The following is a 56568-nucleotide window of genomic DNA, read 5'->3' as shown; positions in this document are numbered from 1 at the left end:
CCGAGGGCGACTGGAAGACGGCCCTGCTGGTCCGTGCAGCAAAGGTCATGGGCGCGGGCCTGCCCGGCGGGGCCTCCTTGATGGAGGACTACACCTACCACCTGGTCCCGGGTGCTGAAAAGATTTTGGGGGCACACATGCTGGAGGTCTGCCCGTCATTGACTACGTCAAAGCCACGCCTGGAAATCCACCCGTTGGGCATTGGCGGCAAGGAAGACCCCGTACGTCTGGTTTTCGACACCGACCCGGGGGCCGGCGTCGTTGTAGCGCTCTCCGACATGCGTGACAGGTTCAGGCTCGTTGCCAACGCCGTGGAGGTTGTGCCGCTGGAGCAGCCATTGCCCAACCTGCCTGTTGCCCGTGCGTTGTGGAGCCCGAAACCCGACTTTGCCACGTCCGCAGCTGCCTGGCTGACGGCTGGCGCCGCACACCACACAGTCCTTTCCACCCAGGTTGGGGTGGAAACCTTCGAGGACTTTGCCGAAATGGCTCAGACTGAACTGCTCACCATTGACGAAGGCACCACCATCTCTGCGTTCAAGAAGGAAATCCGGTGGAACCAGGCCTACTACAAACTGGCCGGTGGGCTGTGAACGAGATCGACTACCTGATCAAGTCCGGCGACTACTCGGCACGGATCACAGCGCACGGGGCAGCCCTGCGCGAACTCCAACACAACGGGCGCGACCTGGTGGTGCCATTCGATCTGGGAGCTCCCATCCCGGACTACAGGGGAATCATCGCCGCGCCCTGGCCCAACCGTATCGCCGACGGCGCCTACAACTGGAACGGGGTGATCCAACACCTGCCCCTGAATGAGGCGGATCGCGGCACCGCGCTTCATGGGCTCGTTTTTGATGTGCTGTGGGAGGTGGATGCCCACGGGGTGGATGCCCTCACCATGAGATGCACCGTGGAGGCGTCCAAGGGTTACCCCACGTCACTTGAGCTGGTAGTCAACTATCGCCTTGCCTCTGACGGGCTCCACTGCTCAGTGACAGCTACAAACACTGGAGCGGCCACAGCACCGTATGGGGTGTGCCCGCACCCATATCTCATCGCCGGTGACTTTCCGATGGATGATTGGATGCTGTCATTCCCGGCAACATCCTATTTGGCTGTCACCCCTGACAGGTTGTTGCCTTTGGACCTGCACGCTGTAGAAGGCCATGCATTCGACTACAGGACTTCCCGGGTCATTGGGGCAACACAGATTGACCACGCATTTACAGGTCTGGGGACTGCACCCCAACTGCTCCTGAGCGACCCGGCCGGTACGCACGTGGGCATGAGCTGGGATGAAGGCTGTCCGTGGCTGCAAATCCACACCGCAGACAAGGCCGACGGCTCAGCCCACCGACTGGGACTGGCGGTAGAACCAATGACTTGCCCGCCGGACGCCTTCAACTCAGGAACCGACGTGGTGGTGTTGGAACCAGGCGCCACGCATTCGGTGCGGTGGCGCATTTTCGGCGGCTAGCCGCTTGATCCGGTGAAGCTAAGCCCGGAAGAGTGCCGGGGCCGGTTTTCCGTCGGCAAGGTCGGCCAGGACGCGCCCAATGGCCGGGGCGAACTTGTAGCCGTGGCCGGAGAACCCGGCACCAACAACCACGGGACCAAATCTGTCCAGTATGAAGTTCTCTGATTCCGTTGAGGTGTAGGTGCAGCTGATCGGCTCGCAAGCGGTGGCGTCGAGCCCGGGGAACCATTCGTTGGCGTAGCGTTGCAGGGCCGCCAACTGGACAGCTTCGGGGAGGAAATCGCGGGAGTCCGGGTCCACCACCGGACCCACTCCGTGCCAGCCGATCTTCACCCCTTCACCCGGCGTGAACATGCCATATGTGGGGCTGTACCAGTAGTCATCCGCAGTTGATCGCGGATCGGGACTGTGGTTGAAGCTGGGCCAGTCCACGGAGGCGTCCAGTGGTTGAAAATGTGCTGGTTGTTCTTGGGTGACAACCAGTGGGGGAAGCTCCATCAGTTGCGAAAGAACCTTGTGGGTCCAGGCTCCGGCGGTGACGATGACCCGTTCGGCGAGGAACTCAGTGGTGTCGGTAATGACTCTCACGCTATGGTCGCCGTGGACAATAATGTCCCGGACGGGGGACTCGTAGTGGAACTGTGCACCACCGGTTTCGGCGGAAGTGCGCAAGGCGGCAAGTGCCTCGGCGGCGCGGACACGCCCGGATTCCGGGACAAAGAGCACGTCACTGCGGAACGTCATTCCAGCCCATCGCTCCGAGGCCTGTTCGGCAGAGAGGAATTCGCTGTCGATGCCGAGGGACTCGTGGGACTGCTTGATCCCCAGCAGTGGTTCCACATTGCCGTGGTTGACCAGACCCACCAGGTCCAGCAACTGAGTGCCCGTCTCATGGGAAAGCCCGTCCCATAAGGCGCGAGCTTCGGTGACCAAGGCCAAGTATTCAGGCTCCCGGTAGGCAGTGTTGAAGTTGCGGGTTGTGCCATGGGAGGCGCCGAGTTGGTGTCCCGCGGCAAACTGCTCGAGCAGGGCAACTGACTTGCCGGATTGGGCAACAGCCCGAGCGGCGGCTGAGCCCATGACTCCTCCACCAACAACCACGACGTCGACCTGCGTAACCATCGGTCCTGCTCCAATTGTGATAGCGAATGTTGAATGTGTCGGTGCCAATCCTTTCACACACCGGCTGAAGCTCCCTCACGAGGCACCACGAGTGTGCCTGGTGCGGTCGCAAGCCGACACCTCTGAATTTGGGAGTACACCGCCGTACCCAATCCCGGCCTAGGGGTGGGCTTATCAGTCCTAGGAAGAACAGGGTGTGGCACAGTTGCTGACACGGCATCTGGAAGTGGATAGCGTAGCTTGCGGAGACCCTAGGGTGGCCGGCAGAGCAGAGATGCAATGATCTAGTTTAAGGAGTCCCGATGAGAATTGCAGTAACAGGCGGAAGCGGAAAGCTGGGTCGCCACGTGGTGCGCAGGCTGACTCAGGACGGGCACCAGGTGATGAATCTGGACCTCGCCGGGGAGCGGAGCCCGCAGCTGGTCGTCGTGGACCTGCGCAACTACGGCCAGGTTCTGGACGTCCTTTTGGGACTGGATGACAGGCACAGCGGCTTCGACGCCGTGGTGCACCTGGGTGCCATCCCAGCACCCGGCATCCTCCCGGACGCTGCCACCTTCGAGAACAACATGCTCTCCACCTACAACGTGTTCCAGGCGGCCAGGAGGGCGGGGATCAAGAAGGTGGTGTACGCCTCCAGTGAGACGGTGCTGGGACTGCCGTTCGACGTCGACCCTCCCTACCTGCCGGTCGATGAGGGATACCCGGCCCGACCGGAAAGCACCTACTCACTGGTGAAACACCTGGAGGAGCAGATGGCCATGGAGCTGACACGCTGGGATCCGGAGTTGAGCATTGTTGCGCTTCGCTTCTCCAACGTCATGGATGTCCAGGACTATGCTGCCTTCCCGGCCTTTGACGCAGATGCCAGGGCGCGCAAATGGAACCTGTGGGGGTACATCGATGGCCGGGACGGCGCGCAGGCTGTGGCGCGGGCGCTTGACAATGGCCAGCCAGGATTTCAGGCCTTCATCATTGCCAACGCCGACACCGTCATGCTCCGTTCAAGTGCCGCCCTTGCCGCCGAGGTGTTCCCGACGGTGGAGGTGCGCATGGAACTCAGTGAACACCAGACCCTGCTTTCCATCGACAAGGCACAGCGACTGCTGGGATTTGCCCCGGAGCACAGCTGGCGTGACCACCAGTAGCACCACCCACCATCCCGATCGACAATTACAGGAGCATCATGCAATACCGCACATTGGGCAACAGCGGCGCAGTGGTTTCCAACTATGCGCTGGGCACCATGACGTTTGGGGCGGAGGCCACTGAGGAAACCTCCCACGCCATCCTTGACTACTATGTGGCATCCGGCGGCAACTTCATCGACACCGCCGACGTGTACAGTGCCGGATTGTCCGAGGAAATCATTGGCCGCTGGCTGGCTCAACGGCCGGGAGTGCGAGAGCAGATGGTTGTTGCTTCCAAGGGCCGTTTTCCCATGGGAAGTGCCCCGAACGACGTCGGCACCTCCCGCCGCCATCTGACGCGCGCCTTGGATGATTCCCTGCGTCGCTTGGGGGTGGAACAGATCGACCTGTACCAAATGCATGCCTGGGACCCCATCACACCCCTTGAGGAGACGCTGCGCTTCCTGCACGATTCAGTCAGCCAAGGAAAAATCGCATACTACGGTTTTTCCAATTTCCTGGGTTGGCAGCTGACGAAGGCTGTCCACCTGGCCAAGGCCCATGGCTGGAGCGCGCCGGTTACTCTGCAGCCCCAGTACAGCCTGTTGGTCCGGGAGATCGAGTTGGAGATTGTCCCGGCCTCCCTGGATGCCGGGATCGGCCTGTTGCCGTGGTCCCCGTTGGGCGGCGGCTGGCTCTCCGGCAAGTACAAGAGGAACGCGCCGCCCGCCGGCGCCACGCGCTTGGGTGAGAATCCGCAGCGTGGCATGGAGGCGTGGCAGGAACGCAATGACGATCCCCGTACGTGGGACGTGATCGGAGCCGTGGAAGGGATCGCCGCAGACCATGGCGTGAACGCCTCGCAGGTGGCGCTGGCCTGGCTGGCAGACCGCCCCGCTGTAACGTCTGTGATCCTCGGTGCACGAACTACTGAACAGCTGGCAGACAATCTTGCCGCGACGGCTCTGGAACTTTCCGCGGAGGAGTCCTTGCACCTTACCGACATTAGTCAGCCCCGCGTGGGTGTCTATCCTTACGGCCCCAAGGCCCAGGAGCAGCGATCCCGCAAGATCCAAGGCGGCCGGTAGACACTGTGGCCGCCGCCTACTGTCAGTGGATTGCCTGGGACTCGACGGGCTGTGCCGATCTTTGCATCCACATTGAGGGGCGCTCGAGCGGTTCGAACCCGAACACGTCCGGTACGTGCCAAAGTTTCGGAATCCGCCCATCGCCACATCTTGCGATGCGCGGGATCTTCCCTTCGCCCAGACACTTTCTTCGATGAGCCACTGGTGAACCTTATGTCCTGTCAATGTCGGCGCTCCTTGAAGAGAAGTAATAATCCGGATTCATCCCACCGTCCAATCACAGGAGGAGTCGCTGACGCTGGACCAGAGCTAGCGCGACGGCGGCGGACAAGGTTTCACACCGTCGAGTCATGCCACTCACCCAGCTCTGATCACTGGAACCAGCAGGGATACTCAACTTGGGTCACCGCTCGGGACCGGGACCCTTCCGCATTGCCCGAGCAATGGGCCATGGGTTGGTACTGCAACCGTCATGGAGCTGCCGGGAATGTGCAGCAACCGAACGGGAATCATGCCGCGCCGATGACTATTAATTAATATTCAAGAATATTTCTCGGGGGACTGGATTTATGCGCGCTTTGTGCTGTAGCTTATGTATTAGTCCCCGACGATTCTGTCCGGGATGTTCGCGTGCAATCGAAGGGAGGCAATGATGTTTACACTTATCAAGTCCGGAGTTATCGGCTCCCGTCATGCCCTGCCCGGCACGCCTGTCAATCGCCGTCATATCTAAAACCATGACCGCGTAGGGCCGCCGCCGCAAGGCTGCCCGGCCCGGGCTGCGCTCATGCAGCCACTTTCAGACCGACTTTCTCTGGTCATTCGCCGCACCCAAAGCTGATACAGCTCCACAACTCGCGACTCCTTTTTGAGATTGACGAGTTGTGGCCGGCTGCTGCACAAGAGCATTTTTCGCCGGCCTGATAACACGCACAAAACCACTCGCGCTCTTTTGTGCTCTCATAATGCCGTTTTCTAATTCTTTCTGAAATATCTGGAAGGGCTTTATTTGTCGCGCCACAATATGTCCAACAATTCACTCCGAGCCTTGAAAGGAGGTGCCGCCATGAACCCCAAACCCATAAAGTCGACGATTAAGAGGATCTTCTTCACGCCCGTGGATCAGCAAAAGTTCGATCAGCTTCGAGACCGCCAGTATCGCGAGATCGTGCGTGTTGACCTGTTCAACATCCGGTAGGTTCCCCTGCCATCGCAGCCGTGCCGTTGACGGCACACCCTTGAAAGGAGGAGCCGAAATGACCATTACACATTTCGTTCATCCCGCTCCAGCACTGCGTACGCTACGGTGCACCTCGCGCCGGACCGTACACAGCAAAACAGCCCGTGCTGGCCAGCACGGGCTGTTTTGCGCCCGGTGAAGAACCCAGTTTGGTGGTGACACCTGCCTGCCCGTAGGACTCACTCCTCTAGTATTGAAGCTGGCGCTTTCCCTCTCCGTGGCACACGGGTCCGAAGGGCGCCCATGATCAAGCGAGGGGAGTACCAGTGACTAAGGCCCCAACGGTCTACGACGTCGCCGCTGACGCCGGAGTTTCGATAGCAACGGTTTCGAGGGTGCTGAGGCGTCCGGAAGACGTTCGTGCATCGACTCGCGAACGAGTCATGGACTCGGTCCGGGACCTCGGTTACGTCCCCAGTGGCTCGGCCAGAGGTCTCGCAGCACGTCGCACCGGCGCCCTCGGGCTCTACTTTCCTGGCTTTGACGCCATGGACGACATGGGGGAGCTCAGCGACCTTTTGGCCGACGCGTCGCCAAGCTACTCGTTTGTTGACGATGTTGGCGCCGCCCCAGAATCGCACCAGTTCAACCTGTACTTCGATGAAGTGTTGCGTGGCGCGGAACTTGAAGCATGGCGCCGCGGGTTCGCGCTCACAGTCGCCGTCGGCCGGGGTGGGCTCGCTGCCGATGCCGCACGAGACATGGCTGGTCGCGTCGATGGCCTGCTGGTGCTTGCCCAAAGTGTTCCTGACGCAGCGCTGGAGCAGTTGGCCCGGCGCATCCCCATCGTGGTGCTCGCAAGCGCGGCGCACAGTGGAGCCTTCGACAGCGTGACGGTGAGCAACCACGAGGGAATGCACGCCCTCACCGCGCACGTGATCGACGACCTGGGCATCCGTGACATCGCCTATGTAGCGGGACCGCTCGATTCGCCTGACGACAACGACCGCTGGGCTGGCTTCGAGTCTGCGCTGCTGGAGCGCGGCATGGATCCTGGAAGGGTGCGGTTGCGCCGAGGTGAATTCACGAGGGCCTCCGGCCGCCTTGCCGGAGCGTATCTTCTCGCTTCCGATGCCATGCCCAAGGCCGTCATCTGCGCCAATGACCAGATGGGGCTAGGCGTCCTTGACGCCCTGAACGAGGCCGGCATCCGCGTGCCCCAAGAGGTTGTCGTAACGGGCTTTGATGGCATCGAGGCCGCCAATCTTTCGTCGCCGCGGCTTACCACTGTGCACCAGCCCATGGAGCTTGTGGGCCGTGCCGCCATACAGCTCATGCAGCGCAGGCTGGACGATCCAGAAGCCGAACCGGCCAGCATTCGGCTGCCGGTAAAGGTGCTTTTGCGGGAGAGCTCGGAGGGCTCGTAACACTGCGTGATTGGGCTGTGGGGGTCTTGCGGAACGGCAATGTATGCGCATACACTCTTGGAGATCAGTGGATGCTCAAGGCATCCCGGCGCAGCGCAGCCTTCACGGACTGCCTCGTGACAGTGAAGACATGAGGAAGCAAGAGTGTCAATGACGAACTCGAAAACGCGAACTAAACGAATGTCGGTGATCGCCGGAATCTCCGTTGCAGTCATGCTGATCTCGGCGTGCAGCATTCAGATACAGAGCGAGCCGGACCCCTCGATCCCCGATGACACCATGCTCATTGCCGCGGATAAGGGTTCGCCCATGTTCGAGAAGATCTTCAACCCGTATCTCTTCAACAAGCGGGTTGCGGCGAGCTACATCTACGAGCCGCTCACAGCAGTCAACGTCCTTGACGGGACGCAAACGCCCTGGCTGGCCGAAAAGGTGACGCTTCCGGACGCGCGCACCATCGACTACACGATTCGCCAAGGCGTCACCTGGTCTGACGGTGAGAAGTTCACACCCGAAGACGTGGTGTTCACCTTCAACCTCATCAAGAAATACCCAACGCTGGACATCAAAGGGGCATGGCAGCACATCGAGAGCGTCGAGATCGACGGCGACCACGTCGTGGTGCATCTCAAGGACGACGATGCGCCGGCCGCCGACGTTATCTCGCTGACTCTGATCGTGCCGGAACATATCTGGAAAGACGTAAAGGATCCAGACACCTGGCGGGATGAGAGCCCGGTGGGCACGGGCCCGTTCACGGTGGGCAACTTCTCCTCCCAGCAATACACGATGAACAAGAATCAGGACTACTGGCAGGCGGACAAGGTGGAGATCGAACACCTCGTACTGCCGGCGGCCACAAGCGAGCTCGACATCGTGACCAAGGGCTTCGATTGGGCCTACTCGTACATGAGCAACGTCGAGGGCACCTGGGGTGCTGCTAATCCGGACAACAAGAACTGGTTTCCGCCAGGCGGCGTGATCAGCCTGGTGCCCAATCTGGCCAAGGCGCCCTGGGACAACGCCGATCTGAGGCGGGGTATTGCCCTGGCCCTGGATCGGGACAAGATCGCCGACGCTGCCACGGAGGAGTACATGAGCAAAGCCGGCCAGACCGGGCTCATGCTGCCCAACCAGGAATCGGAGCTCAACCCCGACATTCCCAACGACGGTGTCATCGAGCAGGACACCGATGCGGCGCTCGCCTCGCTGGCAAAGGCCGGATACACCCTGGTCGACGGCACCCTGGTCGATGCCAAAGGCGCCCCGTTCACCTTTTCGGTAATGACGGCCAATGGCTACACCGACTGGCTGCGTGCAATCCAAGAGGTGCGCAAGCAGCTCACCGCGATCGGAATCAACATGACCATCAAGCAACCCCAACCTGCCGGCTACCAGCAGTCGATACAGAACGGTGACTATGAGGTGGCGATGGGCGGCATGGGCGGCGGCGACATCTTCCAGGCCTACAACAGCCTGCTCTCGAGCGAGTTCCACGTTAAAGTCGGCGAGCTGGCACCGAGCAACTTCCAGCGTTACAGCAACCCGCAGACCGACGCCTTGCTGGCCCAGTACAAGGAAACAGTCGACCCGGCCAAACAGCTGGAGATCAGCCACCAGCTCCAGCAAATCGTGTACGACCAGCTGCCGGTGATCGGCCTTTACTACGGGGGGCTCTGGGGACTGTACAACACCTCCAAGTTCACGGGCTGGCCCACCGCGGAGGATCCATACGCTCCACCGCAGACCTACGATTCGAGCCCGCTGCTCATCTTCACGAAGCTCAAGCTTGCCACCAAGGACGGTGAATAGTCCATGATGTACGTACTTCGGCGAATCGGCTTCTTCCTGCTTACCCTGTGGGCGGCCGTCACCCTGAACTTCCTGCTCCCGCGCATGATGCCTGGCTCCCCAACGGACGCGGCGATTGCCAAACTCGCCCAGAACGGGCCGGTGACTGACGCGACACGCAAAGCCATCGAGGCCCAGCTTGGGGTGCCGGACGGCAACATCTTCGAACAATATCTCGGATACCTGCACCAGGTCATCACCCTCGACTTCGGTGTCTCGTACACCTTCTATCCGCAGTCGGTCTCTGAAATGATCTGGCAGGCTTTCCCCTATACCGTCATACTTGTCGGGTTCGTCACGATCATCGCCTTCGTGCTCGGAACCCTCATCGGGGTGCTCACCGCATGGAAGCGCAACACCTGGCTCGACGCCCTGCCCACCCTGACCGGCAGCTTTGCCAGCACCTTCCCGTACTTCTGGACGGCGCTGCTGCTGTTGTTCTTCCTGGGCTATGTCCTGCACCTGTTCCCCACCTCCGGCGCCTTCGGACCAACCGCCACCCCGGCGTTAACGTGGGATTTCTTCACGGACGTGCTGTACCACGCGGCTCTTCCGGCCCTCACGATCCTCATTACCTCGCTCGGCGGGTGGATCATCGGCATGCGCAACGCCATGATCAACACGCTTGGCGACGACTACGTGACGTTTGCCGAGGCCAACGGCCTGAAGGGACGCACCGTCGCCATCCGCTATGCGGCCCGCAACGCGATCCTGCCGAACCTCACGGGCTTCGGCCTGGCCCTCGGCGGCGTCGTCGGCGGCTCGGTGCTCGTGGAGCAGGTGTTTGGCTACCCGGGCATCGGCTACCTGCTGTTCAACGCCGTGATCGGCCAGGACTACCCGCTCATGCAGGCACTGTTTCTGATGATCACCGTCAGCGTGCTCATCGCAAACTTCCTCGTTGACATCATGTACGGGGTACTCGACCCAAGGACACGACGATGACAACCACACAGAACCTCACGAGCGCCACGGAAGCAGCAATAAAGCCGCCGCGCAGATTCGCCTTCATCACCCGATCGGCCGCAACCCTGTGGGCCAACTGGAAGTCACGGCTCGGGCTCATCATTCTCGCCTGCTTCATCCTTGTTGCCATCTTCGCGCCCCTTCTGGCTCCCTACGGCGCCTCACAGGATGGTTTCGAACGCAACGCGGACGCCAGCCCGGAGCACTGGTTTGGTACGACGGCGGCGGGCGAGGACGTGCTCAGCCAACTGATCTACGGATCGCAGATCAGCGTTGCTGTCGGCTTCATTGCGGGGCTGCTCTCCACCATCGTTGCCATGGTCATCGGCCTGAGCTGGGGATACATCCGCGGATTCGGCGCCGACGTCATCAACTTCATCGTCAACTTGTTCCTGGTCATCCCCGGGCTGCCGCTCATGATCGTGATCGCCGCCTACCTGCAAAACGGCGGACTCGTCATGATCGTCGCCGTCATCGTCATCACCGGGTGGGCGTGGGGCGCACGCGTGCTGCGTGCCCAAACGCAGACGCTGCGATCCCGCGACTTTGTCACGGCGGCGCGCTTCTCGGGGGAGCCGGCCTGGCGGATCGTGTTCAAGGAGATCCTGCCCAACATGACCTCGATCATTGCCGGCGGATTCTTCGGGGCAGCAACAAGCGCAATCCTCGCCGAGGCCGGGCTCGAATTTCTTGGCCTGGGCGACTCCAGCATCGTCAGCTGGGGCACCATCCTGTACTGGGCACAAAACTCCAACGCCCTCCTGACCGGGCAATGGATACTGCTGTTCGCTCCCGGTCTCTGCATCGCCCTGCTCGCCCTGAGCCTCACGCTCATCAACTTCGGTGTTGACGCGATCAGCAACCCCCGCCTACGTGAAGGGAAGTCACGATGAACCCCATTCTTGAGGTCAAGAATCTCTCTGTGGTCTACGAGTCAAGCGGTTTCAATGCCTTGCAGGCCGTGGACCATGTGTCATTTGCGCTCGAGGCCGGCGAATTCGTCGGCCTGGTCGGCGAGTCAGGCTCGGGCAAGTCAACGCTCGGGCTGGCGATCACCCGGCTGCAGAAACCGCCCGCCCGCACCAACGGCGGACAGATCTTCTTCCGGGGAAAGGACATTCGCGAGCTCGACGCCGAGACATTGCGCCAGCAGCGCCAGGGCGGCTTCGCGATGGTGTTGCAGTCGGGCATGAACGCGCTCAACCCGGTGCGCACCATCCGCAACCATTTCATTGACATCTTCCGTGCCCACGGGCACGTCGGGAAGTCCGGGTGGGACGCCCGCCAAATCGAGCTCATGGAGAAGGTGGGGCTCCCGAAGGAGACCCTCGCCCGGTTCCCGGGCGAGCTGTCCGGCGGCATGCGCCAGCGGGTGTCCATAGCCCTCGCGCTCTCGCTTGAACCGCAGCTGATGGTTTTTGACGAGCCCACCACCGCCTTGGACGTGCTGGTGCAGCAGGCCATCATGGACACCATCAAGTCGCTGCAGAAATCCGAGGGATTCACCGCCGTCCTCATCAGCCATGACCTGGGCGTTGTGCTGGAATCGACGCAGCGGGTCCTGGTCATGCACGAGGGCCGCATCGTCGAAGATGCGCCAAGCCGCGACATTCTTGAGAACCCGCAAGACGAGTACACGCGGATGCTGCTGAGCCACTACGCCGACCCGCGTGCCGAGGTCGTGGAGCTGCCCGGCTTCCCCGATCGGGCCGGCCGGGGCACGTGCGGTGCCGCCAGGACGGCGGGCGCCACTGCGAGGGATGGCCGTTCGTCCGACTCCGCGATCGTGGTCGACCACGTGTCAAAGGTGTACCCGCCGCCGCGCAGGGGCGAACAAGCCGTCACAGCGGTCGATGATGTGTCCTTCACACTCGAACCGGGCCAGTCACTTGCGCTCGTGGGCGCCTCCGGCAGTGGGAAATCGACCATCGCCAAGCTGATCACCGGCATTGAGAAGCCAACTGCCGGCACTGTTGAGTTTGGTCGGCTCGATGTTGCGCAACTTGGCAGGCGCCAGATTCGCGAACTGCACAAAAATGTGCAGATGATCTTCCAGGACCCCTACTCCGCACTGAACCCGCTGCATACCGTCGAATACACGCTGACGCGTCCGGTGGTGAACTTTGGCGGGCTTCGCGGCCCGGCAGCCAGAAAGCGGGTCCTCGAACTGCTCGAGACCGTTGGACTAGCCCCTGTGGAACAGTTTGCCGCCAAGCTGCCACACCAGCTCTCTGGCGGACAGCGTCAGCGCGTGGTCATTGCCCGTGCCCTCGCCAGCAACCCGCAGGTGCTCATCGCAGACGAGCCGGTGTCCATGCTTGACGTGTCACTGCGCGCAGGCGTGCTGGCACTTCTTGAGGATTTGCGTGAGCAGTGGGGCGTCAGCATGCTGTACATCACCCACGACCTGCTCAGCGCCCGGCTCGTGACCGAGAACATCATGGTGCTCAATGGCGGCCGGGTGGTAGAGCGCGGCAACACGGCCCAAGTGCTGCAGCATCCCGAGGATGAGTACACCATCCGCTTGCTGGACGCCGTGCCCAATCCTGCCCGGGCAAGGGGGGCTGCCGTATGAGCCTGGCCAGGATAGACGCGTTCGGGGCGCCCGCCGTGCCCGACGGCGTGTCGGTGGTCGGCATACAGGCCGGCGTCGGCCGGCTCAGCGCCTACCACGCCGAGCCGGTGGGAGAATCGCGGGGAACCGTTCTCATCGTTCCCGGCTTCACCGGGTCCAAAGAGGACTTCCGCGAGTTCCTGCCGAGGCTGTCCGCACTGGGATGGGACGTGTGGGCGTACAGCCAGCGTGGCCAGGGCGATTCTGCTGGGCCGGAGGGCATTGGCAACTACGCCCTGGACCTCTTTGCCGCGGATCTGCTCGAGGTGGCCGCGATCATTGGCAACGGCGCTCCCGTGCATCTGCTTGGCCACAGCTTTGGCGGCATCGTCGCACCGGAGGCCGCAATCGCCCGCCCCGAGGTATTTCTGAGTCTCACGCTGCTTTGTTCCGGTCCGCACGGCTGGCCCGGCCGGCTCGCCGATACGATCGAGGCACTTGCCCAAGGCGGCAGCGTTGGGCTCTGGAACCGGCACAACCCGCATACGATCGGGCTGGCCGACGGTTTGTTGACGCCGGAGGAGGCATTCCTTCGGCTGCGTGCGGTGCGCACCTCGAGCGACAACCTGCTGGCAGGAGCCCAGATACTGCGCACCCACGTTGACAGGAGCACCGAGATTGCCGCAACCGGACTTCCCGTGTTCATCGCCCACGGCGAGCACGACGACGCGTGGCCGATCGAGTGGCAGCACGCCATGGCCCGGCGCATCGACGCGGACTATCAGGTGATTGCCGCCGGGGCGCACTCGCCGCAGCTGGAAGCACCGGGGGCAACTGCCGTCCTGCTTGACCAGTTCTGGGCGCAGCATCCAATAGCCGCCGGTAGTTAACAACTTCATTCACACCGCAACTTCAGGAGTAACATGCTCACCTTTCCCAACGGCTTTTTGTGGGGCGCAGCTACAGCGGCCCACCAGATCGAGGGCAATAACGTCAACAGCAACTGGTGGATGATGGAGCATGCCGCAGGCTCGACCATCGTGGAGCCAAGCGGCGACGCCATGGACAGCTACCATCGCTACCGCGAAGACATGCGGCTGCTGGCCGACGCCGGGCTCAACTCCTACCGATTCAGCATTGAATGGGCACGCATCGAGCCCGAGCGCGGATTTGTGTCGCGCGCGGAGATTGACCATTATCGCCGCATGGTCGACGCCGCCCACGAGTTTGGACTCAATCCGACGGTGACGCTCATGCACTTCACCGTGCCGCGATGGATGTACAACGACGGCTTCTGGCGTGCTGGCGACGCCGCCGACCTCTTCGCCCGCTACACGGAATCGATCCTGCCGATCGTTTCTGATGGTGTTGACTACGTCTGCACCATCAACGAGCCCAATATCGCGGCGATGCTGGCCGGGGGAGAGGACGCGGCCAACCTCGTGGCCTTCGGGCTGCCCAACCCCGACCTGGCCGTGGCGGATGCACTCCTCGAGTCGCACAAGCGCTCCCGCGAGGTTCTCTCCAGTGTTTCGGGCCTCAAAACGGGGTGGACCGTTGCGACGCAGGCATTCCATTCCACCGGCGAGCCCGGTGCCGATGACAAGCTGCACGAATACGGCTATCCGCGTGACGACTGGTACCTTGAGCAGTCGGCAGGTGATGACTTCGTGGGCGTGCAGGCTTACACGCGCACCTTCATCGGACCGAACGGCCCGCTGCCCGTCGCCGACGACGTCGAAACGACGCTTACAGGCTGGGAGTTCTTTCCACAGGCGCTCGAACTCGGTGTGCGCAGCGCGTGGGAACTCAGCGGGGGAGTGCCTGTGATCGTGACGGAGAACGGCATAGCGACGGCCGATGACACCCGCCGCATCGCCTACACCGATGGTGCGCTGCGCGGCTTGCATGCCGCGATGTCCGACGGCGTCGAAGTGCTCGGCTACCAGCACTGGAGCGCCCTGGACAATTACGAGTGGGCCAGTGGCTTCCGCCCTACCTTCGGGCTCATCGCCGTTGACCGGGAGACGTTTGTGCGCACACCGAAGCCCAGCCTCGGCTGGCTGGGAGACGTGGCCAAGGCGAACGGACTGCCGGACGCCTAGCTCGAACTGCCCGCTGCACAGCCCAGTCACAGACATGGAGAAAATTCCGAAAAGGTGATTGGTTGGAGGTAGCACGGAGGGCATGGACCGGTGGGCTGGAAGGCAGGAGCATCGTGGGAGCGTTCGGAACTGGAATGAGATCCACCGTAACTGGGCAACGTGTGCTGCTCGCGGCCAAGACTGCCCTGGCAGTGGGGATTGCCTGGTGGTTGGCGCCCCTGATGCCCGGCGTGGTGGACGACTACCCGTACTACGCCCCCCTGGGTGTTCTGGTCAGCATGTATCCCACGTTCATGGGGTCCGTGCGGACGGGATTGCAAACGCTTTATGGCTTGATGCTGGGAATCCTCCTCGGCGCCGGGGTGCTGGCGTTTGGAACCCCAAACGTTGTCTCTCTTTCTCTTGCAGTGGGAGCGGGAGTACTGCTGGCCGGCTTGCCGCTCCTCGGTGCCGGGCGGGACTACATCCCGGTGGCGACTCTGCTGGTTCTCATTATCGGGGGAAGCCAGGGCCAGGCATTCTCTCTGGGCTACGGCTTCCAAATGGTGCTCGGGGTGCTGGTGGGCTTGATGGTCAACGTAACGATTTTCCCGCCGCTGGCCCTCGACGCAGCACAGGCGCGAATCCGCCGGGCACGGACCATTTTGATTGAACAGCTCGATGACGCCGCGGCTGCCCTTCGTGAGCTGTGGCCGCCCGACCATGAAGAGTGGGCCAGCCGGGGGCGCCTGCTGGAGGACGCCGTCGGAGAAGTCCGTGCAGCCGTGCATGAGGCAGCAGAGAGCCAACGCGCCAACCCGCGGGCCCGGCTCCGCTCCCGCCACCGGATTCTTTCGGACAGCTATGAGGATTTGGCGCTTCTGGAGAACATCACCTTCCATGTTCGGGACCTTTCCGAAGTCTTGGCCGGTGCAATCTGGGAAGGGCCCCTGGAGGTCCGGCTCAGGGATGGGCTGCGGGAGCCGTTGGGGAGCTGCCTGTCCGCGACGGCAGACGTGCTTCGAGCCTGGGATGACGGCAACGCCGGGCCTGATGTTTTCGACGAGGCCGCCAAGAGCCTGTCCAGTCTCACCGATGCGGTCGCCGCCACTCCGGCGTCTGACAGTGCATCACTGGCGCCTGGTGCCACAGTGGCCCTTGATGTCAGACGCATACTCACCGCCCTGCGGCGACGGCTCCTGCCGGACAACAGCGCAGGTGAGGCTGTTTGAGTCCCTCAGGGGCAGGAAGGGCCGGCCCCGACCCGGACCGCAGCCGCGGAAGCTTGGCGGATGTTGACCAGATCCACGCGCACGATCTCACGATACTGGCGATCGCGCAGCTGGTTGAACTTTTGCTGGTCCACGGGCGTGAAGAAGATCCGCTTGAGCGAGGACTTTATGGGTTTGGCGTTCATGGCGGCACCTCTTTTCAACGCTGGCAGTGAATTGCTGGACCTATTGTGGCGCGATAAATAAAGCCTTCATTTCTGTTTCGAAATGAATGAAAAACGGCATTATGAGAGGAAAAAGGTCAAAGGATTGCGGGCTGTGCCAACGATGGGGTGCGGCGAACGGGGATTGACAGGCGTGCCGGGCTGATTCGTCAGGGACTACTAAATAAACGGCAGGAGAATGAGCGCATGAATCCAGTCACCGGCGCCATAACCCTGAATATCGATTAATTGCCGCGATTGCGGAATTAGTACCCGTTCCCGTTCGCCACGTTCACGCTGGCCCCTCTTGTCAGCGTCGCGCCAATGCCAATGAAAGGTAGGCCGCGGTGCGGCCCATCCCTGCGGCGGCCACATCTTCCGGCGTGCCGGCGGCCATGATGCGTCCGCCGTCCGCTCCGCCGGAGGGGCCAAGATCGATGACCCAGTCGGCTGCAGCTACTACGTCCATGTCGTGTTCGACCACCACCACGGTGTTTCCGGCCTCCACGAGGCGGTTGAGCTGATGCACCAGCAATCTCACATCGGCGGGGTGCAGCCCTGTGGTGGGCTCATCGAGCAGATACAGGCTGTGACCCCGCGCAGGGCGTTGGAGTTCGGTAGCTAATTTGATGCGTTGGGCTTCCCCTCCGGAGAGTTCCGTTGCGGGCTGGCCAAGCCGGAGGTAGCCCAAGCCAACCTCACGCAGAGTCGACAAGCTTCGTGCAGCGGAGGGGATGGTGCCGAGCACTTCCGCCGCAGCGTCCACGCTTAGCTCAAGGATTTGCGCGATGTTTTTCCCTTGAAATTCAACAGCCAGGGTGTCGTCGTTGAAACGGGAACCGTGGCACTTCGAGCAAGGCCCGTAGCTCCCCGGCAGAAATAACAGCTCCACAGCCACCGCACCTTCACCGAGACACGTTTCACAGCGTCCACCAGGAACATTGAACGAGAACCGTCCGGCCGTGAAACCCCGTGCCCGCGCATCTTTGGTGGCAGCGAACTCACGCCGGACGGCGTCGAACAACCCCGTGTAGGTCGCAAGATTTGACCGCGGCGTCCGGCCAATGGGCCGCTGGTCCACTTGGACAACCCTTTCCCCATGTCTAAACCCAGATGTTTGACTGGCGCCTTGGATGCCGTGCCCAGCTGCAGCGCTGCTGAGCATTTCCAACAGGGTGGACTTGCCTGAACCGGACACCCCGGTGACGGCAGACAAGACTGCCCGCGGTATCTGGACAGTGATGTCCTGCAAGTTGTGCTTGGTTATCCCGGCAAGGTGCATCCAGCCTTGGTGGGTCCGCCTGAGGCCTGAAGTTTCAAGCGAAGACGACGCTGGCTGGGGTCCGCCTGTGGTGCCGGGCTGTTCCTGCGCGAAATAATTCTCCGACACCAGGCGGTCCAGCGGGGACGACGGCGAGGCGTTGCCCAGCAAATATGGGCGCGTGAGGGATTCCGGCACGTCGGCCAGGCCCTCGATGGGTCCGCTATAGAGTACCTGTCCACCTTGTTCGCCGGCCCGGGGCCCCACATCCACAAGCCAGTCGGCTTTGCGGACCATGTCCATGTTGTGTTCAACAATGAAAACGGTGTTACCTGATTTCTTCAGCTGCCCCAAGACTTCCAGCAGCGGTTCGGCGTCCGCCGGGTGCAGACCTGCGGATGGCTCATCCAAGACGTAGATGACCCCGAAGAGCCCGGAACGCAGCTGAGTGGCTATCCGCAGCCGTTGCATCTCGCCCGGGGAGAGCGTCGGGGTGCTTCGGCCAAGGCTCAGGTAGCCAAGGCCCAGATCCAATAGGACCGTAATGCGCTGAAGCAGATCCTGAGAAATCGCTGCGGCAACAGCCTCCCTGCTGCCATCATCCCCAGCCCGCTCAGCGGCGAGGGCGCGGAGGACCGCGGCGAGATTGCTTAAGGGCAAGGCGTTCATAGTGGAGATGTTGCGGCCGTCCACCGTCACCGCCAGAGCTTCGGGTTTCAGGCCGCTGCCTTCACACTCGGGGCAGGGTCCGGACTGCATGAACGTTCGGGCGCGCTCGCGCATGGGCTCACTTTTGGAGTCTGCGAGGGTGTGAAGCACATGGCGGCGTGCACTCCAAAACTTGCCCTTATACGGTTTTGCCACTCGGTCCCGCTGTGGCGTCACTTCCACGACCGGCTGCTCGTCGGTAAAGAGAATCCATTCGCGCTCCTTCAGCGGCAGCTTCTGCCAGGGCGTGTCGACGTCGTAACCCAGGTGGGTGAGGATGTCTCGAAGGTTTTTTCCCTGCCATGCTCCCGGCCAGGCGGCAACGGCACCTTCCCTGACGGTGAGGCTGGGATCAGGGACCAACAGCTGTTCGGTGACGGTGTGGGCTGTGCCCAAGCCGTGGCACACAAGGCAGGCCCCTGCCGCTGTGTTGGGGGAGAACGAATCTGAGTACAAGATGTCTGCGCCATCGGGGTAGGCCCCCGCCCGCGAGAACAGCATGCGCAGGGAGTTTGACAGGGTTGTGACGGTCCCCACCGAGGAACGGGTGCTCGGTGTGCCGCGCTGCTGCTGCATGGCCACGGCCGGTGGAAGTCCTGAGATGGATTCCACACGCGGATTGTTGCCTTGTTGGATCAGGCGGCGCGCATAGGGTGCCACCGACTCAAAGTATCGGCGCTGGGCTTCCGCGAAGATGGTGCCAAACGCCAACGAGGATTTTCCGCTCCCGGAGATCCCGGTGAAGGCCACAATCGCATCGCGGGGGACGTCCACATCGACGTTTTTGAGGTTGTTCTCCCGGGCACCGCGCACTTGGACAAACCCTTGGCCCTGGCTTCCGAAGGCGGGATGGTGCGGGGCTGAGCCAAGTATAGTTGCCATCATTCGACACTAGGCCATGAGTTCCTGGGAACGGGAATCTCTACGCCGCTGGCTGACAGGGATCCAGCTGCGCCGGGGCGTGGCGCTCTAGGTCTTGCCTGCCCTTGGCATGCGGCCAAGGGCGGGCGTGAACTTGAAACCGTGGCCGGAGAACCCTGCACCCACCACCACCGGACCATGCCTGTCAAGGGTGCAGTCGCCGGAATCGGTGGATGTGTAGGTGCAGCTGATGGGATCAAAAGAATCCGCATCCAAACCGGGAAACCAGTCCCGGACGTAGCGACGAAGAGCATCCATCTGCAATGGCTCGGCAGTGAAATCCCGGGTATCGGGATCCAGCATCGGGTCCAGGCTCCTGCCGTGTCATGGCGAAACTGCACGCCGCGGCCTTGTGCCGCCGTCCGCAGCGCGATCAGGGCGTCGGCTGCCCGAACCAGGCCCACCCGATCCAGCAGCTGCATTCAAGTTTCTTCTGCCAGTCCGTCCCGCAACCTTAGGGCTTCGCTGACCAGGCTCAGGTATTCGGCCTGCTGGTAGGCGGTGCTGAAGTTGCGGGTGGCTCCGTGGGACGCACCCAGGCTGTGGCCTGGATGCGGTTCCAACAACACCACGGACTTGCCGTTGCGAGCCACAGTCAACGCGGCGGCGCTGCCCATGGCGCCGCCGCCAACGACCACAACATCAACAACCCTGAAACAGGCTGTCCTCTCAGGGGGAGCTGCGCCGCCGTACTACTTGGCGGGCTTGGCGGCCTTGGTGGGCTGGGTAGGCTTGGCGGGCTGGGCCGGGCCTTCCATGAGACCGGCCAGCCCGGACTCAGGGGCACGGTCCGGCGCAGCCGGTCCTTCGGCGACGACGTCGAGGGCCACCGTTTCCGTAACCTCTGCGTCCTCGTGCACGATTTCCGTCACAGGAGCGTCAGTTCCGTTGGTCTCGAGTACTGAGCTGCGGTGGCGGCGGGCCTCAGCCAGCTTGAAAAGCCGTGCTGCCGCAACATCGTCGCCATCCTTCTCCAGGAGGGAACCGGCGGCCATCAGGGCCTCGGCGGCCACAGCATTCTCGCGGTAATCCAGAAATGCCCTTGCGGCCGGATCCTCGGTGATGCTGTTAATCTGGGCGCTGACGCGGCTGGCGTCAGCCAGGGAATAGCCATGTCCCAGCTGGTAGACCTCGTGGTACAAGAAGCCATAATTTTCTTCACGGAAGTCCATGGACTTGTCCAGGCGTACCTTCAATTCGGTCTGCTCTGCGGGTGAGAGGTCGTCCACCTCGAGACCGAGCCGTTGGGCGAATTCGCGCAAGTAGGCGCCACTGGCTAGGGGCATTCCACTGTGCGGGTGCTGAGTTTCAACCGACTCAGGCTGCCCGTGCTGGGTGGTGGAAAAGAGGGCAAGGAATTTTTGGATCATGGCGTTCATGTGGTTCTCCATCGGTTAAAGCGGCCCTACCATCTTCCCAGCCTCAAGGGAGCTTTGCACGCATGATTTCCAGTGATACTCGCCGCAGTACGCAAGACTGAGTTGTTGCGCGCTGCTAGCGGCCGAGCAGTGTTGGCGCAGCGGCCAGCAGGGTGCGGGTGTATTCATGCTGTGGAGCCGTGAATACCTGCTCGGTTGCACCGGATTCAACAACTTCCCCGGCACGCATGACCAGCACCTCATCACTCATGTGCCTGATCACCGCGAGATCGTGCGAGATGAACAGGTAGCCGAGCCCAAGCTGGCGCTGCAAGTCATCCAGCAGGTCAAGCACCTGGGCCTGAATGGAGACGTCCAGGGCCGAGACTGGCTCATCACAGATCAGCACCCTCGGCTTCGGCGCAAGGGCTCGGGCGATGGCCAGCCGCTGGCGTTGCCCGCCCGAAAGCGTGCCGGGATTGCGTGCTGCCAACCCGGCATCCAAGCCCACCTGCGCCAGCAACTCGGTGATCTCCCCAACATGGGCACGTGGATTCCGTGTGGCACCACCGCTGAGTGCGTCGGCCAGCATCGCACCGGTGGACAGGCGCGGGTCGAAGGACGACAGCGGGTCCTGATAGATGGCGCCCAGCAATGCGCGCCGGGGCCTGCGCGCGGATTCGGGGACGGAGCTCCAGGGTTCACCGAGGAACTCGACTCTTCCTGCGCTTGGGGCAAGCAGGCCCAATGCCATGCGCGCGGTGGTGGTCTTCCCGGATCCGGATTCGCCCACCACCCCCAAGGTGCGGCCGGGCAACAGCTCGAAGTCAACGTTCCGCACGGCCGTCAAATCGGCGGACTTGCCCAGGGGGAAGGTCTTGGCAAGTCCACGAGCCCTGAGCAAAGGCCGCACGACGGCGCCCGGCAGACCGTTTGGTGCCGCAGCCTCGCCGGGCTGACTGTGACTGCTTGTGGCTGCCGTGGCTGCCGTGGCTTGGGCGGTGGGGGAGAGCCGTGTGAAGCGGGGCTTGCCAGCGGGGACGGCAGCCAACAGCGCGCGGGTGTACGGGTGCTGGGGGTCCTCGAAGATCTGTTCACGCGGTCCGCGTTCCACGATGCGCCCGCCCTGCATGACGGCAATCGTATCGGCCACAGTTGCCACGGCTGCAAGATCGTGGCTGATAAGGAGCATGCCGGAGCCGTTTTGGCGCAAACCACCAAGTAGCTCCATCACGGATGCGGCGATGGTGGCATCGAGGGCAGTGGTAGGTTCATCGGCAATGATGAGCACCGGGTCCAAGGCGATGGCTGAGGCAATCAGCGCCCGCTGGCGCATGCCTCCGGAGAGTTCCCCGGAGCGTTGGGCGGCCCTGCGGACCGGGTCATCGAGCCCCACCGCCTCCAGCAGCTCAATCACGCGTGCGGCACGTTCGGCCCCGGATCCTTTCGAGTGCACGCGCAGCGCGTCGTCAATCTCCTTGCCGACGGTTCGCAGTGGATCCAGCGAGGTCAGGGCATCCTGCAGAATGAACCCCACCTGCCTGCCACGGACGGTGCGCCAGCGGCGCTGTGAAAGGTTCCGGGCATCATGGCCTGCAACCTCCAGAGTTTCGGCTCGCACCAACGATCCGGATCCGGCCAAGCCGATCAGGGACCTGGCAGTCACCGATTTGCCCGACCCCGATTCGCCCACCAGAGCCAAACATTCTCCAGGGTTGACCGTGACGGAAACGCCCTGCACCACGCTGCGCCCGCCAAAGGAGACGTTGAGATCGGTGACCCGCAGAATGGGCTCGGCCGCGCTCACTGTCCGCCTCCGGACTTCAGCGACCGGGAGAGGACAGTGGATGCTGCGGCAACCAGCACAATAGCCAGGCCCGGGAAGAACGTCATCCACCAGGCCAGTGAGAGGTAGGTGCGTCCGGCCGAAAGCATGGTGCCCCATTCCGGCGCAGGCGGAGGTGCCCCAAGTCCCAGGAAACTCAGTGCAGCCGCCCAGAGAATTGCCTGTCCCAGACCCAAGGTTGCCAGCACTGTAATGGGAGCCAGGGCGTTGGGCAGGATATGTACGGTCAGGATTCTCGACCGGTTGCGCCCCAACACGGTGGCGGCCTCCACCATGGGGGAGGTTCGCAGGGCAATGATCTGGGCACGGATTATCCGCGCGTAGCCGGGCGCGCTGGTCAGTCCCACAGCTATGACAGTTGTTGCCACGCCGGGTCCCGCCAGGGCGATGAACACCAAGGCCAGCAGCAACCCGGGCAGGGCAAACAGCACCTCCAGGATGCGAGCAACACCAAAGTCCAGCCACCGCCCGCCAAAGCCGGCGATGGTGCCCAGCACCAATGCCAGGCCGAGCCCTATGGCGGTGGCCGCTGCCCCAATGAGCAGCGAGGGTCTGGCGCCGTGGATGATGCGCGAATAGATGTCGCGCCCCGATTCGTCGGTGCCCAGCAGATGCCCGGCCCCGGGTGCGGAGAATGCTTGGGCAGGGTTGATTGCCAGCGGGTCAAACGGTGCCAGGAGGTTCGGTGCAATCGCTGCAAGGACAAAAAACAGCAGCACGGCGGCAGAGGCAAGGAGGGGCAGACGCACCGCGAGCCGTCGCACCAAGGTGGCCTCACGCCGTCGTGCATGGGTTTTCTGCGGGTTCAACAGCGGATCTCCCACAGGCTTACTCTGCTGGAAGATGCTCATGATGGACCAATCCGTGGGTCCGCGATGCGTTCGGCAAGCTCGGATCCGGCCATGATCACCACGTAGGCAGCAGCGGAGAGCAGGGCCACGCCAGTGACCATGGGGATGTCCCTGGAGGTCACGGCGGCCAGCAGTGAACGGCCCAGACCAGGACGGGCAAAAATGGACTCAACCACCACCGCGCCGGAGAGCAGCGAGCCGAAAGCCCACCCCGAGAGTGCGATGGCTGGCAGGGCTGCATGGCGGAGGGAATGACGCAGCAGCACGCCCACCTCCGATTCTCCGCGGGCCCGGGCTGACAGGGCAAAGGCGGAACGCTGGGCTTCGAGCACGGTGTCCCGCATGACTTGGCCCAGGAAGCCTGCCAGTGGCAGTGCCAAAGTGATGACCGGCAATACCAGCCCGGCAGGGGTATTGGTGCTCACCGGCGGAAGCCACCCCAGCATGGTGGAAAAAACCAGGATCAGCACGCTGGCCAGCCAAAAGTGCGGCACAGCGGCGGAGACGATCTCCAGTCCTGAGCCCAGCGCCGTACCCAAGCCACCGCTCCGGGTGGACAGCACGGCCAGGAGCAGGGCCATGGCCCAGGCCACCAGCAATGCCAACACGGCGAGGATGAGAGTGGGCGGAATCAGTTCGCCAAGTACCTCCGCAACCGGTGTTTTCAGCGCATACGAGGTGCCCATGTCGCCGGTGGCCAGCCGCCACAGCTGGCCAAAGTACTGGACGTACAGTGGCTGGTCCAGACCATATTGGGCGCGGGCCGCCGCAAGGGCCTCGGCCGAGGCCTGCGAGCCAGGACCGCCCATGATGGCCTCTGCTGGATCTCCTGGAATCATCCGGATACCGAAGAAGATGGCCGTGGCAACCGCCCACAGCACAAAGATGCCCCCGCCTAGCTTGCCCAGCAGCCAGCGAACGGTTGACCAGGGAAAACCGGGGGACCGTGTGGGGGTGGCTGTGGATGTGCTCATGGGCGGGGGCGTCTTGCGAAGGGCTTTAGTTGCTCAGCCAGGTGCCAAAGAAGGTGGGGGATGCCACAGCTGTGGTGGTTCCCACGTTCTTCAGCTTCTCCGAGTACAGGAAGTGGTTCTGCTGGTTGTACAGCGGCAGCAGGTAGTAGCCCTCGAGAACCTTCTGCTGTGCCTGGGCATAGAGGTTCTTGCGCTCAGCCTGGTCCTTGGTGGATCCGGCGGTGTCAAGCAAGACATCAAGGCTGGGGTCCTTGACCTGGGAAAGGTTGGCGAAATAGCCCGACGGGGCAGGAATGGTGGAATCGGAGTGGAAGAGGATGGACAGGACCCCCGGTCCAACCTTGGTGTAGGGGGCCGAGACCAGGTTGTAGTTGTTGGTGAACAATTCGCCGTACCAACTGGAGAGATCCAGGAGCTTGATCTTGATCTCGATGCCCGATTCCTTGGCGGTGGCCTGCATCTGCTCAAAGAGCGACTGCTCCGCGGGAATGGATTGGCTGGTGCTTACCGGGAAGGTGAGGGAGAGCCGGGCTCCGTCCTTGACACGGTAGCCGGCGGAATCGCGCTCACTCCAGCCCGCTGCATCCAAAAGCTGGCCAGCCTTGGCCGGGTCATAGCCGAAGAGGGATTCCTCGGAGTGGGCCAGCGGTTCCACGCTGGAGAGGGGGGAGTAGGAACGCTTGGCAGTGCCGAAGAAGAGGGAGTCAATGCTGGCGTTGACGTTCACCGCGTGGACGAAGGCCTCCCGGACCTTGGCGTCATTGAACGGTGCCTTGGAGGAATTCAGCTCAACACGGTTCGAGGCGCCGGGGCGCGGTGCGTCCAGGTGCTTGATGGCAGTGTTCTTCTCAGCGGCGGCAATGGCGTCCGGCTGGGCGTTGTCGATCAGCTGCACCTCGCCGGCCTGCAGGGCTGCATAGCGGGTTGCTGCCTCGGGGATGAAGCGCCAGGTGATGGCGTCCAGGTACGCTGCCCCGGCATGTCCGGCCTTGGGGTCCGGGAGAACATATTCGGTGTTGCGCACCAGATTCACGGCATCCTGCTTCTTCCAGGACTCAACCTTGAACGGCCCGGTGCCCACGGGGGCTGCACAGTTCTCGGCCTGGCTGCGCTTGAGCGCGGTGGGGGATTCGATGGCAACCCACGGCATAGAGAAGGATTCCAGCAGTGAGTTGTCCGGGGACTTGAGCTTCAGCTCCAGGGTGTTGGCGTCGACGGCCTGCATGGAATCGATCTTGCCCAGGGCCAGGTAGCCGGTGGATGAAGCGGTGTCAGGATTCAACAAGTGCTCAAAGTTGGCCTTGACCGCCGCAGCGTCAAGGGCGGTGCCGTCGGTGAAGCTGATCCCCTCACGGATGGTCACAGTACGGGTCAGCCCGTCCTCGGACACGGTCGAGTCCTTAGCCAGCCAGGGGATCAACGTGCCGTCTGCGTCCTTGGTGTACAGCGTCTCCAGATACTGCGAGGCAACGAGGGCCTGCGGATAGTTGCCGCCAACGTGCGGATCCAGGCAGCTGGGTTCGGCATCGCCGGAGGCGTACACCAAAGTTCCTCCGGTGACAGGGGTGCCGGCATCGCCGCTGGCGTCCGACGTCGTCGTGCCGGGTGTGCAGCCAGCGAGAACAAGCGCTGCGGCCAAGGCCGCGGCGGCCGGAACTAGTTTGTTGGCCAAGGGGCGAACGTGAGTCATGAACTTCTTCCTGCAAACCGGTGACGTGGAGCGACGCATGGGTCCCAGCCGTCCGTTCCCCCACGGCCTGCAGCCATGAGGCACGCGTCGGCGGGCACCGCCATCAACCATAACTGTTGTGGCGGAGTTGACCCAGTGAAATGTGGGGCAGATCATAGGAGTTCAGGGCTATTGCCGCCTGGCACGGTTGGTCAAAGTCGGGCCAGCCGGGCCCGTGCAAAGCTGTAGACACCATACGCGCTGAGTCCCACCCCGATAAGAATCAAGATGGCCTCTCCGTAGGGCAAGGCGGCAAGGGCTTTTAATGCGCCGTCAAGGCCGGAGGCATCCTTGGGGTCGAGTTTAATGGCGGCCACCACGAACAGGATGCCGATGGCAATGATGGCGATGCCTTTGGCGATATAGCCTGTCACCCCCAGTACATCAATGGCCTTCCCTGAACCGCCGGCAGGCAGGGCGATGTCCTCGTGGAACTTCTTCCGGGCACCCTTGTAGACAAAGTAGCCGCCAATGCCGACCGTGGCGATTCCCAGAACTATCAGCAGGGCCTGCCCGCCGGGCAGTGTGAGGATGCTCCCGCTGGCTTGGCGGGTGCTGGTCGCGGAGTTCGTGGGTTGCCGGAGAGCAGCCGAGAGCGCGGTGGCGGCCAGGGCGAGGTACGCAACAGCCTTGCCACATGAAACCAGGCTGCGAACCCAACGCTTCTTGGACGTTGAACCGATGCCTAGCGCTGCCTGAAGGAGGAGCCACAATGCCAGAGCTGTGAGGCCTATGACGGCGGTCCACAGAAGGAGCATACCGCCGGGCAACTTATTCATCTGAGCAAATGCGCCGGACTGGTCCGACTCACCGCCTCGGTGGAGTGCTATCTGGATGGCCAGGTAACCCATGAGCAGGTGCATGAGTCCGCTGGCCGCGAAGCCAACCCTGGCGACTGTGGTCAGCACGCGGTTGTCCCCGGCCTCCCTAGCCACCCGGCGCGCTTTCTGGCCGGCGTTCATGTGCCGTCCACCTGGGGCTGTGAGTGGGCGCCGTGGATCTGTTCGCCGGGGACTCGAACCGTCCTGGCAGTGTCGATGGACATGAGGACTCCAAGGATGAGAAGCGAGAGGGCGATGGAGGCAGCAGTATCACTGAGCCAGTGGTAGCCGAGGTACAACCGGCTGGCCACCTGGGCCAGGATCACCACGGCGGCAATCGTGAACAGGAGCACCGTGAGGGACGTTTGCTGGCGTCGACTGGCGATCAGAAAAGCCAGGATCAACAGGAAATTTGAGGTTCCCAGGACATGGCCGGAAGGGAAGGAAAAGGTGCTGTCGGCCCCGAAGAGCATGAGGTCAACGGGTGGGCGGGGATGTTGGACAAGTCGTGGGATGGTTTGGGCCAGGAGCAATCCAGTGGCCATGCCCGCGGCCAGCAGGACTGGCCGCCAGGCATGCTTTGCCAGCAGCGTCCAGCCCAAGATGACCAGCAAGACGATGATGGGAAGTGCCACAGGGCCGAAGGCCACGGCCAGCACGATCGCCATGTCAGTCAGCGTGTCCGAGCGCTGAGAGATGAACCATGTTGCGACCGGCTGGTCAAATCGTTGAAGCCCCGATTGCGAAAGGACGCCAACCAGGAGAACGAGGAACAATCCCAAGCCCACAGCCGCCAGCGCGAGCGATGTCAGGTAGATCCCCCGTTGGGTGGAGGCAGGAACCAACCGCTCCTCCACCATGAACTTCTCAGACCAACTTGAGTGTTGCCGCCCGCTCAGAGCCGGAGCGCTCTGCTTGGATTTCTCCTTGTGACTCATGCGATCCGCCTTCCGACCCGTCAGGCACACGAAATCTGTCGTGCCGGGCTCCTGACCCTAGTATCGTCCCGTTCTGCTGCGGCGGGAAGTGCGTATTTCGCGGAAGAGCCTCATCTATGTGGAAGTGGCCGTTTTACTGCCCCTCCACCGGTGAGCCAGTCATTCTGATGGTCAGCGCCAACGGTTCAACCGTGACCAACAGATGTGTTGCCGTACCCACATGGTCACCGTCGACTTGGAATTCCTGTGGACGGTCCAAAGCTATTTCCACCGACTTGCCGGAGTGGGTTTGCGCGGAGCTGTTGCTGCCCCTGCCAAAGATTCCCGCGATGACGCGAAGCCAGCCAAACCGGCCGCGGGGTGCCAGTACCAGCAGGTCCAGGATGCCGTCGCTCACCGATGCGTCCTCGAAGATTTCCAAGCCACCCATCAATTTTCCACAATTGCCCACCATCACGCTGCGAACCCTGCGGTGGACGGTGGAGTGTCCGTCAATCGTCACCGTGGCCGTGACGGATTTCCCGGGCAGATGCCGGATGCCGGATTCAACGTAGGCCAGCCAACCCACTTTGTCCTTGAGCCCGTCGACGGTGTCGCCCATGATCGATGCGTCGTATCCAAGCCCGGCGGCGACCAGGAACAGCTGTTCATGCATCCCGTGGTCCACCACCGCCCGGGCGACGTCCATAGCTGTCTCCGTTCCAGCCAAAACACCCCGGCCCGCGTTCAGGGGATCCGTGACGTCGATGCCCAAGTTTCGGGCCAGCAAGTTGCCTGTCCCCAGCGGCAACAAACCCATCGCTGTGCCCGTGCCTGCCAGGACTTCCGCGACAGAGCGGACGGTGCCATCACCGCCCGCGGCAATGACGACGTCGACCCCTGCCGAGAGTGCCTCCCGCGCCTGACCGCCGCCTGGGTCTTCCTCGGTGGTTTCCAGCCACAAGGGCTCGGCCCAGCCAGCATCCGCGCACAGCTGGAAGAAGTTCGACTTGAAGTTTCCGTCAGGGGACTTCATCGGGTTGATGACCACGGCGGCACGTGTGCCGATCCGGAGGTGGCTATCTGTCATGGTGACCTTCTCATTGGAGTGGATGGTGGACGGGGAATGAAACCGAATCTAGAGAAAACCGTGGGTTTTCAATTGTTGTGCCAGCCCGGCCCCATCCGGCGCGGAAACCCACGTCACGGTGCCATGTTCAGTGTGGGCAGCATCCTCCGGTGTACGGCCGCCGGCAAGCAGTGCTTCACCGGGAGACAGCTGGCGGATGGCAATCGCTGCCGTTTGCGCAGCATGAGTACGGGCAAAATTGGCATAAATTTCCGGATCGTGCTGGCCGTCGTCGCCCACCAGCAGCCACTGAATCCCGGGGAATTCCTGTGCAAGCCGCTCCAGATTTCGGCGTTTGTGTTCGGGTCCGCTTCTAAACCAGCGCTGACGAGTGGGACCCCAATCGGTGAGCAGCAGGACGCCGTCGGGGTACAAATTCCGGGCTAGGAACCGCGCCAGGGCCGGTGCCACGTTCCAAGGGCCCGTGGAAAGGTAGACCATGGGCGCCGCAGGGTGCTCGGCAACAATCCGATCGTACAAAACCGCCATGCCCGGAGTAGGCGTCCGGGCCCGCTCGCTGACCACCAGCGTGTTCCACAGAGCCAGCAGCGGCCGGGGCAGCGCCGTCACCATCACGGTGTCGTCAATATCGGAGACTATGCCGAAGGTGGTTTCCGGTGCCAGAACCAGAAGCCGTCCTTCGGCCTGGTCGGCAACCGGGCTGCGGAGGGTGAACGTGTGCCAGCCGGGGGACAAGTCAGCGTCCAAGACCACGTCCACGAGTCCACCCGAGTCTGCGTGCACAGTATGGGTGACTCCGCCAACCTCCACCTCAACTTCGCTGTTCCGGATCGGCACGCTCGTGAAAGCACGCCAGCCGCGCAACGTGGCCTTGGTGGCACCGGACTTCCTCATCATGACCATGCGGGCCAGAATTCGCACCCAACCGGCGCCGCCGTATCCTGGGTAGGCGACGATGGTGGGCACAGCGCCGGTGGCGTGGGCAATCCGGGTGCGAGCCCCATGGACTGCGTCGGCAACGTGCATGACCGAGGACAGAAGAGCCAGCGCCGGGGGTTGATCCACGGCACCACCGTCTTTCCGATCGGAACTGTCGAGCTGGACTTTGCGTGTGGGCCGGGTCATGACTCTACTGTCCCACAAACCGGTGGCCCGAGACTGCTTCGACAGCAGACTTGCCGGATACACCCGGGTGACTTCCCGAGTTCCCGATTTCCCGTGCCGCGAACAAGAAGGAGTACCAAAGGCCGTGAAACACGCCCCCGAAGACTCACCGGGATGGTTGGATTGGCATCTAGACTAGCCAGACGCCAACAAAATGGCGGTTTGACCAGTTCGCGGTTGTAATGCATAACCTTGGCCCCGCTGCACTGGCACCGGAGGCCCCGAAGTAAATGTGCGCATAGTAGAAATGGGACGAGCAGTTTTGGATAGTCTGGGAACGCTACAGCCATTTGTGACTCCGACGGTGAAGCTCAGCCGGCTCTTCGGGTCACACGATGTTGAGATTTACGCCAAGCTTGACCTGCTTCAACTTGCCGGCAGCACCAAGGAACGGACTGCGAATGGGCTCGTTGAGGAACTGCTGGGCTCAGGCCAACTCCTTGCCGGGGGCATGATTGTCGAGTCAACTTCGGGGAATCTGGGCATAGCTTTGGCGCGACAGTGTGTGGTTCGCGGCGTCAAGTTCACGGCAGTTGTCGATGAAAATGCCAATCCTCTTGCCCTAAAGCTCATGGAGGCGTACGGGGCAACGGTGGATCGTGTGGAGACTCCCGCAGATGGCAACAAGTTGTCCGCTCGACGGCGTCGAGTCAGGGAATTGCTGGATAAGAACCCGGGCTCGGTGACCACCAATCAATATGGGTCCGTGGCCAACCCGCGCGCGCACTTCACCACCACCATGCCGGAAATCATCGCCGGATCCGGCGGGAACCTGGACTACTTGTTCGTTGCCACCAGCACCACCGGGACTCTCCTTGGCTGCCAGCAGTACATTCAGGCGCACAACCTTGACACCAAAATTGTTGCTGTGGACTCCGTAGGGTCCGTTCTCTTCGGCGGGAAGTCCGGCACGCGCCGACTGCCGGGGCTGGGCGCTGGCATAGTGCCGGAGTTGGCATCCGGAGCCGATCCGGACCTGGTCTTCCAGATCGAAGAAATCGACATGGTCAGAGGTTGCAGACTACTTGCACGCCGGGAGGGCATTCTGGCCGGTGCGTCCACGGGGGCAATAGTTGCCGCCATGCAAACGCTGGTGCCCACACTGGCGGCAGGTGCACGCATTGCGTTCATGGTCCATGACACAGGGGTGCCCTACCTGCAAACGGTCTACAACGATGATTGGGTTCGCTCCACGCTCAATACGGAACCAGATCAGGGGACCACGGCCGAATCCGACGATCTTTGGGGCAAATGATCCGCCTGGCCGTGATCGGCGGCGGACCTAAGAGTCTCTTCGCCCTGCTCGCGCTTCACGACCGGCTCACTTCAGCTTCCTCCCGCCAGATCACTGTCGATGTGTTCGACCCCTTTCCTCCCGGCTCCGGCAGCGTGTGGCGAGGAGAGCAACCCGATGTGCTGCGATTGAACGTGAACATGGGCATTGTGGATGCTTCCTCCTCACTCAGCAGTGAGAATTTCTCCGCTTGGGTGAGGCGGGTTGCCCCGGAATCACCTGCGGAGAAATACCCGCAGCGAGTGTTGGTGGGCAGGTATTTGCGGGAGCAGTTTCAGTTGCTTTCCCAGCACGGAAACATGGCAGTAGTTCACGCCCCTTTTGTTGTTACGGGGGTGGAACGAGCAGGCTCGACGTGGCGGGTGAGCGGCCCCTTCGGGTCACGTCACTACGACGAAGTTCTGCTGGCTACAGGGCATGGCCTAGCCGACGCCGTTGCTTTCACGCCGTTTCCCGGAGCCGCAAATCAACACGCTCTGATTGGGGACTACTCGACTCTAACCACGGAGAACATCCCTGCGGAGTCAACCGTGTGGATTCGCGGCGCCGCCCTGACCGCCTACGATGTGGCGCTTCTGTTGACCGAAGGCCGTGGGGGCTCATGGCAGTGGCCCGACGGCGACTGTCATGACGGAGCAGGGGTGCACTACCTTGCCAGCGGAGGTGAGCCCTTGCACATCGTTTTATCGTCTCGCAGCGGGTCACTCATGTACCCGAAGAGCGAATCAGTCCCTGAGCGGGTTTCCGCCTGCGTGGCGCACTACAAGCAGCCGCTGCGCGAGTGGGGCAGGCAGGTCCGTGACGAAGTGCCCGACTGCGGTGTTGGCCTCTCCGGGATGTGGTCGATTCTGCTTGACTGTGCTCAAGAGTGTGCCCACCTCATGGGGTCAACGGCGAGCGCCCTCTCGCTGTGGCGAACAGCCATGACTGGACGATCCGCAGATCCGGGACTGGATGCCGGGACATTGGCGTCAGCGGTGACGACCGCCGCAGGCTTGCGGGGCAGCCTGGCCGTCAATCACTATGCGGCACCGATCACCACAGCGTGGCTTTGGGCCAGGGTCTGGTCAGGGCTCTATGCGGACCTGGTGTTGGTGATGGACCGGTTGCCCAGGAGCAACCAGGCGCGGAAAGAGTTTGTCCGGGTCGCCCACAACCTGGAACGGTTCGCCTTTGGCCCGCCGGAGCTAACCGCACTTAAGCTGGTGGCGCTGTTCGACAGTGGAATTCTTCGCCTGGCCACACCGGGGGAGAGCCCGCCCCACGGGGCAGTGTTGGTGGACGCCGTGACGCCGGGGCCAGGTGCGCTCCACACTGCGGCACCTGGTGGCCGCCCCAGCAGTGACATTATCGCTGCCCTCTTGGACAGTGGGCATGTCTCGGTCGGCGATGGCGACCGCGGCTTGCTGACCGATGTGGATGGCACCGCCCTGGCCCGCGACGGGTCCAGGACTGAGTCGCTGTCCGCGCTGGGCCGTCCCACCGAGGATCCGACGCTGGGCCACGACACCCTGAATCGGGCTCTGCATGGGGAATACGGTCTGTGGGCCCAGCGCGTCGCGGACCGTGTCATCGACCAATTCGACTCATAGGGAAATGCTGATGAACGAAAAAATGTACGGAACTGCCCGGTTGACTGCCCGACTCGAACCTTGGATGGAGGATCTACTGAACAGTCCTGCTCGCTGCCGGGAGTTGATCGACGCTTACGGTTCCCCCGTCAATGTTCATGAGTTCGCAGCACTTGGGAGCAATGCCCAAGAGTTGCGCACAGTGGCAGCCGCCCACAGCATCGATTTTCAAATCTATTTTGCCCGCAAAGCGAACAAAACGATGGGGGCCATCGATCAGGCAATCCGTGCGGGATGCGGCGTCGACGTGGCAAGTCTCAATGAGTTGCGCCAGTGTCTGGACCGCGGTGTGCCGGCGGAACGGATCATCGTCACTGCTGCAGTGAAATCCAGGGCTTTGTTGCAGCTGGCCATCGCGTCCCGGGTGATTATCAGTGTGGATAACAAGGATGAGCTGCTAGAGGTCAGTGAATTGGCGGATGAGCGCGGGGAGAACGTCGAAGTGGCTCTGCGGCTGGCAGTTGCCCACCCCGCGATCCCGCCCACCCGTTTTGGCCTCCTCGCTGCCCGCTGGCTGGAAGTCCTGGGGGACACCGAACTTGCCTCCCGCGTCACAGTGGCCGGCATTCACTTCCACCTCAACGGTTACGACGCGTCCGCCCGCGCTCTTGGAATCAGTGAGGCGCTCAGCCTTATCGGCCAGTTGCGAACCATGGGCCACGAGCCAACGTTCGTGGACATGGGTGGCGGCATCCCCATGTCCTATGTGGATAGTGCCGAGCAATGGGAAAATTTCTGGTCCACGTTGGAACCGTTGCCCGCTGGCGATGAGACATTGACGTGGAAATCTGACAGGCTCGGCGCAACCGGGGGCGCTCCTGTTGCGGGGGTGTACCCGTACCACCAAGAACTCGTACGGGGTGCCTGGCTGGATGAAATACTCGGCTCCGCGACAGAACCTGGTTCGGTGTCGATCGCCTCCTCGCTGCGTCGTGCGCAGATCCAGCTTCGTTGCGAACCCGGCAGGTCGTTGCTGGATGGTTGCGGCATGACCATCGCCGAGGTCGCGTTCACGAAAAATCGCAGCGACGGCGTGCCACTGGTGGGGTTGCACATGAACCGGACCCAATGCCGTTCCACGTCAGCGGATTTCCTGGTGGATCCACTACTGGTGCACCAGGGGCAGCCCCAACGGAAGCGAACTTTCGACAGCGCCTTCCTCGTGGGAGCCTATTGCATCGAGGAGGAGCTTTTGCTGCGCCGCCGCTTCGAATTTCCGGCGGGAGTGGCCGCTGGAGATCTTGTGGCGTTTCCAAACACCGCCGGATATCTTATGCACATTGTTGAGAGCGCCTCACATCAATTGCCACTCGCGGCCAACGTGCTGTGGAACGGCGACCAGTGGGTGGCTGACGATATCGATCGGATGCAACTGTAAGCCGCACCAGTCGTGGTGTCTTCCCCGTGCAGTCAGCGTCTTGTGGGGCAGGTTTCACTGTTCCTTGGGGCTGCTGGCGTCTTCCACATAGGTCTTTCCGTTTTCATCCGTGTAGATGATGACGTCGGGAACCGAGCTGTTCTCGCCCGCTTTCATCGCCCGTGGAGTGGGAGGGGCGTCAATGGCGGACCACTCGGCGTCGCCCAGAACAGCACCAAGTCCTTGTGAGTCAGCGGTTGCTTCATCAGCGGGGATGGACTCTCCATACCCCCGTGCAACCTCCGATTCAGGCGGGATGCGCTGCCCCATGTCGGCAAATGTTCGCACTCCGTGGCGGTCCCAGCTCACGCGGACACTAGCTGAGCCGTCCTCTGGCTGCTGTAGCTCGGTCCTGATCTCACTCTCCGGCGCACCCATCTCCAGCAGCTTGTGCTGGTAGGAGGCAACGAGCTCTGACAAGCTTTCAGGAGTCCATTCACCTGGCCTGATCCGGGTTGAGATTTCTACTGGTTCTCCGTTGATCTGCGTCATGACAACCTCCAATTAGATGTGGCTCTTCCCTCCACGCTAGGGCAATAGGCTGCGTTGTCAACCACCTGTGTGGGCCGGGGCAAAACGCCGACTGGGCGTTCGGGTTCCCGCGGCGAAATTTGTGGACAGTCCTTGGAATCAGGACTAACGTTCTCCTCATCACCCGCTGCTGGGTCTGCCAGGGCCCATCGATGAGCAAGGCAGGGCCGAGTGGAAAGAGGCACCGAAGGTGTTAACTTTTGGGATTGAGGAAGAGTTTGTCCTGCTTGACCGCACATCCTTGACGCCCGTACCCCTGTCGGCGGATGTTCAACGGGATCTCGCCGAGCGTAATTTTGGCAGCGAAGTTGTTCAATCCGAGTTTCTGCGCTCGCAGGTGGAATTTGTATCCCCCGTGTTCACAACGTTTGAAGAGGCAGCCCACGCGCTGTGGAGCTTCCGCACAGCGCTCGTTGACTGCGCCGAGGATCATGGGGTGCTGGTAGCCGGCGTTGGTACGCCGTTCAACAACCCTGCGGGGCCCATGGTGACAGCGGACAGGCGGTACCAGGATATTGCCACCAGCATGGGCACATTGGCGCTCGAGCACCACATCAACGGTCTGCATGTACACGTGGGGATCCCGGACCGGGATGTCGCCACAAATGCCTTGAATTATCTGCGCCACTGGCTTCCCACCCTGCTGGCGATGTCGGCAAACTCCCCTTTTTGGTGCGGGAAGGACACCACCTTCGCCAGCTGGCGTGCCATTGAGTATCGGCGGTGGACTACAGCCGGGTGTCCACCAACGTTCATTGACGCAGCCGACTACGACAAGAGAACCCAAGCTTTGATCGGTATTGGTATTACCCCGGACATGGGGTCTGTTTCGTGGTCCGCCAGGTTGTCAGATCAACAACCTACGGTGGAAATACGAGTCGCCGATGCCCAACTGGAGCCCTCCACGACCCTCTTGTTGGCCTTGTTGGGCCGTGCTTTGGTGGCTACATCAATGACCCAGCCACTGCCGCCGCCGCTGGCAACCGGGCCGGAAATGTTGGATGCGGCGTTGTGGCACTCTGCTCGCCACGGACTCGGCGCCCAATTGGTGCACCCCCTGAACAACAAGCTGGCGCCAGCCTCGGAGGTGGTTCGCTGCTTGCTGAGGGAAACCCGCCAGGCACTGGATGAGTCCGGTGATCTCGCCATTGTCACGGCCTTGGCCGAGCAACTCCTTTTACTCGGCACGGGGGCCGACCGCCAGCGTCAGGCGTTTGTCATGGGCGGCATGGAAGGATTGAGTGCATTTCTGAGCAACGCCATCAAAAATGAGTCCTCAGCCCATCAACCAGTGGCTGGGCATCTTGGCCTAGGCGCCCCTCCGTCGCTGGCCGGGTGAGGAGGTGCTCCGGGACCGGATCCATAGTGGATAGATGCCCAGCATCGCCAACAAGGTGCAGCCGAACAGCACCGAAACCACGCCAGCCTGGAATCTTCCTAGAACCATGTCAAAGACCAGGGCAATGGTGCCGACCACCAGCAGGCCAATGAGCCATAACGCTATGCGGACCACACGGTGGCCGGAGGAAACCAGGCGGTCCTTCATCCGCCGGGCAAAGAGTTCGCGGTGCATCGCCACTGGAACCAGCATCAAACACGTTGCCAGGGCGGCCAAAATCACGTTGCCCAAGTACAGTCCGGTGGCCATGGCATCCAATTCAGTGAACCGGGATTGAAAAGGAAGCGTCAGTAGGAAGCCGGCAATTATTTGTGTACCTGTCTGCATGACTCTCAGCTCCTGCAGCAGGTCAATCCACTGGCGATCACGCTGTTCGTCGAGGGTTTCGTTTCGCCCGCTGACAGCCTCTTGGCCGCCCGGGTTGGCAGCTGCCGAATCGGTGTCCATGACTCGCGTGGTCTCCTTGCTGGGATCGGTGTGGACGGACTAGGAATTCCGCAGTGACTCAATCAGCGCTGCTTTGTGCAGCGTGGAGTAACCCTTGAGTCCTTTCTGGCCCAGTGAACGGATCCAAGCGCCCCAATTCCCATGGCCGCTGAAGCTTTGTAGCGTTGATTGTGAGCCTACGCCTCTAGGCACGGGGCCGATAGGCTCAATGACCGCGAACGTTCTCATGGGGGCCAAGACTCTACGGTGTGGGTGTGCCGCCATTGACGTTCAAGGTTTCGCCGAGCACATAGCTGGATTCTGGTGACGCAAGGAAGACATAGGCAGGCGCAAGCTCAGTGGGTTGTCCGGCACGGCCAAGTGGCGTGTTCTTCCCGAACGTAGGTAACTTTTCCTTCGGCTGGCCGTCACTGACTTGCAGGGGTGTCCAGAATGGTCCGGGCGCGACGGCGTTGACGCGGATGCCACGCGGAGCCAGCTGCTGGGCGAGGCCTTTGGTGAGGTTGTTGATCGCAGCCTTGGTGGCCGCATAGTCGATGAGGTTGGGGGACGGGTTGTAGGCCTGAACAGAGGTGGTGTTGATGATGGTGGCGCCGACTGGCAGGTGTGGCAGGGCCGCCTTGGTGATCCAAAAGATCGCGAAAATGTTGGTGGTGAACGTCGATTCGAATTGTTCGTCACTGAGGTCTTCAAGATTGTCCACGGAAATCTGCTTGCCAGCATTGTTAACCACAATGTCCAAGCCGCCGAGTTGCTGCGCCGCTGCAGCCACGAGGGACCGGGCGGCTTCTGCACTGGCAATATCACCGGGGAGTGGCACGGCGATCTGCCCGCATGCACGGATAATCCGTACAACGTCTTGCGCATCGACTTCCTCCTCAGGAAGGTAGGACAGTGCGACGTCGGCCCCCTCACGGGCGTAGGCAATGGCCACTGCGGCGCCAATACCGGAGTCGGCGCCCGTGATAAGTGCTTTCCGGCCGGTCAGACGTCCCGTACCGCGGTAGGAATGTTCTCCGCGGTCTGTTTGGGGCACAAGATCCCGGTCCAGTCCAGGCTCGGGCTGGTCTTGTTCCGGCGGACTGATGCTCGGGTAGCGCGTGACCGGGTTTTGAAATGTGTACTGGTCCTTCGTCATGAGCTATTCCTCTCGTTGAGCCGGCAGAATTATTGATCTGCTCTGCCACCTGACTATTACTTGGCGGGAGCGGCACCGCCTTCATCAGCCCAGTCTTGGCCTACCTTGTCGTTGAGTGCCGGGTCAGAGGTGACATCCGGAAGCGTGGGCGTTGTGGCCAGGCTGGGACCATCTTGGTGTGCCGCAGAGCTTGCAATGGTGTCTTTGACTTTATGTCCGAATTCATCTGCAACGTTTTTGAGTTGGTGCTCGACGCCGGTCACCACATCTTGCACACTGTCTTTTGCCCACAATGACTTCACAGACTTTTTCAGGTTTTCATAGCTTGTTCGCCCGGCTCTGGAACCCAAGATGTAGCCGGTGAGAACTCCTGCTGTAAATATCAGTTTCCCCTTCATGTCTTACTCCTTACTTTCTTGTTTAGGTGCAACGGTCGCTGGAAAGCTAGACGGCAAGTCCCGGACTGGTTCCGGGACTTGCCGCCAGCTGGATGAATCCTGATGAATTGCACACCGCCTCTTTGGGCGTTGCTCACCCGCGAGTGGGTGGGTTGCTACTGCTTTGCCGACTTTGCGGCGGCTTTTTCAGTTGCCGCGTTTGCATGGACGAGTTCCCCTGTGTTGCTTTCCAAGTGTGCCCGCAGGAACCATTGGAAGAGCTCCAGCTTGCCGCATTGTCCGATGAGGATGTCCTCGGTGATGGGGTCCAGTTCACCGGTGGCTGTGATGGCGTCCCGATGGCTTGAAATGATTCCCTCGTACACAAGGTCCAAGGCGGCTAGATGCTCAGTAGTCGCGGCCCGAGCTATTGAGTAGTCATTCCAGTCTCGGGCCTGAACGAGAGCGCCTGGCAAACCGTTGGGTGATACCCCGAGCGTGGCAATGCGCTCTGCTGTTTCATCGACCATCGCCCGAACCAGATCGATCTGTGGGTCCAACATTTCGTGAACACCAATGAAGTCCCGTCCCACGACGTTCCAGTGGGCGTGCTTGAGTGTGAGTTGGAGATCGTTGAGTGCATGAAGTCGTGCCTGCAAAACGGCGGCAATCTTGTGCCCGTTCTTGAGGGTCAAGCCGGGGACCGTAAATTTCGCTTTTGACGTCTTTTTGGAAACCATGAGAACTCCTGTCGAAGCCGGTCGATCATAGACGACCGTCGTGTATCACTCACGGCCAGTAACGCTGCCGATTCCTAAACTTTTCGAACCGGGTTTCCCGGCAGCGCTAAGGCGTTGGTGAATTTGCGGATGCGTACTGCTGAATGCTCTGTTGCCCTTGTGCAATGGCATAGTTTTCAGGGCGGCTATCCGGCATCAAATCGATCGCCCGGTTCATCCTCCCCTGACCCCTCGAGTGAACCACGCCTGGAATTTCCTGAACCGTCAGGCAAAGAGTCGGTGGTGGATCTGTCAGTGCCAGGCGGGTTGTTTGGCTCGGAATTTGTTGTTTCTGGATTGGGCATTTCATCCTCAGGAGCCGGCGACCCGTACCCGCCTTCTGGACTCTTTGAAGCGGAAGATGCGGGAGAAGAGTTCGTGCTCATGGTTCCTCCTTAATTCGATGAATTGTAAGGATTATTGATGTAGGAATACTCAGCTGCGCCTTTCTTCACCCTGTCACTTTGACGCTTTGCCGTCAACCCTTCCCGAAGCGCTGGGGCCTTCGGCCGGAGCCTGCCACTGGTTGGCGCGAATGAGGTTTTGGCGCGTAATATCGAGCCACGGCACACGGAACAAAAACCGAATTCGCCGTCTGGATGCAGGAATATCCGGTTCCGAAGGGCACATAAATGATCGAAGAGTTGAGACGCGTTGAACCCGGCCGGGGTGGAATTACTCGGCGGCGGTCCGGACATGGCTTTAGCTACTGGTCGGCAAACGGCCGCGCCATCAAATCCGAGCACATGCTGGGGCGCGTTCGTGATCTCGCCATACCGCCTGCCTGGTCAGAGGTGTGGATCGCTTCCCAAACGAATGCCCACATCCAGGCGACGGGGGTTGACGATGCGGGCCGCACTCAATACATTTATCATCCGCGCTGGCGAGATGCTCGTGACGAGGAAAAATTCGTGCGCTCCCTCGCCTTCGCACAGCGGTTGCCAACCATTCGGCGTCGTGTCTCCCTTGACTTGAAACAGACCGTGGACGGGCGGCGCCGTGCGATGGCCGCAGGGGTACGCCTGATGGATCGGGCGGGGTTGCGTGTTGGGGGTGCCGCGTATGCCCAGGAAAACGGCTCCTTTGGGGTGGCGACCTTGCAACGACGCCACGTTGCTGTCCATGGCCGTGCCCTCGAGCTCGCGTTCCGGGGAAAGTCGGGCGGCGCATGGAAAATCCGCGTCACGGATGAATTGCTGCGGGACTACTTCACCTCGATCCCGCGCACCCCAAGAACTGGTCCAGCCATCTGCAGAGCTGTGCGCGAGGGAAGACGCACCCGCTGGGAGCCCATTTCCGACGCGGAGATCAACAACTATCTTGGTGACATTGCGGGACACGGCTTTACTGCCAAGGACTTCCGCACCTGGCAAGGCACCGCTGTGGCGGCACTATCCCTGTCCCGGTCCCATCGTTCCGGAGTTCCCGAGCCTGAAGCGATTAGTGAGGCAGTTGATGCCGCTGCGACATGGCTTCACAACACTCCGGCCATTGCCCGGGGGTCCTACATCAACCCCCGCGTCCTTCTCTTGTTCGAGCAAGGTGTGGTGGCCAACCTTAAGCGGCAACCGGACAGCGCCGTGCTGGCGCTCCTGATGGATTGATTTGGCGTGCAGAGGTTGGTGCCATCAGCCCACAGCTTTTATGAAATCCTGGCTGTTCACTGCTGCATAAAGCGCCTGAGATGCTTAAACGAGCCCTCGCGCGCGGACGAACACCCGGACAACTGAAATTCGGTACCAGACGCTGAAGACATTGCGATCGTCGGACTGGCCCCTGCTCTAGGTGCACCGTGGCATTGCATCCAGTGTCCGAGGCCATGATTTCCCCGGCTGCTGGGTGGTGGAGGCATAGGCTGTCCATCATGGAGACTTCAATGCGGGATGACGGTCCGGATGCCAATCACCGACGGGGTGCCGGGGTGAGCGATGCAACCGTGCTGGCCTTGGGGAAACTTTCTGAGGCTTTGGAGGTGGTTGAGCATGCCCGCGGATACCTGTACGGGTTTCATCGACTGACGGGTACGGCCGATCTGGCGCTGGGAGAGGCGGTTGATCTGCTCCGAACGGCTGGGCACGAGTCACTGGCGGACTCCCTAGAGCAGCGAATGGTGGGCAGGAACGTCATCAGCGGCCGTTGGACGTTTCAAATAGTTGAAGATTACGACGACGGCTACTACGCGGAGTTCAAGGAGGCCGAGAGGCAGGCACGCCTTGAACTGGTGGAGGGGAAACGCCACCTGTTTGAAGCCGAGATGAAAGAAGACAGACGGTCCCATGGCCAGGCTCATCATCAGGCCCTGCCGCGAGAACTGGATGGCCAATAGACGTGTGAAATTCTGAAGACCGGTGTGAATTGGCGGCACGGCCGGCCGATGCCCAACGGCACTGTGGGGACATCCAAAAGACCCCCAGGTTGAGGGACCTCACAAGGAGGTCCAGCTCAACCCGGAGGTCTGCTAGAGTCGGCAGGCCGGTGCCCGCTACCCGCAGCCCCGGCGTCGAACAACCAACAAGATGCCGCCCGCCGCGAGGAGGACAACAGCGGACCCCACCAGCAACAACGCGCCGTTGACCCCTGTCTGTGCCAGACCGGGCACCTCAGCTGCGGCGGTTGCCGTAGCTGAGGCGGAGGGAGACGGAACCGATGAAGTGGACGGTGCCACAGGGGCCGCAGGAGTGCTCAGTACCACTGCGGCATTGACCGTGACGTTCACAGGTGGTGAGACTGCGTAGGCAATGTTCGCCGCCTCGATGGAAACGGTTACGGTGTGCAGTCCGGGGGCCAAACCAGCCACGGGCAAGGGGGCCGTGCCGTTGGCGGCTACGGGAGCCTGGCCAAGAACTGTGCTGCCGTCGGAGAAGATGGCCATGGGGGAGGTGACCGCAGGGAGCAGGGACACTGCCGCCTCGAGGGTGACGGTTCCACCTGCTTCCACAGTGGCCGGGGTTGCCGTGAGGGTGGCAACGGGTGTGGGCTCAGTCCAGCTGATGGTTGCCTGGCCGTTAAACAGTTCGGCCGGCCGCGCCGTATCCGTGGCCACCGTGCCAGCGGCGATCCAACTTGAACCAGCGCCGCCGCCACCGACTGGCCTGTGCCGCCTGCCATGGTTGCAGCCTGGCCACCCAAGCCGCCGGCCACTGGCGGGCAACCTTCATCGCCGCTGGGACCGGGATCCCCATCATTGGCAGTTGCCAAAGTGGAGGAGCCGCCCATGCCGCCTTGGGACACCGAGCTGCCGCCGATGTTTCCGCCAGCCCCGCCGCCGCCGCCGCCACCGGCGATGGCAATCAATGACTGGGTGCCCGAGCCGGAGGGGGGGGGGACGTGAACAACAGCGTTGCACTGCCACCTGCGCCGCCGTGGCTGAAGATGTCACCGGCCGGATTGGCGCGCAAGGCTGTGAAGCCGCCGGCGCCATCTGGTGCCTGCTGGGTACCGGTGGAGCCGGCCGGCAACGTTGCTGGCATCGTTGCCGGCAAAGCCCACCGAAAGGTTGAGCACTTCACCGGGTTGTACAGACAGATCCAGTGCCAACGCGGCCCCCGTGCCGCCCGGGATGCCGTTGTCATCCGGGATGCCGTTGGGTTTGGTCTTGCCCCGGTTGGTTCCACCGTTGCCGCCCCACAGTGTGACCTTGCTAGAAGAGATGTTGGCCGGGGCCGTCCACGTGGACGCAGCTCCCGCGGCGAAATCAACGCTGTGGGTCACCGGAACGTAGGGCGTTGGTGCACTGCCCATGGCGGGAGCGGCCAAGGCGGAGCCCGCCACCAGGGCAACGGCGCCGAGAGCTGCGATGGAGGCCGCCAGCATGACTGAGCGCTGGCGTGTACTGATAGGGGACAAGAAACCCTCCAAGGGTGTGAACATGGCACGCCCCATTGGTGTCCGGCCCAAATTCTAGCGGGATCACTGCCGAGGCACGGTGCTGCTGACGTTGCGGCAAACTTATCAACGCCTTGACGACTTGGGGCCATTGATTTGCAGGGGGCACTGTGCCAGCCTTGAGGGTAGTCCCGCAGCCGGGGCGACGGCGGTCAACTCGGACGGAGCGCGGTATGGGACTCATACACATAGACCTGTTCACCACCCTCGACGGCGTAGCCCAGGCACCCGGCGGACCAGAGGAAGACAACGACGGCGGCTTCGCCTATGGCGGCTGGCAGGCGCCGCTACTGGACGAGCTTGTGGGCGAACAGATCAACGCCGGTATGGCTGGGATGGACGCACTCCTGCTGGGACGCCGTACCTACAGCATCTTCGCCGCATATTGGCCCTTCCAGGAGGAAGGCGTGGATTGGAGCATTGCGCGGCTCTTCAACAGCCTGCCCAAATACGTGGCCTCACGCCAATTGCTGACTCCTCAGTGGGCCAATTCCACCCACTTGGGCCCGGACACTGCCGCCGCCATCCGCGAATTGCGCGAGCGGCACCAAAACATTCACGTCATCGGCAGCCTCAACCTTGTCCAAACCCTGTTCGCCGAACGACTCTTCGACAGGCTCACACTCTGGGTGTACCCAATACTCCTAGGCAGCGGGAAGCAAGTCTTCGCCGATGGTGTGGTCCCGAGCAACCTGGTGCTGGTGGAGCCGGCAGTGACCTCACCAACGGGCACCGTCACGCTTCGCTACGCGCTCGCAGACGGAATGCCCGGGGTGGGGGACATGTCCGGTGATGACCGCCTGAATTCCGCAAGCTGACTGTGAGCGGCATGGATTGGCGGTTGACGTGATCATTTCCGGCGGAGGAGCCGAGCCAGACAGTACGCTCGCTGGGCCTCCACCCCGCAGCATCGAAATCATGGACCAGCGGGGTCTGTTGGAAAGGTTCCTGGCCCTGGGGCAGCAATACCCCGATGGTGTGGGCCGCTTCGCCGTAATCGAAAAGCCCGTGCCACCGGTCCTGGACACCGCCCACGGCTACGTCCTGGGTATTCCGCAACCTGTCACCGACCGCCTGCTGGCCGAACGCGCTGCCGAACCCGGCGCCCAGATCCGCCGGGGCACGCGGGTGAGCGCTGTTGAGCAAGACCAGGATGGGGTGGATGTGGAGACCGCCGACCCTCGACGAATTCCGGACGTCAGCAGATTTCTGGCCGAGAAGATCAGCGGCACCGGGATCCGCTACGACTTCGGGGAGGGGCCGGAGCCGCTGGGGCGTCGGTTGCGCAACATCCCGCTGTCAAGCGGCCGCCTCTACGAGCGCATGCACGGCGGGCGCGGGATCTTGCTGGATCAGGGGAGCAAGCTGTCCGTTGCAGGATGGGCGGACCGGATCGATCCCGTCAGGGGAACGGCTTGCGGGACACCAGAATCCCGATTCGTCCTCCGGACGGCGGCGCTGGCGTAAATCAGAATAACGACGGCCCATACCAATGCTTAATTAAATAACCATTGGTATGCTTGTGTAATGTCAATGTTTGAGCAGGACGTGGCCTGGCCACCACTCGGCTATGAAGAGCTGCCCTGGCGCAATGTTCAAGACGAGTATGGCTCACGCACGCAAAGGCGCCGGGCCGCCGGACCGTATCTGGCGGCGGTGCCCCCCTTCATTTCCGGTCTGGAAATCCACCTCGATGGCGAACTGCAAGCACTGACTGAAGAAGCAGCTAGTGAACTCGCTCGTTTCGATGCCGAAGTAGGGCAGATTGCAGCACCCTTCGCATCCATTCTCTTGCGCACCGAAAGTGCCTCCAGCTCTGAGATTGAGAACCTAAGCAGCGGCGCGCGACAAATCGCCTTGGCGGAACTCGGTGAGCACGCCTCGAAGAATGCGCAGCTGATCGTAGGCAACGTCAGAGCCATGCAAGCAGCTCTGGCACTGTCCGACTCCATTGATGGCCACGCCATCCTGGAAATGCACCGGGCGCTACTCGAGCAAAGCAACCCCGACATCGTCGGCCATTGGCGAGATCAGCAGGTGTGGATCGGAGGAGGGAACCTGGGGCCCCACACTGCACAGTTCGTCCCGCCCCATCACGAGCGGGTCACCGCACTCATGGACGATCTGGTCGCTTTCGCCAGTCGAGTCGACCTTCCCGTTCTTGTGCAGACCGCGATTACCCACGCCCAATTCGAAACAATCCATCCATTCCCCGATGGCAATGGCCGAGTCGGGAGAGCACTCATCCAGGCCATGCTGCGTGGGGGGCAGCTAACGCGCAATGTAGCCGTTCCGGTCTCTGCGGGTTTGCTCCACGACACGGGTCGCTATTTTGAGGCCCTCGGTGCATACCGCTCCGGGGACATCGCGCCGATAGTCCGCTCCATTGCTGAGGCATCGTTCGCGGCTGTGCACAATGGTCGCATCCTCGTAGAGGACTTGGAAACCGTCCGGATAGAGTGGCGCGACCGCGTTAAAGCCAGACGAGACTCCGCGGCCCACCGACTCGTGGACATCCTCCTTCGCCAGCCAGTTATTGACAGTGCCGCCGCTGCAACTGAGCTTGGCATTTCGGCTGTCAATGCCCAAGTCGCTATCAACCGCCTGGTTGATTCAGACATACTGATCCAAATTTCAACGGGAAGACGCAACCGCATCTGGCTGGCGAAGGATGTTGTGCGGGTTCTTGACGAGTTCGGCGCCCGCGCCAAGAGACGCCGCTAGGGGAACGCTTTTCTTTCTTGGCGACGCGATCAAGATACTGGAAAGTGTCCCACTCCTATGGCACACTTTGTGTCATTGGGTTGTTACACTTTTGGGGGTTAGAGTTCATGGTCATTTTTCTGTACCAGTTCGGTCCTACTGTCGTCGCACTGCTTCTTGCGTGCGGCGTATCCTTCATCCGTCGGCGATCACACGTGGTCCTGCCGAAAACCGTACGGCAATTCACGTCCGTTGGGATTGTCCTCGCCCTCGGGTTCATGATCACCTTCACCGCGTGGTCTGTCTTTCCATGGTGGATGCCACACTTCAGCGAGGACACAGTACTGTTTCTTCAGCTTGGCCGTTACCTTGCTCCGCTCGTGCTGACTGTTGTTGCGCTGGTCTTACTTATCGTCCCGGTGCCTGCTCCCGGTCCGCGCGGCACTGCCGCTCTTGCCCCTCGGACACTCATGACCTTCACTTCTCGGGCGTGGCTGGGATCCGCGGTCGGCGTGATGGCTGTGGTCTCTTCGATTGCGTTCTTCGCAGGATTGGCTTCGAGCCCCGACGAGAGAGGTAGGCATGTGATGTTCGTGGTGCGGTCCTCCGCCAACTCCAGTGCCAGCACAACCATCTACGGGTGGTGGTTCTCGACGCCGTGTTTGATCATGATCGCACTCATTGCCACGATCGTAGTGGTCGCTCTGATAATGATCTCGCGTCCAGCACTTGCCGTTGATTCACAGCGCGACACCGCCGCAAGAGTTGCACGCATTGGCAACGTCTTGTCGGTAAGCACCGGAGGGCTCCTTCTCCACCTCAGTGTGGTGCTGCAATCACTCTCCAACACCTCCTCCCTCCGCACTGGGCAAGCAGGATGGTTCGAGCTCGGCACTTCCTTTGCGGCGCTCGGCCCCGCCCTTCAGCTTGCTTCTCTCCTCTCATTCATCTGTGGCATGGCAATGTGGTGGTCGACTCTCCTGACAGTTCTACCCGCCCGTACACGACAAACCAGCAGGGCAGCGCTGGCATGATCATCACTCTCACCGAATCTGGCGCTCCACTCGTCGACCAGATTCGGGACCAAATTCTTGGGCTCATCACGACCGGCCTACTTTCCGCCGGCCAAAGACTTCCTTCCGTGCGCCAATTGGCCAGCGACCTCGGCGTGGCACCTGGCACAGTGGCAAAAGCCTATAGAACACTCGAAAGCGAAGACTTCCTCGTCACGCGCATCGGCAGTGGCACACGAGTCAGCACAAAAGCGTCAGCCATACCGCGCGACGTTCTCTCCGCAGCCACGCAACTCGTCAAGGCGAGCAAGCGCGAAGCTGTAGACGTGGATGAAGCTATTCGCGTTCTACGCGCCGTCTGGCCCGAGTATTGACCATGAGCCGGTCATGGAGCGCAGGACCCCTACTTGCGTCCCGTGAAGTGTTCCATGGACTTGTAAACGCCAAACACTCGCCCGGCCACCACATCCCAGGCGGCGACCGGCAGGACTCCGCGCAGTGCCGTGCTCAGTTTCACTGTCCACGGCATCATCAGCATTGGTGTGCCTTCCTTCATGGCCCGCCACACGCGCTCCGTCACCGCGGCCGGTTCCATCAGCGGTGTCAGGAGCGGGCCGCGGGCGCCTTCAAACATGCCCGTCTTGATGTAGGAGGGGCAAAATGTGGTCACCTTGATGTGATGGTGTCCGGCTTGGGCTAGTTCCAGCCGCAAGGAATCGCTCCAGCCAATTGCTGCCCACTTGGAGGATGAGTAGACACTCATGCGGGGGTTGGCGAGTAGTCCGGCCGCCGAAGCCACATTGACGATCCGCGACGTCCGTCCGCCGTCGATCATGGCAGGCAGGAACTCCCGGGTGACGTGCATCAGGGCCAAGGCATTGATGGCCATGGTGGCGGCGATGTCGCTGCGCTGATCGTGCTCCCAAAAGTACTTGCCGCGCACAATGCCGGCATTGTTGATCAGGATGTCCGGGGTGCCCACGTCGGTGCGCACCTTCTCCGCGGCAGCTTCAATATCCTCCAGTTGGCTGACGTCCACCACGTAGCTGTGGATCTCCGAACCCCTGCCGCTGAGCTCGGCGGCGGCCTCCTCCAACAGCCCGGCATTGATGTCCCAGAGAATCACGTGGGCGGCGTGGTCCTTGACCGCAAGGTGGGCGTACATTTTGCCCATGCCCATGGCGGCGCCGGTAATGAGGACGGTTGCATGGGCGAGGGATCCAATAGTGCTGTTCATGGCTGTGTCTCCAAAGGTGTTGGGATGAGCTTGCCGGGGTTCATGATGCCCGCAGGGTCCAGGGTGTTTTTGATGCCGGCCAGGACCTTGATGCCCAGGTCCCCGATTTCGGCGCCCATGTAGGGTGCGTGGTCCAGGCCGACGGCGTGGTGGTGGGTGATGGTGGCCCCGGCCGCCACGATGGCGTTGGAGGCAGCTTCCTTGACGCGCGCATTTTGGGCCAGCCAGTCCTCCTCGAGCCCGGACAGGAAAGTGAAATACAGGGACGCGCCGTCGGAGTAAACATGCGAAATATGCGTCTGCACATGGGCTGCGCCGCCGCGGGCCTCAAGTGCGTCCAGGATGGCCCGGCGGACACTTTGATACGTAGGCTCAAGCTGGCCCCAGGTGGCCGCCGTTTCGAGGGTCTCCACGTAGACGCCGCGGGTCAGGAGTTCGTCACGCAGGTAGGGGCCACTGAAGCGGCCATGCTCCCACGACTTCCCCGGCGCCGGACCCAGCGGGATCCCGCCAGCGCGCCGCAGGATCCGCGCACTGCGCCGCATCCGGGCACTGGCCCCTCGACGGTCGCCCTCCCAGACAAAGAGGGACAGCACGGGAGTCTGCTGGCCTCGGATTGCCAGGTAGCCGGAGAGCAGGCCTGTCTTCCAGCCGCCCAGCTTGAAGGTCGACGCCGTCTCATCAGTGTCGCTGAGGCGGCAGACGTGCGGCATGTCGCCAAGGCGGCCGTCGTGGCGCAGGCGCCGCATGGCATCGGCCCCGGCGGCGAATGACGGGAAGGACCAGGATCCGTACACCTTGTCCTCGGGCGTGGGGGACACCTTGACGGTGACCGCGGTGATGACACCAAGGGTTCCTTCGCTGCCCACCACCACGTCGAGCAGCTTTGGCCCGGCAGCCGTGCCCGGTGCCAGGGAGCCGACGTCGAACGGGCCTGCGGGGGTCTCGAGGTGGACGGTCTTGACCAACTCGTCGGACCGGCCGTAGCCGGTTGATGCCTGGCCGGCGGAGCGCGTGGCCACATATCCGCCCAGGGTGGCTTCCTGGTGGCTTTGCGGAAAGTGCCCCAGCGTGAAGCCGTGCGGGGCGAGTGCCGCTTCGATGGCAGGGCCCCGGATGCCGGCCTCAAACGAGGCCGTGCGTGAGACGGGATCCACCTGCAGGAGCCGGTTCATGCGTCGCATGTCCAGGGTGACGACGCCGGCAAAGCGGCCGCGCAGTGGTTCCACCCCGCCCACCACCGACGTTCCGCCACCAAAGGCCACCACGGCCAGTTGACGCCGTACGCACAGCGCCAGGAGTTGCCCCACTTCCTCGGTTCTGCCGGGGAACACTACGGCGTCGGGGGCCTCGAGTGCATCTCCGCTGCGGCGTCGCAGCAGGTCCGGGGTGCTCTTGCCACCTGCATGGAGGATGCGTTCCACGGCATCCGTGGCGACGTGTTGAGTCCCAACAATGGCCCGGATCTCGTCCAGGTCATCTTCCTCCAGCGCGACCGGACCCACGCGAACATCGGCCACGTCAACGGGTGGATGGCCGGCGTCGATGCTGGTGAGCTTGAGGGTGCGGCGCAGAAACTCCAGTGCACCTGCGCCCAGGGGCCGGGCGTGGCTGGGGTCCCCCCAGCCGTGCCACACGGAGGGAGAAACTGTTTCTGTGAGATTCGTCACCATGGGATACAGTGTGACACATGACGTCACAACGTACCAACGTGCAGGCCGATGCCACGCTCCTTTCCGCAACCCGGGATTCAGTGGTGCTCCACGGTGTCCGCCGAACCACTGCCAACGACATTGCCGAGCGGGCTGGCATTTCGCGCATGACCTTCTACCGCCGGATGGGTTCGGTGGAGAATGCGGTGCTGGCAACCCTCACCCATGAGTTCCGCAGCTACGCGAACACCGTACGGATCGGCACGCCCACTGGTACCGGGCGCCAGGAGCTGGTGCACTTCGCGGTGGAAAGCGTCCGGGTGTTTGCCACCTCAGAACTGCTGGCGTCCATCGCCGAGCGAGACCCGGAATTCCTGATCCCCTATGTGACGGATCGATTTGGTGCCAGCCAGCAGCTCATCCTCGACCAGCTGCGCACACTTCTGGACGCAGGCGTGACGGACGGCAGCATCGAAGCGGCCGGGGGGACAGCCACCACGCTGCTGCTGGCATTGCAGGGCGTGGCCCTGTCCTCACGGGTTCTCCTGAAAACGGACGCCTTCGAGGGCGCTCTGGCAGAACTTGCCAAGATGCTGGAACGCTACCTCACGCCGTCGAACAACGGTGCACAGCAGAGCGGAGCATGACCATGAAAAACCCGAGCTGGATCAACTGCGAAAGCCGCCAGCGGGCACTCGAGCACGTGGCCCACCACACGGTAGACGTGGTGGTGGTGGGCGGCGGCATCACCGGCGCCGGTGTGGCCCTGGATGCCGTGAGCCGCGGACTCAGCGTGGCCCTCATTGAAAGCCACGACTTCGGCGCCGGAACCAGCGGCTACAGCTCCAAGCTCATCCACGGCGGGCTGCGGTATCTGGCCAGGATGGACTTCCCCGTGGCCTGGGAATCGGCCATGGAACGGCGCTGGCTCATGAGCAACATAGCCCCGCACCTGGTCCGCCCGCTGGGGTTTGTCATCCCGGACGCCCGCAGCGCCCCGGCCTGGGAGGGCGCGGCTGCAGCGCTGGGTGTGGTCATCTACGACGTGCTGCGCAGACTGTCCGGACTGGGCAGCAAAACGCTGCCGCGGCCCCAGCTCCTCTCCAACCAGGCGGTGACCGCACTGGCGCCGGCACTGGACGTCACGGCACTGCGCCGCGGCTACCTTTACTGGGACGGACAGGCCGTGGACGACGCCCGGCTGGTGCTCGGCGTGGTCCGCACGGCAGCCCGGCACGGGGCCCATGTGCTGCGCGACGTCAAGGCCAGCAGCCTGACCGCGACAACCGTGGAGGCCGTGGACACTCGCACGGGGGCGCGCGTTGCCATCCAGGCTCGCGCGGTGGTCAACGCCACCGGTGTGTGGGCTGGCGACTTCGAGCCGCAACTGAGCGTGACCCCCAGCAGGGGCACCCATCTGGTGGTACGGGCGGAGCGGATGGGCAATCCCCATGCCGCGCACACGGTTGGCGTGCCCGGGCACTTTGGCCGCTACGTCTTTGTGCTGCCGCAGCCCTGCGGCCTGGTGTACATCGGGCTCACGGATGAGGCGGACCACACCGCCGACGGCCACCGGCCCCAGGTTCCGGAGCACGACGTCGACTTCCTCTTGGACGTTGTCAACGCCACCTTGACGGTACCGCTGACAGGCGAGGACGTGGTGGGTTCCTTCGCGGGACTGCGGCCCTTGGTGGAGGCCGCCCACGGGGACGGCCCCGACGGTACCGCCGACATTTCACGCCGGCACCTGATCCGGGATGTCCCCGGGGCGCCCATCACGGTGGTGGGCGGAAAAATGACCACCTACCGCCGGATGGCCCAGGACGCCGTGGATGCAGTGGTGGCCCGGTTGGGGATCGAAGCCTCCTGCCGCACCAAGACCCTGCCGCTGGTGGGTGCAGCGTCCGCCACAGTGCTCGGAACCATTGACGCACCGGCCAGGCTCGTGGCGAAATATGGCACGGAAGCCGCTGCGGTGCAGGCGCTCCAGCTGCAGGATCCGCTCCTCGCGGAGCCGCTGTTTGATGGGACCGAGATCACCGGCGCGGAACTGCTTTTCGCTGTTCAGGCTGAGGGTGCCGCCAGCGTGGCGGACTTGTTGGAACGGCGCACCCGTCTGGCCTTTGTGCCCGCTGATGCGGCCCTGGCCCGTGGGCGGGCGGAGCAGATCCTTGCCATGGCAGAGTCATTTTCCAGCCGGGAGCAGACAAGCGCACGGAACGAGGCGGGGGAGTGAGCCTGGCCGCTGGCCCCGCCGCCGGTTGAGCTTGCATGGCCAACGGTGGGCCGTAGTGCGTGGTAGCGTTTCTTCCGACCACACGGGAGCCCTTGCAGGGGCTGAGATCAGGCTGAAGCAGCCTGCGACCGTTGAACCTGTCCGGGTAATGCCGGCGAAGGAAGTGAGCAATCTGTGAACCCCAAAGCAATAACAATGACCCCTGCCCCCAAAGGTTTGGAACAGGCGCAAACGCAATCCCTGAAATCACATTCACTGGCCTTTGATGTGGATCCAGAGTCAGGAATTCGTGTACCAGTCACAGAAATCGCGCTGGAGCCGTCTCCCAACGGCCAGGCCAACGCGCCGTTTCGCGTCTACCGCACGGCCGGGCCGGGCAGCGATCCGGTAGTGGGCCTTCAACCCTTTCGAAGTGCGTGGATCAGTGCCCGCATGGACACGGAAATCTACCGGGGGCGCACCAGAAATTTGCTTGACGACGGCAAGTCCGCGATGCGCCGGGGCGCTGCCTCAGCAGAGTGGAAGGGATTGGTTCCAGAGCCGCGCCGCGCACGGGCCGGTCAGCGCGTTACGCAAATGCACTATGCCCGCCGCGGCATCATCACCCCAGAAATGCAATTTGTGGCAATCCGGGAAAACTGCGACGTGGAACTGGTGCGCAGCGAGGTGGCGGCCGGCCGGGCCATCATCCCCAACAACATCAACCACCCGGAGTCCGAGCCCATGGTCATTGGACGGGCCTTTTTGGTGAAGATCAACGCCAACATTGGCAACTCGGCCGTCACCAGCTCCATCGCAGAGGAGGTCGACAAACTGCAATGGGCAACCCAGTGGGGTGCCGATACTGTCATGGACCTGTCCACCGGCGATGACATCCACACCACCAGGGAATGGCTCATCCGCAACGCCCCCGTCCCGATCGGCACCGTGCCTATCTACCAGGCCCTGGAAAAGGTCAACGGCGAAGCCAACGCCCTGACCTGGGAAATCTTCCGGGACACGGTGATTGAACAGTGCGAGCAGGGCGTTGACTACATGACCATCCATGCGGGTGTCTTGCTTCGCTACGTCCCCTTGAGCGCCAATCGTGTGACTGGCATTGTTTCCCGCGGCGGGGCCATCATGGCGGGTTGGTGTCTTGCCCACCACCAAGAGAATTTCCTGTACACGCACTTTGACGAGCTGTGCGAGATCTTCGCCCAGTACGACGTGGCATTTTCGCTGGGCGACGGCCTGCGCCCAGGCTCCATTGCCGACGCCAACGACGCCGCCCAATTTGCAGAACTGGACACCCTTGCCGAATTGACACAGCGGGCGTGGGAACACGATGTCCAGGTCATGGTTGAAGGCCCGGGACACATCCCGTTCCACCTGGTCCGGGAAAATGTTGAACGCCAGCAGGAGCTTTGCAAGGGAGCCCCCTTCTACACACTGGGGCCGCTGGTCACCGACATAGCACCTGGGTACGACCACATCACCTCGGCCATCGGGGCGACGGAGATTGCCCGCTACGGCACAGCCATGCTTTGTTACGTGACCCCCAAGGAACATTTGGGCCTGCCCAACAAGGACGATGTGAAGACCGGGGTGATCACCTACAAGATCGCTGCGCATGCTGCGGACCTGGCCAAGGGGCACCCCGGGGCGAGGGAGCGCGATGACGCCTTGTCCAAGGCTCGATTCGAGTTCCGTTGGCGTGACCAGTTCGCATTGTCGTTGGATCCGGTCACTGCCGAGTCCTTCCACGACGAAACGCTGCCTGCCGAACCGGCAAAGACCGCCCACTTTTGTTCCATGTGCGGCCCGAAGTTCTGTTCAATGCGCATCAGCCAGGACATCAGGGACGAGTATGGTTCGGCCGAGTCGCAGGCGGCCATTGCCGATATGTACGCGGGCATGCGTGAGAAGAGTCAGGAGTTTCTGGCAACCGGGGGCAAGGTGTACTTGCCGGAACTCGCCGTTCCTTTGCGGCCATAGAGCCACGATAGTGGTGGCGGGGCGCAACGGTTTGCAGATGTGAAGAAATAACCTCTCGGAAACGGGAGGTTATTTCCTTATGGGGGGATGTTGGCTGGCGGACTGCTTCGCGTACCGGCTCAGATCGGTCAACGGCGCACCCGATAGCGCAGGTGAAGCACCCGGTTTCCCTGAATCACCACGTCGGGATCCTCCAACAGGTGCTGTGCGTTGACCGACCCGAAGTAGCGCTTGCCGGACCCGAAGACGACGGGTACGACGTCCATGCGCACCTCCTCGACCAGGCCCGCGGCTAGCACCTGGCCACCGACATCGCCAGCGGCGACCTCGACGATGCGGTCACCCGCGAGCTCCTGCGCCTTGGCCACGGCTGCCTCGACGCCGTCGACGAAGTGAAACGGCGCCTCGGGGTCCCAGCCCTCGGGCCTGGGCCTGTGCGTCACGACGACCACGTGGTCGACCCCTCCCGGAGGCTTCCCGTCCCAGCCGTCCGTCATGTCGAAGACGTGGCGGCCAACGATTGTCGCCCCGATATGATCCCAGTACGGCCGGATGTAGTCGTAGGAGGTCTGCGACACCTTCAGCACACCGCTGTCGTCCAGCGGGACGTCACCACTGAGCAACCAGTCGAACAGCGGTCCGGGCTGGTCGTTCATGTCCGCGACGAAGCCGTCCACCGATACCGAGCTGTTCATGACCACCTTGCCCACGGGGCCCTCCTTTGCTTTGGGTTGCCCACATTAGCAGCTCTCCACAGGTGAGGGTATAGCCGACGTGTGATGCTGTCGGCGGCGGTCGTCAGCGCGTCGTCCTCGCCCATCGTCGCCGTCGGACAAGACAGGCGAACTGGTTCTGCCCGCGAAGAAGTAACGCAATCTCTTAGCAGTGAGGCAGGTGCAGCCATTGGGTCGCCAGTTCACGGAATGTCCGCGGTGCCAGCCGGGATGCCCCGGCTGGCAGGCAGCCCAGAAACTGCGTTCCCTCAGTTCCGCGCAGGCTTTCGCGGTTGCTGAGTTCAACGTCCGACGGCGTTGCCGGCCAGGAGCCGATCACCAGTGCCGGGCCGGCAAAGCCGCGGCGGTGCAGTGCCTCCACTGTCAGGGCGGTGTGATTCAGCGTTCCCAAACCACTGCGGCACACCACCACGAAATGGCTCAGGGCGGCTCCCGTGGCAGCCGCCGCGAGGTCCGCCAGGGTGTGGCTGTCGGCATCGAGTTCCACCAGCAATCCGCCGGCGCCCTCCACCAGCACGTGGTCATGGCTGGCGGCCAGTTCCGCAATGCGGGCCACATGGTGAGTCAGATCCGGCAATTCACGATTGGCCCGGCCCGCGGCGGCACGTGGCGCCATGGGGTCACCGAGCCGGATGCCCTCATGAATCGAGTGGACGCCGCTGAGCCGGGAAACCTCGTCAACGTCGCCGTGCTCGCTTCCGGAAGCTCCGGTTTGGGTCGGCTTGTAGATGGCCACGGCGGCCCCGGCGGCTGACAGCGCCACGGCCAGGGCCGCCGTCGTCAGCGTTTTGCCAACGTCGGTGTCGGTGCCCGTTATGTAGGTGACGCTCATGGGAATTCCTTGTTGGTGAGTTGGGCAGTGACAGTGAGCGGGGCCTGAAAGGAAAGCAGCCGCAGCCACTGCGGCGGGGCACCGGCCGGTTCAAGGAGGGGCAGGGCTCTGGCGGTTTCCTCCAGGACCAGCGCGGTTTCCAGTTCGGCCAGTTTTGCGCCGAGGCAGCGGTGCAGGCCGTGGCCAAATGCCAGCGAATAGGCGGTCGGTGCCGCCTGCCCGGGGTGCCGTCCCGACAATTCCAACAAGATTTCCGCCCCGGCCGGGATGGCCTGCCCCGCCACCTGGGTGTCGCGAAGGGCAGCGCGCCGCCAGGTGTGGACGGAGGATTCGGTGGCCAACACCGCGCGGACATGGTTGCGGGCGGCCTCCGGTTCACTCAGGGCGGCCCAGCTGCCGGTGGTTGCCCGGGCGGCGGATTCAAGCCCGCGGAACAGCACCGTGTTGATGAGCTGCGCGGTGGTTTCCTGGCCGGCAATGACCAAGAAGTAGCCCAGGGAACACACCTCGGCGCTGGAGAGGCCTGCGGCGTCGAGCACACCAAACAGCGATGAAGTGCCCCGGGCGGCTGCCGCCTCCTGCCGAAGCCACACGTAGAATTCCGCGGCGCTGTGGGCCAGGAGGAGTTGCCGCTCGGGATCCGGCCAGCCCCAGAACAGCTCCAGGGAATCCCTGCTCCACCGTTTCAAGAGGTCCAGCTTCGGCGTGGGTTGCCCCGTGAGCTCGGCCATGACGACGGGCGGGATGTGCCTGCCCACGTGCTCCGCCAGATCCACCGGGCCCTGCCCAAGCGCCATGCTGGTGGCCGCGAGCCTGTGCCGTGCCAGCTCACGGACCCGCGGTTCAATGGCGGCAACCTTGGCGGGCGTAAAAAAGCGGCCCACCATGGTGCGCACTGCTCGGTGCTGGGCCCCTGTGGCAGAAGCCAGCACCGGGGGCAGCGCAAAACGGACCTTGCTCAGAATGCGCAGAGTGGCCGGGGCCAGCGGAACCACCGAGGTCAGGGCGTTGGTCGGGGCAAAGTCGTCCGTGCGGCGCATGATGTCCCGCACCTGGGCAGGCTCGCCAATGACTGTGTAGCTCAAGACGGACCACCGTTCCTGCCGGCTGCCAGCGCACGCGCCACGGTGTTGGCAGCCCATTCCAAGTCCGTGTCCGTGAGGTTGGCGCGAGCCGTCAGCCGGAGCCGGGATACGCCGTCGGGCACGCTGGGCGGGCGGAAGCAGCCCACTGAGACACCCTGTGCCCGCAGCTCCGCTGCCAACTCGGCTGCCCGGCTGGCCGATTCCACCGGGATGGATTGGACGGCGCCCGCGGCCTGCGGAACAC

55 protein-coding genes and 1 riboswitch (2 of these 56 only partly in view) are annotated in these 56568 nt (G+C 62.5%); of the genes, 28 read left to right on the top strand and 27 right to left on the bottom strand.

What is annotated here, in order from left to right; genetic code table 11:
- Positions 1-593, top strand: partial view of an L-arabinose isomerase gene (gene araA / locus CVS28_RS13945; protein ID WP_103466644.1) — the 3' end only. The gene continues 934 nt to the left of window position 1, outside the view; 593 of the gene's 1527 nt are visible here — the last part of the coding sequence; its start codon lies beyond the left edge, outside the window; the stop codon is at positions 591-593.
- The gene (locus CVS28_RS13940; RefSeq protein WP_103481913.1) at positions 590-1480 is read left to right on the top strand and encodes an aldose 1-epimerase family protein; all 891 of its coding nucleotides are present in this window, start codon (positions 590-592) and stop codon (positions 1478-1480) included. The genes araA and CVS28_RS13940 overlap by 4 nt, the downstream gene beginning before the upstream one ends.
- Before the next feature lie 18 nt (positions 1481-1498).
- Here CVS28_RS13940 and CVS28_RS13935 read toward each other — a convergent pair whose 3' ends face one another.
- Positions 1499-2602 (bottom strand): FAD-dependent oxidoreductase, encoded by a 1104-nt coding sequence (locus tag CVS28_RS13935; protein WP_103481912.1) that lies wholly within the window; start codon positions 2600-2602, stop codon positions 1499-1501.
- Between the two features lie 302 nt (positions 2603-2904).
- On the opposite strand from CVS28_RS13935, the gene CVS28_RS13930 reads away from it, so the two are divergent.
- From CVS28_RS13930 to CVS28_RS13885, 11 genes are all read left to right on the top strand, one after another.
- Complete coding sequence (locus tag CVS28_RS13930) at positions 2905-3750, top strand: NAD-dependent epimerase/dehydratase family protein (protein ID WP_103481911.1); 846 nt, start codon at positions 2905-2907, stop codon at positions 3748-3750.
- 38 nt (positions 3751-3788) lie between these two features.
- On the top strand, positions 3789-4820 hold the full coding sequence (locus CVS28_RS13925) for an aldo/keto reductase (protein WP_103481910.1): 1032 nt from the start codon (positions 3789-3791) through the stop codon (positions 4818-4820).
- 1066 nt (positions 4821-5886) lie between these two features.
- A complete protein-coding gene (locus CVS28_RS20315; protein ID WP_279325074.1) occupies positions 5887-6018 on the top strand; it encodes a hypothetical protein in 132 nt (43 codons plus the stop codon).
- A 308-nt stretch (positions 6019-6326) separates the two neighbouring features.
- Positions 6327-7427 carry a LacI family DNA-binding transcriptional regulator gene (locus CVS28_RS13920; protein ID WP_103466639.1) on the top strand — a complete coding sequence of 367 codons (1101 nt, stop codon included), beginning with the start codon at positions 6327-6329 and terminating at the stop codon, positions 7425-7427.
- 150 nt (positions 7428-7577) lie between these two features.
- Entirely contained in the window at positions 7578-9239 is a 1662-nt protein-coding gene (locus CVS28_RS13915) for an ABC transporter substrate-binding protein (RefSeq protein ID WP_103481909.1), read from the top strand.
- A 3-nt stretch (positions 9240-9242) separates the two neighbouring features.
- Positions 9243-10223: an ABC transporter permease gene (locus CVS28_RS13910; protein ID WP_103481908.1), complete on the top strand. Its 981-nt coding sequence runs from the start codon at positions 9243-9245 to the stop codon at positions 10221-10223.
- Positions 10220-11137: an ABC transporter permease gene (locus tag CVS28_RS13905; RefSeq protein ID WP_103466636.1), complete on the top strand. Its 918-nt coding sequence runs from the start codon at positions 10220-10222 to the stop codon at positions 11135-11137. Before CVS28_RS13910 ends, CVS28_RS13905 begins: the two co-directional genes overlap by 4 nt.
- A complete protein-coding gene (locus tag CVS28_RS13900; protein WP_103481907.1) occupies positions 11134-12819 on the top strand; it encodes an ABC transporter ATP-binding protein in 1686 nt (561 codons plus the stop codon). The genes CVS28_RS13905 and CVS28_RS13900 overlap by 4 nt, the downstream gene beginning before the upstream one ends.
- 35 nt (positions 12820-12854) lie before the next feature.
- Positions 12855-13688: an alpha/beta fold hydrolase gene (locus CVS28_RS13895; RefSeq protein WP_165788163.1), complete on the top strand. Its 834-nt coding sequence runs from the start codon at positions 12855-12857 to the stop codon at positions 13686-13688.
- Positions 13689-13721: 33 nt separating this feature from the next.
- On the top strand, positions 13722-14903 hold the full coding sequence (locus tag CVS28_RS13890; protein WP_103466633.1) for a glycoside hydrolase family 1 protein: 1182 nt from the start codon (positions 13722-13724) through the stop codon (positions 14901-14903).
- Between the two features lie 134 nt (positions 14904-15037).
- A complete protein-coding gene (locus CVS28_RS13885; protein ID WP_133159142.1) occupies positions 15038-16114 on the top strand; it encodes an FUSC family protein in 1077 nt (358 codons plus the stop codon).
- A 5-nt stretch (positions 16115-16119) separates the two neighbouring features.
- Here CVS28_RS13885 and CVS28_RS13880 read toward each other — a convergent pair whose 3' ends face one another.
- From CVS28_RS13880 to CVS28_RS13825, 13 genes are all read right to left on the bottom strand, one after another.
- A complete protein-coding gene (locus CVS28_RS13880; protein ID WP_103466631.1) occupies positions 16120-16299 on the bottom strand; it encodes a hypothetical protein in 180 nt (59 codons plus the stop codon).
- A gap of 328 nt (positions 16300-16627) precedes the next feature.
- Entirely contained in the window at positions 16628-19168 is a 2541-nt protein-coding gene (locus CVS28_RS13875; RefSeq protein WP_243399899.1) for an excinuclease ABC subunit UvrA, read from the bottom strand.
- A gap of 87 nt (positions 19169-19255) precedes the next feature.
- Positions 19256-19510 carry an FAD-dependent oxidoreductase gene (locus CVS28_RS20350; protein ID WP_341476413.1) on the bottom strand — a complete coding sequence of 85 codons (255 nt, stop codon included), beginning with the start codon at positions 19508-19510 and terminating at the stop codon, positions 19256-19258.
- 119 nt (positions 19511-19629) lie between these two features.
- Positions 19630-19824 carry an FAD-dependent oxidoreductase gene (locus CVS28_RS20345; protein ID WP_341476412.1) on the bottom strand — a complete coding sequence of 65 codons (195 nt, stop codon included), beginning with the start codon at positions 19822-19824 and terminating at the stop codon, positions 19630-19632.
- Between the two features lie 75 nt (positions 19825-19899).
- Positions 19900-20586: a hypothetical protein gene (locus tag CVS28_RS13865; RefSeq protein ID WP_103481904.1), complete on the bottom strand. Its 687-nt coding sequence runs from the start codon at positions 20584-20586 to the stop codon at positions 19900-19902.
- Positions 20587-20701: 115 nt separating this feature from the next.
- Positions 20702-22372: a dipeptide ABC transporter ATP-binding protein gene (locus CVS28_RS13860; RefSeq protein WP_103481903.1), complete on the bottom strand. Its 1671-nt coding sequence runs from the start codon at positions 22370-22372 to the stop codon at positions 20702-20704.
- Positions 22369-23262: an ABC transporter permease gene (locus tag CVS28_RS13855; protein ID WP_103481902.1), complete on the bottom strand. Its 894-nt coding sequence runs from the start codon at positions 23260-23262 to the stop codon at positions 22369-22371. Before CVS28_RS13855 ends, CVS28_RS13860 begins: the two co-directional genes overlap by 4 nt.
- Positions 23259-24236, bottom strand: coding sequence for an ABC transporter permease (locus tag CVS28_RS13850; RefSeq protein WP_103481901.1), 978 nt, complete (start codon positions 24234-24236; stop codon positions 23259-23261). Before CVS28_RS13850 ends, CVS28_RS13855 begins: the two co-directional genes overlap by 4 nt.
- Before the next feature lie 25 nt (positions 24237-24261).
- Positions 24262-25926 carry an ABC transporter substrate-binding protein gene (locus tag CVS28_RS13845; RefSeq protein ID WP_103481900.1) on the bottom strand — a complete coding sequence of 555 codons (1665 nt, stop codon included), beginning with the start codon at positions 25924-25926 and terminating at the stop codon, positions 24262-24264.
- A gap of 191 nt (positions 25927-26117) precedes the next feature.
- Positions 26118-26927: a DUF1206 domain-containing protein gene (locus CVS28_RS13840; protein ID WP_103466620.1), complete on the bottom strand. Its 810-nt coding sequence runs from the start codon at positions 26925-26927 to the stop codon at positions 26118-26120.
- Positions 26924-27724 (bottom strand): phosphatase PAP2 family protein, encoded by an 801-nt coding sequence (locus CVS28_RS13835; protein ID WP_103466619.1) that lies wholly within the window; start codon positions 27722-27724, stop codon positions 26924-26926. The genes CVS28_RS13840 and CVS28_RS13835 overlap by 4 nt, the downstream gene beginning before the upstream one ends.
- Before the next feature lie 133 nt (positions 27725-27857).
- Complete coding sequence (locus CVS28_RS13830) at positions 27858-28793, bottom strand: diacylglycerol/lipid kinase family protein (protein ID WP_103466618.1); 936 nt, start codon at positions 28791-28793, stop codon at positions 27858-27860.
- Positions 28794-28841: 48 nt separating this feature from the next.
- Positions 28842-29918, bottom strand: a complete 1077-nt coding sequence (locus tag CVS28_RS13825; protein ID WP_103481899.1) for an App1 family protein — start codon at positions 29916-29918, stop codon at positions 28842-28844.
- A gap of 331 nt (positions 29919-30249) precedes the next feature.
- Between CVS28_RS13825 and CVS28_RS13820 the strand changes: the two genes are divergently transcribed.
- From CVS28_RS13820 to CVS28_RS13810, 3 genes are read left to right on the top strand one after another with little or no spacing between them, the layout of a single operon-like run.
- Positions 30250-31212, top strand: a complete 963-nt coding sequence (locus CVS28_RS13820) for a pyridoxal-phosphate dependent enzyme (RefSeq protein WP_165788162.1) — start codon at positions 30250-30252, stop codon at positions 31210-31212.
- Positions 31209-32843: an FAD/NAD(P)-binding protein gene (locus tag CVS28_RS13815; RefSeq protein ID WP_103481897.1), complete on the top strand. Its 1635-nt coding sequence runs from the start codon at positions 31209-31211 to the stop codon at positions 32841-32843. The genes CVS28_RS13820 and CVS28_RS13815 overlap by 4 nt, the downstream gene beginning before the upstream one ends.
- 10 nt (positions 32844-32853) lie before the next feature.
- A complete protein-coding gene (locus tag CVS28_RS13810) occupies positions 32854-34260 on the top strand; it encodes an alanine racemase (RefSeq protein ID WP_207797214.1) in 1407 nt (468 codons plus the stop codon).
- Positions 34261-34314: 54 nt separating this feature from the next.
- On the opposite strand, the gene CVS28_RS20170 is transcribed toward CVS28_RS13810, so the two are convergent.
- Positions 34315-34791 carry a hypothetical protein gene (locus tag CVS28_RS20170; protein ID WP_243399898.1) on the bottom strand — a complete coding sequence of 159 codons (477 nt, stop codon included), beginning with the start codon at positions 34789-34791 and terminating at the stop codon, positions 34315-34317.
- Between the two features lie 229 nt (positions 34792-35020).
- Between CVS28_RS20170 and CVS28_RS13800 the strand changes: the two genes are divergently transcribed.
- Entirely contained in the window at positions 35021-36169 is a 1149-nt protein-coding gene (locus tag CVS28_RS13800; RefSeq protein ID WP_165788161.1) for a carboxylate-amine ligase, read from the top strand.
- Here CVS28_RS13800 and CVS28_RS13795 read toward each other — a convergent pair.
- From CVS28_RS13795 to CVS28_RS13780, 4 genes are all read right to left on the bottom strand, one after another.
- Positions 36140-36676 carry a DUF6328 family protein gene (locus CVS28_RS13795; RefSeq protein ID WP_103481896.1) on the bottom strand — a complete coding sequence of 179 codons (537 nt, stop codon included), beginning with the start codon at positions 36674-36676 and terminating at the stop codon, positions 36140-36142. The genes CVS28_RS13800 and CVS28_RS13795 overlap by 30 nt on opposite strands.
- A gap of 241 nt (positions 36677-36917) precedes the next feature.
- Entirely contained in the window at positions 36918-37814 is an 897-nt protein-coding gene (locus CVS28_RS13790; protein WP_103466611.1) for an SDR family oxidoreductase, read from the bottom strand.
- A 56-nt stretch (positions 37815-37870) separates the two neighbouring features.
- Entirely contained in the window at positions 37871-38212 is a 342-nt protein-coding gene (locus tag CVS28_RS13785; RefSeq protein ID WP_103466609.1) for a hypothetical protein, read from the bottom strand.
- 155 nt (positions 38213-38367) lie between these two features.
- Positions 38368-38931: a Dps family protein gene (locus tag CVS28_RS13780; protein ID WP_103466608.1), complete on the bottom strand. Its 564-nt coding sequence runs from the start codon at positions 38929-38931 to the stop codon at positions 38368-38370.
- A gap of 671 nt (positions 38932-39602) precedes the next feature.
- On the opposite strand from CVS28_RS13780, the gene CVS28_RS13775 reads away from it, so the two are divergent.
- Complete coding sequence (locus tag CVS28_RS13775) at positions 39603-40574, top strand: DNA topoisomerase IB (protein WP_103481895.1); 972 nt, start codon at positions 39603-39605, stop codon at positions 40572-40574.
- Positions 40575-40834: 260 nt separating this feature from the next.
- Positions 40835-41296: a hypothetical protein gene (locus tag CVS28_RS13770; RefSeq protein ID WP_243399897.1), complete on the top strand. Its 462-nt coding sequence runs from the start codon at positions 40835-40837 to the stop codon at positions 41294-41296.
- Positions 41297-41452: 156 nt separating this feature from the next.
- On the opposite strand, the gene CVS28_RS13765 is transcribed toward CVS28_RS13770, so the two are convergent.
- The gene (locus tag CVS28_RS13765; RefSeq protein WP_103481893.1) at positions 41453-42013 is read right to left on the bottom strand and encodes an Ig-like domain repeat protein; all 561 of its coding nucleotides are present in this window, start codon (positions 42011-42013) and stop codon (positions 41453-41455) included.
- Positions 42014-42033: 20 nt separating this feature from the next.
- Between CVS28_RS13765 and CVS28_RS13760 the strand changes: the two genes are divergently transcribed.
- Complete coding sequence (locus CVS28_RS13760) at positions 42034-42267, top strand: hypothetical protein (RefSeq protein WP_103481892.1); 234 nt, start codon at positions 42034-42036, stop codon at positions 42265-42267.
- A 78-nt stretch (positions 42268-42345) separates the two neighbouring features.
- On the opposite strand, the gene CVS28_RS13755 is transcribed toward CVS28_RS13760, so the two are convergent.
- Positions 42346-42840: a hypothetical protein gene (locus tag CVS28_RS13755; protein ID WP_103481891.1), complete on the bottom strand. Its 495-nt coding sequence runs from the start codon at positions 42838-42840 to the stop codon at positions 42346-42348.
- A 188-nt stretch (positions 42841-43028) separates the two neighbouring features.
- Here CVS28_RS13755 and CVS28_RS13750 point away from each other — a divergent pair, with 188 nt between their 5' ends.
- The 5 genes from CVS28_RS13750 (at position 43029) to CVS28_RS13730 (ending at position 46945) form a co-directional block, all read left to right on the top strand.
- Positions 43029-43673: a dihydrofolate reductase family protein gene (locus CVS28_RS13750; RefSeq protein ID WP_103466599.1), complete on the top strand. Its 645-nt coding sequence runs from the start codon at positions 43029-43031 to the stop codon at positions 43671-43673.
- 100 nt (positions 43674-43773) lie between these two features.
- Positions 43774-44322 (top strand): FAD-dependent monooxygenase, encoded by a 549-nt coding sequence (locus CVS28_RS13745; protein WP_103481928.1) that lies wholly within the window; start codon positions 43774-43776, stop codon positions 44320-44322.
- A 60-nt stretch (positions 44323-44382) separates the two neighbouring features.
- Positions 44383-45579 (top strand): Fic family protein, encoded by a 1197-nt coding sequence (locus CVS28_RS13740; RefSeq protein WP_103481890.1) that lies wholly within the window; start codon positions 44383-44385, stop codon positions 45577-45579.
- A 107-nt stretch (positions 45580-45686) separates the two neighbouring features.
- Entirely contained in the window at positions 45687-46592 is a 906-nt protein-coding gene (locus CVS28_RS13735; RefSeq protein ID WP_133159139.1) for a hypothetical protein, read from the top strand.
- Positions 46589-46945: a GntR family transcriptional regulator gene (locus tag CVS28_RS13730; RefSeq protein ID WP_103466594.1), complete on the top strand. Its 357-nt coding sequence runs from the start codon at positions 46589-46591 to the stop codon at positions 46943-46945. Before CVS28_RS13735 ends, CVS28_RS13730 begins: the two co-directional genes overlap by 4 nt.
- 29 nt (positions 46946-46974) lie before the next feature.
- On the opposite strand, the gene CVS28_RS13725 is transcribed toward CVS28_RS13730, so the two are convergent.
- A complete protein-coding gene (locus CVS28_RS13725; RefSeq protein WP_103481888.1) occupies positions 46975-47808 on the bottom strand; it encodes an SDR family oxidoreductase in 834 nt (277 codons plus the stop codon).
- A complete protein-coding gene (locus tag CVS28_RS13720) occupies positions 47805-49481 on the bottom strand; it encodes an FAD-binding oxidoreductase (RefSeq protein WP_103481927.1) in 1677 nt (558 codons plus the stop codon). Before CVS28_RS13720 ends, CVS28_RS13725 begins: the two co-directional genes overlap by 4 nt.
- A gap of 17 nt (positions 49482-49498) precedes the next feature.
- Here CVS28_RS13720 and CVS28_RS13715 point away from each other — a divergent pair, with 17 nt between their 5' ends.
- From CVS28_RS13715 to thiC, 3 genes are all read left to right on the top strand, one after another.
- Complete coding sequence (locus tag CVS28_RS13715; RefSeq protein WP_103481887.1) at positions 49499-50107, top strand: TetR/AcrR family transcriptional regulator; 609 nt, start codon at positions 49499-49501, stop codon at positions 50105-50107.
- A 2-nt stretch (positions 50108-50109) separates the two neighbouring features.
- Positions 50110-51696 (top strand): glycerol-3-phosphate dehydrogenase/oxidase, encoded by a 1587-nt coding sequence (locus CVS28_RS13710; RefSeq protein WP_103481886.1) that lies wholly within the window; start codon positions 50110-50112, stop codon positions 51694-51696.
- 72 nt (positions 51697-51768) lie between these two features.
- A riboswitch (TPP riboswitch) is annotated at positions 51769-51876 on the top strand.
- A gap of 15 nt (positions 51877-51891) precedes the next feature.
- Complete coding sequence (gene thiC / locus CVS28_RS13705; protein WP_103481885.1) at positions 51892-53673, top strand: phosphomethylpyrimidine synthase ThiC; 1782 nt, start codon at positions 51892-51894, stop codon at positions 53671-53673.
- A 128-nt stretch (positions 53674-53801) separates the two neighbouring features.
- Here the strand turns inward: thiC and CVS28_RS13700 are convergent, their stop codons facing one another.
- The 4 genes from CVS28_RS13700 to CVS28_RS13685 all read right to left on the bottom strand — a co-directional run.
- On the bottom strand, positions 53802-54383 hold the full coding sequence (locus tag CVS28_RS13700; RefSeq protein ID WP_103481884.1) for a dihydrofolate reductase family protein: 582 nt from the start codon (positions 54381-54383) through the stop codon (positions 53802-53804).
- A gap of 169 nt (positions 54384-54552) precedes the next feature.
- Positions 54553-55239: a dethiobiotin synthase gene (bioD, locus tag CVS28_RS13695; protein ID WP_103481883.1), complete on the bottom strand. Its 687-nt coding sequence runs from the start codon at positions 55237-55239 to the stop codon at positions 54553-54555.
- The gene (locus tag CVS28_RS13690) at positions 55236-56324 is read right to left on the bottom strand and encodes a cytochrome P450 (RefSeq protein ID WP_103481882.1); all 1089 of its coding nucleotides are present in this window, start codon (positions 56322-56324) and stop codon (positions 55236-55238) included. Before CVS28_RS13690 ends, bioD begins: the two co-directional genes overlap by 4 nt.
- Positions 56321-56568, bottom strand: the 3' portion of a protein-coding gene (locus tag CVS28_RS13685; protein WP_243399896.1) for an aminotransferase class I/II-fold pyridoxal phosphate-dependent enzyme. 898 nt of this gene lie beyond the right edge of the window; the window shows 248 of its 1146 coding nt (coding positions 899-1146); the start codon falls outside the window, past its right edge — the gene reads right to left on this strand; it ends in the stop codon at positions 56321-56323. The genes CVS28_RS13690 and CVS28_RS13685 overlap by 4 nt, the downstream gene beginning before the upstream one ends.

It is taken from the genome of Arthrobacter glacialis (assembly GCF_002909415.1).
Lineage (GTDB): Bacteria > Actinomycetota > Actinomycetes > Actinomycetales > Micrococcaceae > Specibacter > Specibacter glacialis.
This window is presented reverse-complemented; position numbering and strand designations above follow the sequence as displayed.

What these genes read in the sequence shown, in the direction of transcription:
- CVS28_RS13845 (WP_103481900.1), bottom strand. Translation starts at nt 25,926, where the DNA reads ATGACTCACGTTCGCCCCTTGGCCAACAAACTAGTTCCGGCCGCCGCG.
- CVS28_RS13875 (WP_243399899.1), bottom strand. Translation starts at nt 19,168, where the DNA reads ATGGCAACTATACTTGGCTCAGCCCCGCACCATCCCGCCTTCGGAAGC.
- CVS28_RS13855 (WP_103481902.1), bottom strand. Translation starts at nt 23,262, where the DNA reads ATGAGCATCTTCCAGCAGAGTAAGCCTGTGGGAGATCCGCTGTTGAAC.
- CVS28_RS13780 (WP_103466608.1), bottom strand. Translation starts at nt 38,931, where the DNA reads ATGGTTTCCAAAAAGACGTCAAAAGCGAAATTTACGGTCCCCGGCTTG.
- CVS28_RS13935 (WP_103481912.1), bottom strand. Translation starts at nt 2,602, where the DNA reads ATGGTTACGCAGGTCGACGTCGTGGTTGTTGGTGGAGGAGTCATGGGC.
- CVS28_RS13755 (WP_103481891.1), bottom strand. Translation starts at nt 42,840, where the DNA reads ATGTTCACACCCTTGGAGGGTTTCTTGTCCCCTATCAGTACACGCCAG.
- CVS28_RS13900 (WP_103481907.1), top strand. Translation starts at nt 11,134, where the DNA reads ATGAACCCCATTCTTGAGGTCAAGAATCTCTCTGTGGTCTACGAGTCA.
- CVS28_RS13785 (WP_103466609.1), bottom strand. Translation starts at nt 38,212, where the DNA reads ATGAAGGGGAAACTGATATTTACAGCAGGAGTTCTCACCGGCTACATC.
- CVS28_RS13865 (WP_103481904.1), bottom strand. Translation starts at nt 20,586, where the DNA reads ATGAACGCCATGATCCAAAAATTCCTTGCCCTCTTTTCCACCACCCAG.
- CVS28_RS13910 (WP_103481908.1), top strand. Translation starts at nt 9,243, where the DNA reads ATGATGTACGTACTTCGGCGAATCGGCTTCTTCCTGCTTACCCTGTGG.
- thiC (WP_103481885.1), top strand. Translation starts at nt 51,892, where the DNA reads ATGACCCCTGCCCCCAAAGGTTTGGAACAGGCGCAAACGCAATCCCTG.
- CVS28_RS13825 (WP_103481899.1), bottom strand. Translation starts at nt 29,918, where the DNA reads ATGACCCGGCCCACACGCAAAGTCCAGCTCGACAGTTCCGATCGGAAA.
- CVS28_RS13790 (WP_103466611.1), bottom strand. Translation starts at nt 37,814, where the DNA reads ATGACGAAGGACCAGTACACATTTCAAAACCCGGTCACGCGCTACCCG.
- CVS28_RS20350 (WP_341476413.1), bottom strand. Translation starts at nt 19,510, where the DNA reads ATGCTGGATCCCGATACCCGGGATTTCACTGCCGAGCCATTGCAGATG.
- CVS28_RS13770 (WP_243399897.1), top strand. Translation starts at nt 40,835, where the DNA reads ATGGAGACTTCAATGCGGGATGACGGTCCGGATGCCAATCACCGACGG.
- CVS28_RS13795 (WP_103481896.1), bottom strand. Translation starts at nt 36,676, where the DNA reads ATGGACACCGATTCGGCAGCTGCCAACCCGGGCGGCCAAGAGGCTGTC.
- CVS28_RS13730 (WP_103466594.1), top strand. Translation starts at nt 46,589, where the DNA reads ATGATCATCACTCTCACCGAATCTGGCGCTCCACTCGTCGACCAGATT.
- CVS28_RS20170 (WP_243399898.1), bottom strand. Translation starts at nt 34,791, where the DNA reads ATGACGCAGATCAACGGAGAACCAGTAGAAATCTCAACCCGGATCAGG.
- CVS28_RS13720 (WP_103481927.1), bottom strand. Translation starts at nt 49,481, where the DNA reads ATGGTGACGAATCTCACAGAAACAGTTTCTCCCTCCGTGTGGCACGGC.
- CVS28_RS13905 (WP_103466636.1), top strand. Translation starts at nt 10,220, where the DNA reads ATGACAACCACACAGAACCTCACGAGCGCCACGGAAGCAGCAATAAAG.
- CVS28_RS13880 (WP_103466631.1), bottom strand. Translation starts at nt 16,299, where the DNA reads ATGAACGCCAAACCCATAAAGTCCTCGCTCAAGCGGATCTTCTTCACG.
- CVS28_RS13735 (WP_133159139.1), top strand. Translation starts at nt 45,687, where the DNA reads ATGGTCATTTTTCTGTACCAGTTCGGTCCTACTGTCGTCGCACTGCTT.
- CVS28_RS13890 (WP_103466633.1), top strand. Translation starts at nt 13,722, where the DNA reads ATGCTCACCTTTCCCAACGGCTTTTTGTGGGGCGCAGCTACAGCGGCC.
- CVS28_RS13930 (WP_103481911.1), top strand. Translation starts at nt 2,905, where the DNA reads ATGAGAATTGCAGTAACAGGCGGAAGCGGAAAGCTGGGTCGCCACGTG.
- CVS28_RS13815 (WP_103481897.1), top strand. Translation starts at nt 31,209, where the DNA reads ATGATCCGCCTGGCCGTGATCGGCGGCGGACCTAAGAGTCTCTTCGCC.
- CVS28_RS13915 (WP_103481909.1), top strand. Translation starts at nt 7,578, where the DNA reads ATGACGAACTCGAAAACGCGAACTAAACGAATGTCGGTGATCGCCGGA.
- CVS28_RS13830 (WP_103466618.1), bottom strand. Translation starts at nt 28,793, where the DNA reads ATGACAGATAGCCACCTCCGGATCGGCACACGTGCCGCCGTGGTCATC.
- CVS28_RS13745 (WP_103481928.1), top strand. Translation starts at nt 43,774, where the DNA reads ATGGACCAGCGGGGTCTGTTGGAAAGGTTCCTGGCCCTGGGGCAGCAA.
- bioD (WP_103481883.1), bottom strand. Translation starts at nt 55,239, where the DNA reads ATGAGCGTCACCTACATAACGGGCACCGACACCGACGTTGGCAAAACG.
- CVS28_RS13715 (WP_103481887.1), top strand. Translation starts at nt 49,499, where the DNA reads ATGACGTCACAACGTACCAACGTGCAGGCCGATGCCACGCTCCTTTCC.
- CVS28_RS13810 (WP_207797214.1), top strand. Translation starts at nt 32,854, where the DNA reads ATGAACGAAAAAATGTACGGAACTGCCCGGTTGACTGCCCGACTCGAA.
- CVS28_RS20345 (WP_341476412.1), bottom strand. Translation starts at nt 19,824, where the DNA reads ATGGGCAGCGCCGCCGCGTTGACTGTGGCTCGCAACGGCAAGTCCGTG.
- CVS28_RS20315 (WP_279325074.1), top strand. Translation starts at nt 5,887, where the DNA reads ATGAACCCCAAACCCATAAAGTCGACGATTAAGAGGATCTTCTTCACG.
- CVS28_RS13725 (WP_103481888.1), bottom strand. Translation starts at nt 47,808, where the DNA reads ATGAACAGCACTATTGGATCCCTCGCCCATGCAACCGTCCTCATTACC.
- CVS28_RS13850 (WP_103481901.1), bottom strand. Translation starts at nt 24,236, where the DNA reads ATGAGCACATCCACAGCCACCCCCACACGGTCCCCCGGTTTTCCCTGG.
- CVS28_RS13835 (WP_103466619.1), bottom strand. Translation starts at nt 27,724, where the DNA reads ATGAGTCACAAGGAGAAATCCAAGCAGAGCGCTCCGGCTCTGAGCGGG.
- CVS28_RS13710 (WP_103481886.1), top strand. Translation starts at nt 50,110, where the DNA reads ATGAAAAACCCGAGCTGGATCAACTGCGAAAGCCGCCAGCGGGCACTC.
- CVS28_RS13750 (WP_103466599.1), top strand. Translation starts at nt 43,029, where the DNA reads ATGGGACTCATACACATAGACCTGTTCACCACCCTCGACGGCGTAGCC.
- CVS28_RS13840 (WP_103466620.1), bottom strand. Translation starts at nt 26,927, where the DNA reads ATGAACGCCGGCCAGAAAGCGCGCCGGGTGGCTAGGGAGGCCGGGGAC.
- CVS28_RS13740 (WP_103481890.1), top strand. Translation starts at nt 44,383, where the DNA reads ATGTCAATGTTTGAGCAGGACGTGGCCTGGCCACCACTCGGCTATGAA.
- CVS28_RS13775 (WP_103481895.1), top strand. Translation starts at nt 39,603, where the DNA reads ATGATCGAAGAGTTGAGACGCGTTGAACCCGGCCGGGGTGGAATTACT.
- CVS28_RS13885 (WP_133159142.1), top strand. Translation starts at nt 15,038, where the DNA reads ATGAGATCCACCGTAACTGGGCAACGTGTGCTGCTCGCGGCCAAGACT.
- CVS28_RS13925 (WP_103481910.1), top strand. Translation starts at nt 3,789, where the DNA reads ATGCAATACCGCACATTGGGCAACAGCGGCGCAGTGGTTTCCAACTAT.